The organism is Rhizobium sp. YIM 134829, from assembly GCF_046546455.1.
This window is the reverse complement of sequence record NZ_JBKHKI010000001.1, coordinates 1-54,994: the sequence shown is the minus strand read 5'-3', so window position 1 is coordinate 54,994 and position 54,994 is coordinate 1. Positions and strand designations below refer to the sequence as shown.

The 54,994-nt window shown below is 64.3% G+C and carries 54 protein-coding genes and 1 tRNA gene (1 of these 55 cut by a window edge); 25 read left to right on the top strand and 30 right to left on the bottom strand.

What is annotated here, in order from left to right; genetic code table 11:
- The 12 genes from ACLE20_RS00275 to ACLE20_RS00220 all read left to right on the top strand — a co-directional run.
- On the top strand, positions 1–36 hold the 3' portion of the coding sequence (locus ACLE20_RS00275; RefSeq protein WP_410938256.1) for a hypothetical protein. 216 nt of this gene lie to the left of the window's left edge; 36 of the gene's 252 nt are visible here — the last part of the coding sequence; its start codon lies off the left edge, out of view; it ends in the stop codon at positions 34–36.
- 192 nt (positions 37–228) lie between these two features.
- Complete coding sequence (locus ACLE20_RS00270; protein WP_410938255.1) at positions 229–915, top strand: response regulator transcription factor; 687 nt, start codon at positions 229–231, stop codon at positions 913–915.
- Positions 916–948: 33 nt separating this feature from the next.
- Entirely contained in the window at positions 949–2,337 is a 1,389-nt protein-coding gene (locus tag ACLE20_RS00265) for an ATP-binding protein (RefSeq protein ID WP_410939095.1), read from the top strand.
- A 153-nt stretch (positions 2,338–2,490) separates the two neighbouring features.
- On the top strand, positions 2,491–2,943 hold the full coding sequence (locus ACLE20_RS00260; RefSeq protein ID WP_410938254.1) for a hypothetical protein: 453 nt from the start codon (positions 2,491–2,493) through the stop codon (positions 2,941–2,943).
- A 135-nt stretch (positions 2,944–3,078) separates the two neighbouring features.
- Entirely contained in the window at positions 3,079–4,218 is a 1,140-nt protein-coding gene (gene ccmI, locus ACLE20_RS00255) for a c-type cytochrome biogenesis protein CcmI (protein ID WP_410938253.1), read from the top strand.
- Positions 4,215–4,664 carry a cytochrome c maturation protein CcmE gene (ccmE, locus tag ACLE20_RS00250; protein ID WP_410938252.1) on the top strand — a complete coding sequence of 150 codons (450 nt, stop codon included), beginning with the start codon at positions 4,215–4,217 and terminating at the stop codon, positions 4,662–4,664. The genes ccmI and ccmE overlap by 4 nt, the downstream gene beginning before the upstream one ends.
- Positions 4,661–6,643, top strand: a complete 1,983-nt coding sequence (locus ACLE20_RS00245) for a heme lyase CcmF/NrfE family subunit (RefSeq protein WP_410938251.1) — start codon at positions 4,661–4,663, stop codon at positions 6,641–6,643. Before ccmE ends, ACLE20_RS00245 begins: the two co-directional genes overlap by 4 nt.
- Before the next feature lie 275 nt (positions 6,644–6,918).
- Positions 6,919–7,416: a cytochrome c-type biogenesis protein gene (locus ACLE20_RS00240; protein ID WP_410938250.1), complete on the top strand. Its 498-nt coding sequence runs from the start codon at positions 6,919–6,921 to the stop codon at positions 7,414–7,416.
- A gap of 220 nt (positions 7,417–7,636) precedes the next feature.
- A complete protein-coding gene (locus ACLE20_RS00235; protein WP_410938249.1) occupies positions 7,637–9,211 on the top strand; it encodes a Do family serine endopeptidase in 1,575 nt (524 codons plus the stop codon).
- Positions 9,212–9,332: 121 nt separating this feature from the next.
- Positions 9,333–10,034 (top strand): response regulator transcription factor, encoded by a 702-nt coding sequence (locus ACLE20_RS00230; protein ID WP_410938248.1) that lies wholly within the window; start codon positions 9,333–9,335, stop codon positions 10,032–10,034.
- Positions 10,031–11,440 (top strand): sensor histidine kinase, encoded by a 1,410-nt coding sequence (locus ACLE20_RS00225; protein WP_410938247.1) that lies wholly within the window; start codon positions 10,031–10,033, stop codon positions 11,438–11,440. Before ACLE20_RS00230 ends, ACLE20_RS00225 begins: the two co-directional genes overlap by 4 nt.
- Before the next feature lie 123 nt (positions 11,441–11,563).
- On the top strand, positions 11,564–14,545 hold the full coding sequence (locus tag ACLE20_RS00220) for a bifunctional [glutamine synthetase] adenylyltransferase/[glutamine synthetase]-adenylyl-L-tyrosine phosphorylase (RefSeq protein ID WP_410938246.1): 2,982 nt from the start codon (positions 11,564–11,566) through the stop codon (positions 14,543–14,545).
- 30 nt (positions 14,546–14,575) lie between these two features.
- On the opposite strand, the gene ACLE20_RS00215 is transcribed toward ACLE20_RS00220, so the two are convergent.
- Positions 14,576–16,918 carry a PAS domain-containing sensor histidine kinase gene (locus tag ACLE20_RS00215; protein ID WP_410938245.1) on the bottom strand — a complete coding sequence of 781 codons (2,343 nt, stop codon included), beginning with the start codon at positions 16,916–16,918 and terminating at the stop codon, positions 14,576–14,578.
- A 207-nt stretch (positions 16,919–17,125) separates the two neighbouring features.
- Positions 17,126–19,774, bottom strand: coding sequence for an aminopeptidase N (pepN, locus tag ACLE20_RS00210; RefSeq protein WP_410938244.1), 2,649 nt, complete (start codon positions 19,772–19,774; stop codon positions 17,126–17,128).
- Positions 19,775–20,085: 311 nt separating this feature from the next.
- On the opposite strand from pepN, the gene ACLE20_RS00205 reads away from it, so the two are divergent.
- Positions 20,086–21,024, top strand: a complete 939-nt coding sequence (locus tag ACLE20_RS00205; RefSeq protein WP_410938243.1) for a DMT family transporter — start codon at positions 20,086–20,088, stop codon at positions 21,022–21,024.
- Between the two features lie 8 nt (positions 21,025–21,032).
- Here the strand turns inward: ACLE20_RS00205 and ACLE20_RS00200 are convergent, their stop codons facing one another.
- Positions 21,033–21,425 carry a GFA family protein gene (locus ACLE20_RS00200; RefSeq protein WP_410938242.1) on the bottom strand — a complete coding sequence of 131 codons (393 nt, stop codon included), beginning with the start codon at positions 21,423–21,425 and terminating at the stop codon, positions 21,033–21,035.
- Positions 21,426–21,647: 222 nt separating this feature from the next.
- On the opposite strand from ACLE20_RS00200, the gene ACLE20_RS00195 reads away from it, so the two are divergent.
- Complete coding sequence (locus ACLE20_RS00195) at positions 21,648–22,427, top strand: hypothetical protein (RefSeq protein ID WP_410938241.1); 780 nt, start codon at positions 21,648–21,650, stop codon at positions 22,425–22,427.
- Positions 22,428–22,479: 52 nt separating this feature from the next.
- Here ACLE20_RS00195 and ACLE20_RS00190 read toward each other — a convergent pair whose 3' ends face one another.
- The 7 genes from ACLE20_RS00190 to ACLE20_RS00160 all read right to left on the bottom strand — a co-directional run bounded on the left by ACLE20_RS00190 (position 22,480) and on the right by ACLE20_RS00160 (position 28,898).
- Positions 22,480–23,292, bottom strand: coding sequence for a calcium-binding protein (locus ACLE20_RS00190; protein ID WP_410938240.1), 813 nt, complete (start codon positions 23,290–23,292; stop codon positions 22,480–22,482).
- 607 nt (positions 23,293–23,899) lie between these two features.
- Positions 23,900–24,712, bottom strand: a complete 813-nt coding sequence (locus ACLE20_RS00185; protein ID WP_410938239.1) for a calcium-binding protein — start codon at positions 24,710–24,712, stop codon at positions 23,900–23,902.
- A 435-nt stretch (positions 24,713–25,147) separates the two neighbouring features.
- Positions 25,148–25,324: a hypothetical protein gene (locus ACLE20_RS00180; protein ID WP_410938238.1), complete on the bottom strand. Its 177-nt coding sequence runs from the start codon at positions 25,322–25,324 to the stop codon at positions 25,148–25,150.
- A 161-nt stretch (positions 25,325–25,485) separates the two neighbouring features.
- Positions 25,486–26,388, bottom strand: a complete 903-nt coding sequence (locus ACLE20_RS00175; protein WP_410938237.1) for a uracil-DNA glycosylase — start codon at positions 26,386–26,388, stop codon at positions 25,486–25,488.
- Positions 26,389–26,439: 51 nt separating this feature from the next.
- The gene (locus tag ACLE20_RS00170) at positions 26,440–27,738 is read right to left on the bottom strand and encodes an Hsp70 family protein (RefSeq protein WP_410938236.1); all 1,299 of its coding nucleotides are present in this window, start codon (positions 27,736–27,738) and stop codon (positions 26,440–26,442) included.
- 364 nt (positions 27,739–28,102) lie between these two features.
- Positions 28,103–28,570 (bottom strand): SRPBCC family protein, encoded by a 468-nt coding sequence (locus ACLE20_RS00165; RefSeq protein ID WP_410938235.1) that lies wholly within the window; start codon positions 28,568–28,570, stop codon positions 28,103–28,105.
- On the bottom strand, positions 28,560–28,898 hold the full coding sequence (locus tag ACLE20_RS00160; protein WP_410938234.1) for an ArsR/SmtB family transcription factor: 339 nt from the start codon (positions 28,896–28,898) through the stop codon (positions 28,560–28,562). The genes ACLE20_RS00165 and ACLE20_RS00160 overlap by 11 nt, the downstream gene beginning before the upstream one ends.
- Positions 28,899–29,060: 162 nt before the next feature.
- Here ACLE20_RS00160 and ACLE20_RS00155 point away from each other — a divergent pair, with 162 nt between their 5' ends.
- Positions 29,061–31,028 carry a putative bifunctional diguanylate cyclase/phosphodiesterase gene (locus tag ACLE20_RS00155; RefSeq protein ID WP_410938233.1) on the top strand — a complete coding sequence of 656 codons (1,968 nt, stop codon included), beginning with the start codon at positions 29,061–29,063 and terminating at the stop codon, positions 31,026–31,028.
- A 187-nt stretch (positions 31,029–31,215) separates the two neighbouring features.
- The gene (locus ACLE20_RS00150) at positions 31,216–32,874 is read left to right on the top strand and encodes an electron transfer flavoprotein-ubiquinone oxidoreductase (RefSeq protein ID WP_410938232.1); all 1,659 of its coding nucleotides are present in this window, start codon (positions 31,216–31,218) and stop codon (positions 32,872–32,874) included.
- 7 nt (positions 32,875–32,881) lie between these two features.
- Here the strand turns inward: ACLE20_RS00150 and ACLE20_RS00145 are convergent, their stop codons facing one another.
- The gene (locus ACLE20_RS00145) at positions 32,882–33,247 is read right to left on the bottom strand and encodes a type II toxin-antitoxin system VapC family toxin (RefSeq protein ID WP_410938231.1); all 366 of its coding nucleotides are present in this window, start codon (positions 33,245–33,247) and stop codon (positions 32,882–32,884) included.
- On the bottom strand, positions 33,244–33,441 hold the full coding sequence (locus ACLE20_RS00140; protein WP_410938230.1) for a type II toxin-antitoxin system VapB family antitoxin: 198 nt from the start codon (positions 33,439–33,441) through the stop codon (positions 33,244–33,246). The genes ACLE20_RS00145 and ACLE20_RS00140 overlap by 4 nt, the downstream gene beginning before the upstream one ends.
- A 138-nt stretch (positions 33,442–33,579) precedes the next feature.
- On the opposite strand from ACLE20_RS00140, the gene ACLE20_RS00135 reads away from it, so the two are divergent.
- Positions 33,580–34,197, top strand: coding sequence for a L,D-transpeptidase (locus ACLE20_RS00135; RefSeq protein WP_410938229.1), 618 nt, complete (start codon positions 33,580–33,582; stop codon positions 34,195–34,197).
- A 51-nt stretch (positions 34,198–34,248) separates the two neighbouring features.
- Here the strand turns inward: ACLE20_RS00135 and ACLE20_RS00130 are convergent, their stop codons facing one another.
- On the bottom strand, positions 34,249–34,689 hold the full coding sequence (locus ACLE20_RS00130) for a DoxX family protein (protein ID WP_410938228.1): 441 nt from the start codon (positions 34,687–34,689) through the stop codon (positions 34,249–34,251).
- A 330-nt stretch (positions 34,690–35,019) separates the two neighbouring features.
- Between ACLE20_RS00130 and ACLE20_RS00125 the strand changes: the two genes are divergently transcribed.
- Complete coding sequence (locus tag ACLE20_RS00125) at positions 35,020–35,937, top strand: diacylglycerol/lipid kinase family protein (protein WP_410938227.1); 918 nt, start codon at positions 35,020–35,022, stop codon at positions 35,935–35,937.
- Positions 35,938–35,956: 19 nt separating this feature from the next.
- On the opposite strand, the gene ACLE20_RS00120 is transcribed toward ACLE20_RS00125, so the two are convergent.
- The 5 genes from ACLE20_RS00120 to ACLE20_RS00100 all read right to left on the bottom strand — a co-directional run bounded on the left by ACLE20_RS00120 (position 35,957) and on the right by ACLE20_RS00100 (position 39,805).
- Complete coding sequence (locus ACLE20_RS00120; protein WP_410938226.1) at positions 35,957–36,733, bottom strand: peptidoglycan-binding protein; 777 nt, start codon at positions 36,731–36,733, stop codon at positions 35,957–35,959.
- A 108-nt stretch (positions 36,734–36,841) separates the two neighbouring features.
- Positions 36,842–38,341 (bottom strand): AMP nucleosidase, encoded by a 1,500-nt coding sequence (locus ACLE20_RS00115; protein ID WP_410938225.1) that lies wholly within the window; start codon positions 38,339–38,341, stop codon positions 36,842–36,844.
- Positions 38,342–38,409: 68 nt separating this feature from the next.
- Positions 38,410–38,739, bottom strand: coding sequence for a YnfA family protein (locus tag ACLE20_RS00110; protein WP_410938224.1), 330 nt, complete (start codon positions 38,737–38,739; stop codon positions 38,410–38,412).
- Between the two features lie 683 nt (positions 38,740–39,422).
- Entirely contained in the window at positions 39,423–39,599 is a 177-nt protein-coding gene (locus ACLE20_RS00105; protein ID WP_410938223.1) for a hypothetical protein, read from the bottom strand.
- Positions 39,600–39,631: 32 nt separating this feature from the next.
- Entirely contained in the window at positions 39,632–39,805 is a 174-nt protein-coding gene (locus tag ACLE20_RS00100) for a hypothetical protein (protein WP_410938222.1), read from the bottom strand.
- Positions 39,806–40,076: 271 nt separating this feature from the next.
- Here ACLE20_RS00100 and ACLE20_RS00095 point away from each other — a divergent pair, with 271 nt between their 5' ends.
- Positions 40,077–40,778: a glutathione S-transferase N-terminal domain-containing protein gene (locus tag ACLE20_RS00095; protein WP_410938221.1), complete on the top strand. Its 702-nt coding sequence runs from the start codon at positions 40,077–40,079 to the stop codon at positions 40,776–40,778.
- Positions 40,779–40,784: 6 nt separating this feature from the next.
- On the opposite strand, the gene ACLE20_RS00090 is transcribed toward ACLE20_RS00095, so the two are convergent.
- Positions 40,785–41,687: a GGDEF domain-containing protein gene (locus ACLE20_RS00090; RefSeq protein WP_410938220.1), complete on the bottom strand. Its 903-nt coding sequence runs from the start codon at positions 41,685–41,687 to the stop codon at positions 40,785–40,787.
- 304 nt (positions 41,688–41,991) lie between these two features.
- Positions 41,992–42,354: a DUF2147 domain-containing protein gene (locus ACLE20_RS00085; protein WP_410938219.1), complete on the bottom strand. Its 363-nt coding sequence runs from the start codon at positions 42,352–42,354 to the stop codon at positions 41,992–41,994.
- A 437-nt stretch (positions 42,355–42,791) separates the two neighbouring features.
- On the opposite strand from ACLE20_RS00085, the gene ACLE20_RS00080 reads away from it, so the two are divergent.
- Positions 42,792–43,058, top strand: a complete 267-nt coding sequence (locus ACLE20_RS00080; RefSeq protein ID WP_410938218.1) for a sel1 repeat family protein — start codon at positions 42,792–42,794, stop codon at positions 43,056–43,058.
- Positions 43,059–43,318: 260 nt separating this feature from the next.
- Positions 43,319–43,843 (top strand): DUF992 domain-containing protein, encoded by a 525-nt coding sequence (locus ACLE20_RS00075; RefSeq protein ID WP_410938217.1) that lies wholly within the window; start codon positions 43,319–43,321, stop codon positions 43,841–43,843.
- A gap of 66 nt (positions 43,844–43,909) precedes the next feature.
- Here the strand turns inward: ACLE20_RS00075 and ACLE20_RS00070 are convergent, their stop codons facing one another.
- From ACLE20_RS00070 to ACLE20_RS00060, 3 genes are all read right to left on the bottom strand, one after another.
- Positions 43,910–45,025, bottom strand: coding sequence for a pyridoxal phosphate-dependent aminotransferase (locus ACLE20_RS00070; RefSeq protein WP_410938216.1), 1,116 nt, complete (start codon positions 45,023–45,025; stop codon positions 43,910–43,912).
- Between the two features lie 96 nt (positions 45,026–45,121).
- Positions 45,122–45,529, bottom strand: a complete 408-nt coding sequence (locus ACLE20_RS00065) for a DUF2177 family protein (RefSeq protein WP_410938215.1) — start codon at positions 45,527–45,529, stop codon at positions 45,122–45,124.
- A gap of 85 nt (positions 45,530–45,614) precedes the next feature.
- Positions 45,615–45,980 carry a hypothetical protein gene (locus ACLE20_RS00060; protein ID WP_410938214.1) on the bottom strand — a complete coding sequence of 122 codons (366 nt, stop codon included), beginning with the start codon at positions 45,978–45,980 and terminating at the stop codon, positions 45,615–45,617.
- A 337-nt stretch (positions 45,981–46,317) separates the two neighbouring features.
- Between ACLE20_RS00060 and ACLE20_RS00055 the strand changes: the two genes are divergently transcribed.
- Positions 46,318–46,581: a hypothetical protein gene (locus tag ACLE20_RS00055; protein WP_410938213.1), complete on the top strand. Its 264-nt coding sequence runs from the start codon at positions 46,318–46,320 to the stop codon at positions 46,579–46,581.
- Positions 46,582–46,659: 78 nt separating this feature from the next.
- Positions 46,660–46,749: transfer RNA gene (locus tag ACLE20_RS00050), tRNA-Ser, on the top strand.
- A 929-nt stretch (positions 46,750–47,678) separates the two neighbouring features.
- Here the strand turns inward: ACLE20_RS00050 and ACLE20_RS00045 are convergent.
- The 4 genes from ACLE20_RS00045 to ACLE20_RS00030 form a co-directional block, all read right to left on the bottom strand.
- The gene (locus ACLE20_RS00045) at positions 47,679–48,119 is read right to left on the bottom strand and encodes a pyridoxamine 5'-phosphate oxidase family protein (RefSeq protein ID WP_410938212.1); all 441 of its coding nucleotides are present in this window, start codon (positions 48,117–48,119) and stop codon (positions 47,679–47,681) included.
- A 104-nt stretch (positions 48,120–48,223) separates the two neighbouring features.
- On the bottom strand, positions 48,224–48,505 hold the full coding sequence (locus ACLE20_RS00040) for a hypothetical protein (protein WP_410938211.1): 282 nt from the start codon (positions 48,503–48,505) through the stop codon (positions 48,224–48,226).
- 223 nt (positions 48,506–48,728) lie between these two features.
- Positions 48,729–49,019, bottom strand: a complete 291-nt coding sequence (locus ACLE20_RS00035; protein ID WP_410938210.1) for a hypothetical protein — start codon at positions 49,017–49,019, stop codon at positions 48,729–48,731.
- Positions 49,020–49,122: 103 nt separating this feature from the next.
- On the bottom strand, positions 49,123–49,410 hold the full coding sequence (locus ACLE20_RS00030; RefSeq protein ID WP_410938209.1) for a DUF1488 family protein: 288 nt from the start codon (positions 49,408–49,410) through the stop codon (positions 49,123–49,125).
- Positions 49,411–49,840: 430 nt separating this feature from the next.
- Here ACLE20_RS00030 and ACLE20_RS00025 point away from each other — a divergent pair, with 430 nt between their 5' ends.
- Positions 49,841–50,194, top strand: coding sequence for a hypothetical protein (locus ACLE20_RS00025; RefSeq protein WP_410938208.1), 354 nt, complete (start codon positions 49,841–49,843; stop codon positions 50,192–50,194).
- Between the two features lie 228 nt (positions 50,195–50,422).
- On the opposite strand, the gene ACLE20_RS00020 is transcribed toward ACLE20_RS00025, so the two are convergent.
- Positions 50,423–50,866: a DoxX family protein gene (locus tag ACLE20_RS00020; protein WP_410938207.1), complete on the bottom strand. Its 444-nt coding sequence runs from the start codon at positions 50,864–50,866 to the stop codon at positions 50,423–50,425.
- A gap of 281 nt (positions 50,867–51,147) precedes the next feature.
- Between ACLE20_RS00020 and ACLE20_RS00015 the strand changes: the two genes are divergently transcribed.
- Positions 51,148–51,657 (top strand): ferritin-like domain-containing protein, encoded by a 510-nt coding sequence (locus ACLE20_RS00015; RefSeq protein ID WP_410938206.1) that lies wholly within the window; start codon positions 51,148–51,150, stop codon positions 51,655–51,657.
- A 252-nt stretch (positions 51,658–51,909) separates the two neighbouring features.
- Here the strand turns inward: ACLE20_RS00015 and ACLE20_RS00010 are convergent, their stop codons facing one another.
- Both ACLE20_RS00010 and ACLE20_RS00005 read right to left on the bottom strand, forming a co-directional pair.
- Positions 51,910–52,863: a tyrosine-type recombinase/integrase gene (locus ACLE20_RS00010; RefSeq protein ID WP_410938205.1), complete on the bottom strand. Its 954-nt coding sequence runs from the start codon at positions 52,861–52,863 to the stop codon at positions 51,910–51,912.
- A 416-nt stretch (positions 52,864–53,279) separates the two neighbouring features.
- Positions 53,280–54,272 (bottom strand): porin, encoded by a 993-nt coding sequence (locus ACLE20_RS00005; RefSeq protein WP_410938204.1) that lies wholly within the window; start codon positions 54,270–54,272, stop codon positions 53,280–53,282.
- Positions 54,273–54,994 lie beyond the last annotated feature (722 nt).

Here is a 54,994-nt window from a genome sequence, read left to right as displayed (position 1 = left end):
CGTCCGAAGAAGCTGACGGTGCGCGTGCCGATGTAGGTGGAGGCACCGTTTGCGCCCTTGCGGCGAACGGGCTAGAGCATTCTTGGCCGGAGCGGGATCGCTTCGGCGTTGAAGATTGCGGTAAAGGCGAGAGCATGGAGCATCTGCGGTGATCCCGTGATGGCCGGAGTTGCTCGAAGGAAGCGTGCCGCCTGTCAAGGCCGGCGAGCGGAAGGTGAAACGGCATCCATGCGCATTCTGGTGGTCGAAGACGACGTCAACCTGAACCGGCAGCTGACGGACACGCTGAAAGAGGCGGGTTATGTCGTCGACCAGGCCTTCGACGGCGAGGAAGGGCATTATCTGGGCGAATCCGAGCCCTATGATGCGATCATTCTCGATATCGGCCTTCCCGAGATGGACGGCATCACGGTGCTGGAGAAATGGCGGGCGGCCGAGCGGCGCATGCCGGTGCTGATCCTGACTGCCCGCGATCGCTGGAGCGACAAGGTGGCGGGCATCGATGCCGGCGCCGATGATTACGTGACCAAGCCCTTCCATGTGGAAGAGGTGCTGGCGCGCATCCGCGCGCTGATCCGCCGCGCTGCCGGCCACGCGACCTCGGAGATCGTCTGCGGCCCGGTGCGTCTCGACACCAAGGGCTCGAAGGCGACCGTCAACGGCGTGGCGCTAAAATTGACCTCGCACGAGTTCCGGCTGCTCTCCTATCTCATGCACCACATGGGCCAGGTGGTGTCGCGCACAGAGCTGGTCGAGCATATGTACGACCAGGATTTCGACCGGGATTCGAACACGATCGAGGTCTTCGTCGGCCGGCTGCGCAAGAAGATCGGCAACGACCTGATCGAGACGGTGCGTGGGCTTGGCTATCGCATGCAGGCGCCGGGCCTCGTCGACAAGGATGCCAAACCTTGAGCCAACGCGACCGGGGAGGGCGATAGGACCATGCTGCGGCTCCAATCGCTCACGGCCCGCGTGCTGCTCGTCTCGACGATCTGGGCGGTCGCGGCACTGGTCGTCATCGGCGTGGTCATCTCGACCCTCTACCGCCAGGGCTCCGAGCGCGGCTTCCAGGACCTTCTGCGCGCGCAGCTGTACAACGTCATCAACTCCACATCCGTCAACGACAAGCAGGTGCTGGCGGGCAGCCCGCAACTGGGCGATCTGCGTTTTTCGCAGCCGCAGACCGGCTGGTACTGGATCGTCGAGCCGATCGGCGAGTTCAACACGCCGCCGCTGGTCTCCACCTCGCTCGGCTCCGGCAAGCTCCCGATCGTCAGCGTCGACCAGGTACCCTTCGACATTCGCTACGAGCGCTTCTACACGACGCGCGATTCCTTCGGCAACGAGGTGGAGGTGGCCGAGACCGAGGTGATCCTCGATCTCCAGGGCCGTGCCGCACGCTTCCGCCTGTCGGGCAATCGCGACGTGCTCGAATCCGACATCAACGACTTCAACCGCAATCTCTATGTCTCGCTGGCCATCTTCGGCTTTGGCGGGCTGGGGATGAATGCGCTGACCATCCTCTTCGGCCTGCGGCCGCTCGACCAGGCGCGCCGCTCGCTGGAAAAGATCCGCGCCGGCGAAAGCGAGCGGCTGGACGGCGAATTTCCCCGCGAGATCCAGCCTTTGGCGAGCGAGGTGAATGCACTGATCGAAAGCAACCGCCGCATCATCGAGCGGGCCCGCATGCAGGTCGGCAATCTCGCCCATTCGCTGAAAACCCCGCTTGCCGTGCTGATCAACGAGGCGCGCGTGCTGGAAGCGCCGCATGGCGAGCTGGTGCGCAACCAGGCGGATGCGATGCAGATGCAGGTCCAGTCCTACTTGAACCGCGCCCGGATCGCGGCGCAGCGCGAATCGGTGCTGGCGCGCACGGAGGTGGAGGTGGTGCTGGAACGGCTGGTGCGGGTGATGCGCCGGCTGCATGCCGACAAGGCCTTCGTGCTCTCCATCACGCCGCCGGGCCTGGTGCTCGCCATGGAGCAGCAGGACGTGGAGGAGACGGTCGGCAACCTGCTCGACAATGCCGCCCGATACGCGACCGGCCAGGTGCGGCTGACGGCCGAGCTTGCCGGCGAGGACGTGGTCGGCCGCGACCCCGGCCGGCGCCACTGGGTCATCATCGATGTCGAGGATGACGGACCCGGCCTCGAGCCCGACGAGATCGCGGTCGCGATCAAGCGCGGGCGGCGGCTCGACGAGAGCAAGCCCGGCACCGGCCTCGGCCTCTCGATCGTGCGCGAGATCGCCGGGGAATATCACGGCACGCTGGGCTTGACCCGCGGCGCACTCGGCGGCCTGAAGGCACGGCTGGTGCTGCCCGCAGCCTCCTGAGCCGCCTGAGGGCCTGGGTGCTGCGGCGCGCAGCGCGGGCCATTGGAAAGGTAATCGCGAGGCGGACCGTCTGCGATCGGCTGTTGCCTCGCCCGGCCGGGAGTGTCAGAAGAGGGCGGACGTCTCTCGACCCGCGCCGATACGGAACCCCGAATGATCGATCGCCAGCCTTCCACCCGTCTTCGCCTGTTCGCTCTCCTGAGCCTCGGCCTGGCGGCGACGATGCTTGCCGGCTGCGGCACGCGCAGCGGCACCGGCCCGACGGCAGCGCTGGCCTCCACCGGCCGTCTTGCCAATTCCGCGACCTATATCGCTGCGTTGCAGGGCGGGATCATCGCCAAGGGCGCCGGTCAGAGCTTAAGCTCCGCCGACCGTCAGCGCGCGCTGGAGGCGGAATATCGCGCGCTGGAAGCCGCGCCCGGCGGGCAGCCAGTGATCTGGCAGGGGTCGAAGGTGCGCGGCTCGGTGGTGGCAACGGCGCCCTATCAGGTCGGCTCGCAGAACTGCCGGCAATACAGCCACACGGTGACGATGAGCGGCAGCGAAACCGTGGCCCGCGGCGTCGCCTGCCGCAACAGCGACGGCAGCTGGACGCCGCTGACCTGAGCCGGCAGCAGTCTCGGTCCCCGTCGTCTTTCTCCGGCATCGCAGCCGGGATTGCCGCGCGGCGAAAGGCCTCACTTCTCCGTCAGCCTCGAAATAGCGATTGGAAGCGGCAAACCCGCGGTGTAATCAGCCAGCATGCTGTTCTGGATCCTTGTTGCCTTGATGACGGCCGCCGTCGCGGTCTTCCTGCTGAAGCCGCTGCTGCGCGGCGGGGCGGCGCCGATCCCCGCAGGTCGGCAGGATGCGGCGGTCTATCGCGACCAGCTGGACGAAATCGAGCGCGATCTGGCGCAAGGGTTGATTTCGACTGATGAGGCGGAGCTCGCCCGGGCCGAGGTGGCGCGGCGGCTGATCGCGGCCGAAACGGCGTCGCGGGAGATCCAGAGATCGGCCGGCCACGGCGTCAACCGACTGGCGCAGGCGCTGGTCATCCTGCTTCTGCCGGCGGTGGGGCTCTGCGTCTATCTGACGACGGGAAGTCCAAGCCTGCCGGATGCGCCGCTTTCCGCGCGGCTGGCCAATCCCGGCGACGACATCGAGCTGTTGATCGCCCGAGCCGAGCAGAGGCTTGCCGCGAACCCGGAGGATGGTCAGGGCTGGGATGTGCTGGGGCCGATCTACTACCGCACCGGCCAGCTCGACAAGGCGGAGCAGGCCTTCGCAGAAGCCGTGCGCCTGCTTGGACCGACGCCCGAGCGGCTGGGCGGTCTCGCCGAAAGCCGCATCGCCAAGGCCGGCGGACAGGTGACCGAGGCCGCGCAGACCGTACTCCGGCAGATGCTGGCGCTCCATCCCGACGAGCCGCGGGCCCGCTATTATCTGGCGCTGGCGCTGGAGCAGGAGGGGAAAACGGCCGAGGCGCAGGCCGCCTATTCCACCCTGCTCGCGGCGGCACCTGCCGATGCCCCCTGGCGCCCGCTGCTTGAAAGCAACCTCGCGCGTCTGTCAGCGCGCGACGCCGCGTCGGCCGCGGCAGCGCCGGGCGATCCGAGCGCGGAAGAGGTCGCCAAGGCGGCAAAGCTCTCGGGCGAAGACCGGCGGCAGATGATCGCCGGCATGGTCGAGAGCTTGGCCGTCAGGCTGAAGGACGATCCGAACAATCTCGAGGGCTGGCTGCGCATCATCCGCTCCTATGCCGTGCTTGGCGAGCGCGACAAGGCCGAAGCGGCGCTGGCCGAGGGTCTGACGACTTTCCCCGGCGACCGCACCGAGGGGCGGCAATTGCTGGCGCTTGCCGGCGAGCTGGGCCTCAACGCGCGAGGAGGCACGCAATGAACCGCAAGCAGAAGCGGCTGAGCCTGATTGCCGGCGGCGTCGGCTTCGTGGCGGCGGCGGTGCTGCTGGTACTCTTCGCCTTCGGACAGGCGGTTGCCTATTTTTACGTGCCCGGTGATCTGCAGGCCGCGCATGTGGCGCCGGGCACGCGTATTCGCCTCGGCGGCCTGGTGGCGAACGGCTCGGTCGAGCGCGGCGCCGGCCTGACGGTCAGCTTCGATGTGACCGACACGCGGGTGACGGTTCCGGTCCGCTATACCGGCATCCTCCCCGATCTCTTCCGCGAGGGGCAGGGCGTCGTGGCCGAGGGCGTGATGAGCGAGCAAGGGACCTTTCTCGCCGACACGGTGCTCGCCAAGCATGACGAGACCTATATGCCGAAGGACGTCGCCGACCGGCTGAAGGCGCAGGGCGTCTCGCTCGGCGGCAAGGAGACCATTCGATGATCGTCGAGCTCGGCCATTATGCGCTGGTGCTGGCGCTGGCGACCAGCCTCATCCAGGCGCTGCTGCCGGCGCTCGGTGCCTGGCGGCGCGATGCGGCGCTGATGGAGAGCGGCACGGCCGCCGCTTATGCGAGCTTTACCTTGGTCACGATTGCCTTCGCCGCACTCACCTATGCACATGTGACGTCGGATTTCTCGGTCGAGAACGTCTGGGCCAATTCGCATTCGATGATGCCGCTCGTCTACAAGTTCTCCGGCGTCTGGGGGAATCATGAAGGCTCGATGCTGCTTTGGCTGCTGATCCTCGCCTTCTTCTCCGCCCTCGTCGCGCTCTTCGGCCGCAACCTGCCGGCGAGCCTCAAGGCGCATGTCCTATCCGTGCAGGGGCTGATCGCCACCGCCTTCGCGCTTTTCATCCTGCTGACCTCCAACCCCTTCGCCCGGTTGATTCCGGCTCCGGGCGAGGGGGAGGATCTGAACCCGGTTCTGCAGGATGTCGGCCTCGCCATCCATCCGCCGCTCCTCTATCTCGGCTATGTCGGCTTTTCCGTCAGCTTCTCCTTCGCCGTCGCGGCGCTGATCGAAGGGCGGCTCGATGCGGCCTGGGCGCGCTGGGTCAGGCCCTGGACGCTTGCCGCCTGGTCCTTCCTCACCGCCGGCATCGCCATGGGGTCCTATTGGGCCTATTACGAGCTTGGCTGGGGCGGCTGGTGGTTCTGGGATCCGGTCGAGAACGCCTCCTTCATGCCCTGGCTCGCCGGCACCGCGCTCCTTCATTCGGCGCTCGTCATGGAAAAGCGCGAGGCACTGAAGATCTGGACCGTGCTGCTGGCAATCCTCACCTTCTCGCTCTCGCTGCTCGGTACCTTCCTGGTGCGCTCGGGCGTGCTCACCTCGGTTCATGCCTTCGCCACCGATCCGCAGCGCGGCATCTTCATCCTGGTCATCCTCATCCTGTTCATCGGCGGGGCGCTCGGTCTCTTCGCGCTGCGTGCGACACGGCTGAAGGCGGGCGGGATCTTCGCGCCGATCTCGCGCGAGGGTGCGCTGGTGCTCAACAATCTGATTTTGACGACGGCGACGGCGACGGTGCTGATCGGAACGCTCTATCCGTTGGCGCTCGAAGCGCTGACCGGCGACAAGATCTCCGTCGGCGCGCCCTTCTTCAACCTCACCTTCGGCCTGTTGATGCTGCCGCTGCTGTTTGCGGTACCCTTCGGCCCGCTGATCGCCTGGAAGCGCGGCGACCTGATGGGCGCCGGCCAACGGCTGATCGCCGCCGCTGCGATCGGCCTCGTCGTCGCCGCGGGGGTTGCCTATGCCAGGGGCGGCGGGCCAATCCTCGCCGCCTTCGGCCTGGCGCTCGGCGCCTTCATGATTGCCGGCGCAGTGACGGATCTGGCGCTGCGCGCCAATCTTGGCCGTGTCCCTGCGGCGGTCGCGCTCCGGCGGCTGAAGGGCCTGCCGCGCTCGGTCTTCGGCACGACGCTCGCCCATGCCGGTCTCGGCGTCACCGTCGTCGGCATCGTCGCGGCCACGGCCTTTTCAACCGAGCACATTGCCGAGATGAAGACCGGCATGGCGCTGGAGGCCGGCGGCTACCAGGTGACCTTCGACGGCGTGCGGCCCGGCCAGGGACCCAACTTTACCGAGGAGCGGGGCCATTTCACCATTCGCCGGGCGGGCGTCGTCGTGGCGGATGTCTATTCGGCCAAGCGCGTCTATACGGCTCGCCGCATGCCGACGACCGAGGCCGGCATCCTCACCTTCGGGCTCAGCCAACTCTATGTCTCGCTCGGCGACGACCTGCCCGATGGCGGCATTGTCGTCCGGCTGTGGTGGAAGCCGATGATTCTGGCGATCTGGGGCGGGGCGGTGCTGATGATGATCGGCGGCGCCGTCTCCTTGAGCGACCGCCGCCTCCGCATCGGCGCGCCGGCCAAGCGCACGGCCCGGCCGCGCGCGGTGGCAGCGGAGTGAGCGGCGTGGCGGACTTGTCGGGCATGGACGCGCTTCGGAGCGGCGACGGGGCGCGTGGTGCTTTGCCGCAAGACCCCCTCTGGGCTGCCTCCCATCTCCCCCACAAGGGGGGAGAGACCAGGGGGTACGACCGGCAGTCCCTTTCCCCCCTCGGCATCGAGGGCACCGCTTCTTGCAGATTGTGTCTTGAGGAGCCGAGCGGTCGCGGCCGGGTCTCTCCCCCCTTGTTGGGGAGATGGCCTGCAGGCCAGAGGGGGTCTGTCTTTCCACGCGCAATGCGCGCCTTCATCCTTGCCCTGTTTCTCGCTCTCTCCACCGTCCCCGCCTTCGCCGTCAATCCGGATGAGGTGCTGGCGGATCCGGTGCTGGAGGGGCGGGCGCGGGGGTTGTCGGCGCAATTGCGCTGCATGGTCTGCCAGAACCAGTCGATCGACGATTCCAATGCCGAGCTTGCCAAGGATCTGCGCCGGCTGGTGCGCGAGCGGCTGCAGAAGGGAGAGAGCGACGAGGCTGTGATCGACTATGTCGTCTCCCGCTATGGCGAATTCGTGCTGCTGAAGCCGCGGGTGGAAGGCAAGACGCTGATCCTCTGGGCGGCACCCGCCGTACTGCTGCTCGCGGGCGCGACGGCGCTCTTCCTTGCGGCGCGGAGACGACGCGGCACGGCCACGCGTGGCACGCCGCTTTCGCCCGAGGAGCAGGAGGCGCTCGCCCGGCTTCTGGAACGACAGCCGGCCGCGGACGCAGCGCCCGGGATCGCGCCCGAGCGCTGACAAGACGGCGGGGCGTCTACGGTGGAAGGGCGGAGAGTGCAGGAGGCTTGGGCCCCAGCCTCAACCGGCGTTCTGCCCTGCCGGTGTAAGGTCGGAACAACATTACGAAGTTTTCATTCCCCGGTCACTGCGCCGTAAGGTCGAAAGCCCTATCTCTTTGCCATCGGCCGATACCCGAAGGGGTGTGAGGCCAGGAGTTGAGGACAAGAAGGTGACTCGGATGAGCATGACCCAAACCCCCCGTTCTACCCTGAAAACCACGCTGAAGGCCTCGACCGTGGCGGGTCTCGCCGCCGTGATGCTGGCGACCGGCATTCCCGCCATCAGCCAGTCCTTCGCCGAGCCCGTGAAGATCGCGACCCCCGAAGCCGTGCCGGGCTTTGCCAATGTGGTCGATGCCGTCTCTCCGGCCGTCGTCTCCGTGCGGGTCTCCACCCGTGCCAATCCGGTTTCGGATGATGCCACGAACGGCTTCTCCTTCGATTTCGGCGGCCGCGGCTTCGATGAGCTGCCGGACGATCATCCGCTGAAGCGCTTTTTCCGCGAGTTCGGCGGTCCCAATGGCGGTGGCCCGAATGGTGGCCCCAACGGCCCGCGCGCCGAGCGTGGCGATAAGGGCAAGCCCGGCCGCCTGCACCCGACCTCGCAGGGTTCGGGCTTCTTCATCAGCGAAGACGGCTATCTGGTGACCAACAATCACGTCGTCAGCGATGGCGCGGCCTTCACGGTCGTGTTGAACGACGGCACGGAGCTCGATGCCAAGCTGATCGGCAAGGACAGCCGCACCGACCTCGCCGTGCTGAAGGTCGATGCCAAGCGCAAGTTCACCTATGTCTCCTTTGCCGATGACAGCAAGGTGCGCGTCGGCGACTGGGTCGTGGCCGTCGGCAATCCCTTCGGTCTCGGCGGCACGGTGACAGCCGGCATCGTCTCGGCCCGTGGCCGCGACATCGGCTCCGGCCCCTATGACGACTATCTGCAGGTGGATGCGGCGGTGAACCGCGGCAATTCCGGCGGCCCGACCTTCAACCTCGCGGGTGAAGTCGTCGGTATCAACACCGCCATCTTCTCGCCGTCGGGCGGCAATGTCGGCATCGCCTTCGCCATTCCGGCGTCCGTCGCCAAGGATGTCGTGGCGGATCTGATGAAGGACGGCTCGGTCTCCCGCGGCTGGCTCGGCGTGCAGATCCAGCCGGTGTCGAAGGATATCGCCGACAGCCTGGGTCTCGCGGAAGCGAGCGGCGCCCTTGTCGTCGAGCCCCAGCCGGGTTCGCCGGGCGAGAAGGCCGGCATCAAGAAGGGTGACGTCGTCACCGCCGTCGACGGCGAGCCGATCAAGGGCCCGCGCGAACTCGCCCGCAAGATCGGCGCGATGAAGCCGGGCAGCACGGTGGACGTCTCGCTCTGGCGCGGTGGCAAGTCGATCAGCGTCGATCTGAAGATCGGCCAGCTGCCCGACGATCCGCAGCAGGCCTCGGCCGAGCCCTCCGAACAGCAGGGTGAGAACGAGCCTGCCAGCGAGAAGGCGCTCGCCAATCTCGGCATCTCCGTCTCTCCCGCCGAGGACGGCCAGGGCGTGACGATCTCCAGCGTCGACCCCGACTCCGATGCGAGCGATCGCGGCGTCAAGGAAGGCGAGAAGATCGTCTCGGTCAACAATCAGGAGGTCAAGTCGGCCGACGATATCCTCCGTGTGATCAGTGCCGCCAAGAAGGACGGGCGCTCCAAGGCGCTGTTCCAGATCCAGGCCGAGAATGCGAGCCGCTTCGTGGCGCTGCCGATCGATCAGGGCTGAGCCTGAGGCCTCTCCAAACTGACGGCGCCGCGGGATTTCCCGCGGCGTTTGCTCACCGGCCATCGGCCGGATCACACCGCTCGACGCGCGTCACCATTGCAGGACGATGAGGACCGGGATTATGGTCAGCCACATGAAGATCTTGATTGTCGAGGACGACCTGGAGGCGGCCGCCTATCTCGCCAAGGCGTTTCGCGAGGCCGGTATCGTCTGCGACCACGCCAGCGACGGTGAGAGCGGCCTCTTCATGGCCTGCGAGAACAGCTATGACGTGCTGATCGTCGATCGGATGCTGCCGCGGCGCGACGGACTGTCGCTGATCTCGGAACTGCGCCAGAAGGGCATTCACACGCCGGTGCTGATCCTCTCGGCGCTCGGCCAGGTCGACGACCGGGTGACCGGCCTGCGGGCCGGTGGCGACGATTACCTGCCGAAGCCCTATGCCTTCAACGAGCTGCTCGCCCGCGTCGAGGTGCTCGGCCGGCGCAAGGGCACGCCGGAGCAGGACATGGTCTATCGCGTCGGCGATCTGGAGCTCGATCGGCTCTCGCATTCCGTCAAGCGCCAAGGCCGCGAGATCCTGCTGCAGCCGCGCGAATTCCGTCTGCTCGAATATCTGATGAAGAATGCCGGCCAGGTGGTGACCCGCACCATGCTGCTCGAAAATGTCTGGGACTATCACTTCGACCCGCAGACCAATGTGATCGACGTCCATGTCTCGCGGCTGCGGGCCAAGATCGAGAAGGATTTCGACCAGCCGCTGCTGCGCACCGTGCGCGGCTCCGGCTATATGATCAAGGATGACGGACGCGTCGAGGCATGAGGCGGATCGCCAGTCTCTGGCGCACCACGGCGGTGCGCCTCTCGGCACTCTATCTGCTTCTCTTCTCGCTCTGCGCCGCCTTTCTCGTCATCTATGTCACCGCCATGTCGCAGCGGCTCCTCGAACAGCAGACGCGCGATGCAGTGAGCGAGGAAGTCTCGCAGATCGAGACCATCTACAATCGCGGCGGCGTCAATGCGTTGTTGCGCACGCTGGAGCGGCGCGCCCGCCAGCCGGGTGCCAATCTCTATGTCATTGCCGGGTCGACCGGCGAGATTCTCGCCGGCAATGTCGCTTCGCTGCAGCCGGGCCTGCTCGACAAGGAGGGCTGGACGGAGGACAGCTTCCGCTATCAGCGCTACACGGAAGAGGCGCGGCGGCACTGGAACGTGGCGCTGGCACAGGTGCTCTTCCTCGACAATGGTCTGCGCGTTCTGGTCGGCCGCGACCTGCAGGAGCCGGAGAAGTTCCGCGGGTTGGTGCGCCAGGCGCTGATGGTGGCGCTCGGCGTCATGGGCGTCGGCGCGCTGATCATCTGGTTCGGCATCGGCCGCAATGCGCTGCGCCGCATCGACCGCATGTCGGATGCGAGCACGCGGATCATGGCCGGCGACCTCTCGCAGCGCCTGCCGGTCAACGGCTCCGGCGACGAGTTCGACCGGCTGTCGGTCTCGCTGAACGCCATGCTCGGCCGGATCGAGAAGCTGAACGAGGGGCTGCGGCAGGTCTCCGACAATATCGCCCATGACCTCAAGACGCCGCTGACGCGCCTGCGCAACAAGGCGGAAGCCGCACTCTCGCGCAGCGGCGCGCATGAGGGCCACCGGGCGTCGCTCGAAGAGATTATCGCCGAATCAGACCAATTGATCCGCACCTTCAACGCGCTGCTGATGATTTCGCGCGTAGAGGCCGGATCCTCTGTGGCGGAGCTGAGCGAGGTGGATTTGAGCGCCAGCGTTGCCGATTGCGTCGAGCTCTACGAGCCGCTTGCCGAGGACCAGGGGCTGCGGCTGACGGCGGATGTCGCCCCCGGCATCCACCTGACCGGCAATCGCGAGCTGATCGGCCAGGCGCTCGGCAATCTCATCGACAATGCGATCAAATATGCTGACGGCGCGGTCAATCCCGAGATCGCCGTGTCGCTTGCGCTGCGTGAGGGCAATGCGGTGATCCGCGTCGCCGATCACGGACCAGGCATTCCGGCCGACAAGCGCGAGGCCGTCGTGCAGCGCTTCGTGCGGCTCGACGAAAGCCGCTCCAAGCCCGGAACCGGGCTCGGCCTGTCGCTGGTCGAGGCGGTGATGGAGATCCACAAGGGGACCTTGAGCTTCTTCGCGACCAGCCCAGAGGCGGAGGGTGCTGTCGGACTGACGGCGGAGATGGTTTTTCCAGGCGCGCGTGGGTGACGATCGGCCGGTTGGCCGGACGGCGAAAGACGTCGGGATCGGCTTCATTCGCGGCGGTGGTTGCAAAGGCGATTCCGCTTTCGCCTGGAATGGTTTAGCCTGAGCCTGCCACGGGAGGACAGGATGGCGGACAAGGAGAGGCCTGCGCCGGAGAGCCGGCCGCCGCATGACGAGGCTGCCCGGCTGGGCGCCCTCGCGCGAAACCCGATCATGCCGATGAGCAAGGCCGAGGCGAAGGCCGGCCTTGCCGATCTGCGCGCGTTGGCCCGCGAGGCGCCGGCCTTGGCGCCATTCCTCGAGGACGCGGCCGCGGTACGCGACTTCCTGGTCGCGGCCTTCTCGCTCTCCCCCTATCTGCGCGATGCGGCGGCGCTGCGCCCGGCCGTGCTGGCGGAGCTTTTGGCGACACCGCTCAATGTCTTTCTCGAGGCCCGAATCGCGTCCGCCCGAAACGCCTGGCAGGGCGAGGGGGTGAGCGATGGCGAGATCATGACGCGGTTGCGGAGAGCGAAACGGGAGATGGCGCTGGCTTTGGCGCTCGCCGATCTTGCGCGGCTCAGCGATGCGAAGGCAAGCGCCCGCGATCTCAGCCGCTTTGCCGGCGCCGCCGTTTCGGCGGTGGTCGACCATCTGCTGCTCGGCGCGCACAAAGCCGGGCAGATCCACCTTGCCGACGAGCGGCGACCCTCCGCCGGATCGGGCGTCATCGTGCTCGGCATGGGCAAGCTCGGCGCGGGCGAGCTCAACTTTTCCTCCGACATCGATCTCGTCGTCTTCTACGAGCCGCAGGCGGCGGGTTTTGCCGATCCCAGCGATGCGCCGGAAATTTTCGCCCGGCTGCTGAGGAGGCTGATCCGCATCCTGCAGGAACGGACCGGCGACGGCTATGTCTTCCGCACCGACCTGCGCCTTCGGCCCGATCCGGGCGCAACGCCGCTCGCCATCCCCGTCGAGGCGGCGCTGATCTATTATGAAGGCCGCGGGCAGAACTGGGAGCGGGCCGCCTTCATCAAGGCCCAGCCGGTGGCGGGCGATCTGGAGGCCGGCGCCGGTTTTCTCCGCGAGCTGCGGCCCTTCGTCTTCCGCAAATATCTCGACTATGCGGCGATCGCCGACATCCATTCGATCAAGCGGCAGATCCATGCGCACAAGGGGCATGGCGAGATCGCGGTGAAGGGCCACAATGTGAAGCTCGGCCGCGGCGGGATTCGCGAGATCGAGTTCTTCGTGCAGACCCAGCAGCTGATCGCCGGCGGGCGGACGCCGAGCCTGCGCGGCCGCGAGACCGAGGCCATGCTGGCCGAGCTCGCCCGCGAGGGCTGGATCGACGGGCAGACGCGCGACGAGCTGACGGCAGCCTACTGGTTCCTGCGCGATGTCGAGCACCGGATCCAGATGGTGCATGACGAGCAGAGCCATGTGCTGCCGACCAGCGAGGCGGAGCTGAAGCGCATCGCGCTGATGATGGGCTTTGCCGATGCCCGCAGCTTCTCCGAGGCGCTTTCGAAGGTGCTTCGCAGGGTCGAGCGGCGCTATGCGCAGCTCTTCGAGCGCGAAGCGTCCCTGACGACCGAGAGCGGCAACCTGGTCTTCACCGGCCAGAGCGACGACCCCGACACGCTCGAAACCCTGCGCCGGCTCGGCTATGAGCGGCCCGAGGATATCTCCCGCGTACTGCGCACCTGGCACAATGGCCGCTACCGGGCGACGCAATCGGTGGAGGCGCGGGAAAGGCTGACGGAGCTGACGCCGGCGCTGCTCAAAGTGTTCGGCGAGAGCCGGCGGGCCGATGAGGCGCTGCTCCGCTTCGATGGCTTCCTGCGCCAGCTGCCGGCCGGCATCCAGCTCTTCTCGCTGCTCGGCAACAATCCCGGCCTGCTTTCGCTGCTCGTCACCATCATGTCTTCGGCGCCGAGGCTGGCGGAGATCGTCGCGGCGCGCCCGCATGTCTTCGACGGGCTGCTCGACCGCCGGCTCCTGGCCGAGCGACCGGAGCGGGCGGCACTCGCCGCGCGTCTCGTCGATTTCCTGGCGCCGGCGCGCCACTACGAGGACCGGCTCGACCGGCTGCGCATCTTTGCCGCCGAACAGCGCTTCCTGCTCGGCATTCGCCTGCTCACCGGCGTGCTGGACGGCGAGGCGAGCGGCGAGGCACTGACGGATCTGGCCGATCTTGTCATCGCCGCCGCCCTCGAAGCCGTCGAGGCGGAGATGGTTGCCGCGCATGGGGTGATCCCCGGCGGGCGGCTGGCGCTGATCGCCATGGGCAAGGCCGGCAGCCGCGAGCTGACCGCCGGTTCGGATATCGACCTCATCCTGATCTACGACCATGACGACGAGCAGGTGGAGTCCGATGGGCCCCGTCCGCTCGACCCGACCCGCTATTATGCGCGGCTGACGCAGAGGCTGATCGCCGCGCTTTCGGCGCCGACCGCCGAGGGCGTGCTCTATGCGGTGGACATGCGGCTACGTCCCTCGGGCAACAAGGGCCCGGTGGCGACGCGGATGCCGGCCTTTGCCCGCTACCAACAGGAGGAGGCCTGGACCTGGGAACATCTGGCGCTGACGCGGGCCCGCGCGATCGCCGGCGATGCGGGGCTGATGGCCGAGGCGACCGCAGTCTTCGCCGCGATCCTTTCCGCGCCGCGCGATCCGCGCCAGACGGCCAAGGACGTGGCCGAGATGCGGGCGCTGATCGACAAGGAGAAGGCTCCGGACGGCGCGTGGGACCTGAAGCTCATTCCGGGCGGGCTGGTCGACCTGGAGTTTTCGGCGCAGTTCATGATGTTGATGGCGGCCGGGCGGGGGATCGCGGCGCCGCCAAGCGGCACGCCAACCCGCGCCGTGCTGGCGCAACTCGGCCCCCAGTTTCTGAGTCCCGAGGATGCCGAGACGCTCACCCATGCGCTGCACCTGATGACGGCGCTTTCGCAGGTGCTTCGGCTCTGCCTGGACGATCCTTTCGAACCGGAGGAGGCACCGGCCGGGCTGATCGATCTCCTCTGCCGGGCGGGCGATGCGCCGGACATGAAGGTGCTGGAGGCGGAGCTGCGCGGCCTCGGCAAATCCGTCCGCCGGATCTTCACGGCGCTCGCCAGCCCATGAGCGGGGCCGCGCCGCGGTCCCACGCTCGTCTCAGGCGAAGTCGGGGATGCGCACGGAGATGATCGTGCCCTTGCTCTCTTCGGAATGAATGCGCATGCGCCCGCCATGCAGGATGGTGAGTGAGCGGGAGATGGCAAGCCCAAGGCCCGAGCCGCCCTTGCTCTTGGCATATTGGCTCTGCACCTGCTCGAAGGGCTGGCCGATCTTGGCGAGTGCCGCGCGCGGAATGCCGATGCCGCTATCGGCAATGGTGAGCATGACGGCACCGGAGACCTTGCGGGCACGGAGCGATACCTGACCGCCCTCATTGGTGAACTTGACGGCATTGGAAAGCAGATTGAGCAGCACCTGCTTCATCGCCCGGCGATCGGCATGCATGGTAAGGCCCGAGGAGATCGTCTGGACGATGCGGATGTTCTTCTGCTCAGCCGGAATGGTGGTGAGCCGCAGCGTTTCCTCGATCAGGGGCGCCAGATCGATCGTTTCGCGGTCGATCTGCATCTGCCCGGCCTCGATCTTCGACATGTCGAGAATGTCGTTGATGACGTTCAGGAGATGCTTGCCGCTTTCGTGAATGTCATGGGCGTATTCGTCGTATTTCTCCGAGCCGAGCGGGCCGAACAGCCGGCTCTTGAGGATCTCGGAGAAGCCGAGAATGGCGTTGAGCGGCGTGCGCAGCTCGTGGCTCATATTGGCGAGGAATTCGGACTTGGCGCGGTTGGCGGCCTCCGCCCGTTCCTTCTCGGCCTGGTAGTTGGCGTTGGCGACAGAGAGCTCCGCCTTCTGGCGCTCCAGCGTCGACTGGGAGGTGGAGAGATCGCCGATCGTCGCCATCAGCCGCCGTTCGGATTCGCGCAGGCGCACCTGGTGGCGTTTCAGGAGCGTGATGTCGGTGCCGACCGAAACGAGGCCGCCGTCGCGGGTGCGCCGCTCGTTGATCTGCAGCCAGCGCTGGTCGGCGAGCTGGACCTCGGAGGTCGAGGAATGCGCCTCGCGGTCCGGGTCGGTCAGGCGCCGCTCGATCATCGGACGCGCCGAGGCGGCATAGACGACGGCGCGCTCGGTGCCGGGCACCAGCACCCGGTCCGGCAGCTGATAGGCTTCCTGGTAATGCTTGTTGCACATGACCAGGCGGTCGTTCTTGTCCCACAGCACGAAGGCTTCCGAGGTACAGGCGATGGCGTCGGCCAACCGCTGATCGGCCTCGGCATAGCGCTGGGCAAGACGGTGCTGCTCGGTGACATCCATGGCAATGCCGATCAGATGCACCCGGTCGCTGCCGGTGCGGATCACCTGAGCGCGGGCTCTGAGCCAGACATAATGGCCATCGGCATGACGCATGCGGAAGACATGGTCGATCTGCGGGGCATCGCCCCGGGCGATGGCGCGGGCGACCTGGTAGATGCCATTGTCTTCCGGATGCATGAGTCGCGCGGCATCGCCGAAGGAGAGCACGCTGGTCTGCGGCGTCATGCCAAGCATTTCATACATGGACCGCGACCAGATCAGCCGCCGGTTCGGAAGGTCGAAGTCCCACAGGCCGCAGCGCCCGCGCGAGAGCGCCGACTCGACGCGCAGGTTCGACTCGGCAAAGATCTCGTCAGCATCGCGGGCGCGCTTCGACTGGATGTAATAGGCATAGAGGATGACGAGGAGGATGGCGGAGATGCCGGCAAAGAGCGTGACATTGAGCGAGATCTCGTCCCGCCACAGCCGCTCCATCTCCGAGAGCGGCGTGGCGATGAGGAGGGTGCCCGGCGCGGCGCCGGCGTCGGCTGCCGCCACCTGGATCAGCGCCACGATATAATGCTCGCCGGCAATCGCCGTCTTCATCACGGTCGAGTGGTCGCCGAAATATTGAAACGCCGCTACATCGGGCGCGATTGCCGACAGAGTGCGGCCGGCAAAGGGGGTACCGTCGCCGGTGGCGCCGAAAATGCGACCGTCATAGCGGACGGCGAGCGCGAAGGCGCCGCTCTGCAGCAGGTCGGCATCGAGAAGATCGGCGAGGCGGGCTTCCACCGCGGCCCGGCCGGCCGTGTCGAAGATGAGCGTGGCATCCCGCCGCAGCACCGCCTCGCCGGCCATGGCGGCCAGCTGCGTCGTCTGCCGGGCGTGGGTCTCCATGCGGGAGTATTCGACGATGATGCCGCTGATGCGGGCGATCGCCACGATGCAGAGAAAGGCGATGATGAGGATCGGGATCGAGCGCTTAAGCAGCGGCTCGGCCTTCGTCAGCTTCAAGGCTGCCGGCTCGGTGAAGATCCGGGCGTGCTGGATCAGTTCCTCTTCCAGGCTCTTCAGAGCCTCGAATCGGGGACGCAGCCGCTCACCGGCCGCGCGCAGGGGCTGCGCTTCCGCCATCTTCGTCAATTCTTTAGACCTCGCTGATTCGGCGCGCCGCTCGCCCGAATCTGCGCTAATGAATCAACTCGGATTCCGCTTGTCCAGAGCCAAGACTAAAGAACCGTTAACCAATTCTCACCCATGCAATTTCACAGGCTTGACGAAAAAGGCCGCATTTTCTTGAGAAAATGCAGCCTTTATAATGGCTTGGAACGTAAGTAATACAGGAATAACTTACGACTTCAGCGTTCGTTCGACGATGTCAGAAACGTCCGCCGACAGCTTCGCGCCAGCTGCGATCTCCTTGAGCGCGAGCTTCGCCCGCTCGGCCCGGCCATCCTCCAGCGAGCGCCAGGAGCGCATGGAGGTGAGCAACCGCGCGGCGAGCTGCGGATTGCGGCGGTCGATGTCGAGGATCTCGGCGGCCAGGAAGCGATAGGCCTCGCCGTCCGGCCGGTTGAAGCCGGTCGGGTTGGAGAAGGCGAAGGTGCCGATCAGCGACCGGACGCGGTTCGGATTGAGCGGGTTGAACAAGGGATCGGCCAACAGGGCCTTGACCCTTGCCAGTGCCCCGTTGCCCGGAATGGTCGCCTGGGCGGCAAACCACTTGTCGATCACCAGCGCATTGTCGGCAAAGCGCGTCTTGAAATCGTCCAGCGCCTGGGTCGTTTCCGGGGCATCGTGGAAACGGTGGGCCAGCGTGGTCAGTGCGTGAATCCGGTCGGTCATGTTGTCGGCCGCGGCAAAGGCCTTGGCGGCGCGGGCCGGGCTGTTTTCCGCCACGACGAGATAGGTCAGGGCGCTATTGCGCAGCGCCCGTCGCCCAGCGCTGGCCGCATCCGGCGTGAAGGGGCCGCTCGGAGCCAGCTGCTCGAAGAGAGCGGCAAATTGCTCTCTCCCTGCCTCGGCGATGGCCGCCATGATCTGCTGGCGGGCGGAAAAGATCGCATCCGGATCGACTTGGCGGCCGATCTCGCGGGCGATGTCGGATTCGCTCGGCAAGGCCAGCGCCTGGGCGCGGAAGGCGGGTTCCAGCGTCTCGTCGCCGGCGGCCACGAGCAGCGCTTCGATCAGCGCCGGTTCGATCGTCAGCGGCTCACCCGTGCGCACGGAGGCCGTGCCTTCGACCAGCGCCAGGAGCGCCATGTCGTTCAGCGCCTGCCAGCGGGCGAAGAGATCGGTTTCGTAGCGGGCGAGATGGGCGCGCTCGGCGGCGCTGCGTTCCAGGTGCAGATTGACCGGTGCGGAGAAATCGCGGTTGAGCGAGATCACCGGGCGGCTGGATATGCCGTCGAAATGCACCGTCTGGCTTCGCTCGGTCAGGTGCAAAACGTCGCCGGTCAGCTCGCCGCCGGTAACGGCGGAGGGTGTTGCGATCGAGCCATCCTCGAGCACCAGCGCCAGGCGCAGCGGAATATGCATCGGCTCCTTGGTCGGCTGGCCGGGCGTCGGCGGCACCATCTGCTCGAGCGCGAGCGTGAAGCGCTGGCGCGCAGCGTCGTAGGTGCCGGAGGCGCTGACCAGCGGCGTGCCGGCCTGATGATACCAGAGCGCGAACTGGGTAAGGTCGCGGCCGCTGACCGCCTCGAAACAGGCGACAAAATCCTCGATCGTCACCGCCTGGCCGTCATGGCGCTCGAAATAGAGGTCCATGCCGGCCTTGAAGAGATCGCGCCCAAGCAGGGTGGCAATCATCCGGGTGACTTCCGAACCCTTTTCATAGACGGTCGTCGTGTAGAAATTGTTGATCTCGCGATAGCGGGTCGGCCGAACGGGGTGGGCGAGTGGACCGCCATCCTCCGGAAATTGCTCGGCTTTCAGCATGCGCACCTCGGCGATGCGCTTGACGGCGCGCGAGCGCTGGTCGGCCGAGAATTCGTGGTCGCGATAGACCGTCAGACCTTCCTTGAGGCAGAGCTGGAACCAGTCGCGGCAGGTAATCCGGTTTCCGGTCCAGTTATGGAAATATTCGTGCGCGATGATCGCCTCGATATTGGCATAGTCCTGGTCGGTGGCGGTCTCCGGATCGGCGAGCACATATTTGTCGTTGAAGACATTGAGCCCCTTGTTCTCCATGGCGCCCATGTTGAAGTCGGAGACGGCGACGATCATGAAGATGTCGAGGTCGTATTCGCGGCCGAAGACCTCCTCGTCCCAGCGCATGGAGCGCTTGAGCGCATCCATGGCGTAGGTCGCGCGCGGCTCGTTGCCATGCTCGACATAGATCTTCAGCGCCACCTCGCGGCCAGACGCGGTGGTGAACGTGTCTTCCACGACACCGAGATCGCCGGCGACCAGCGCGAAGAGATAGCTGGGCTTCGGATGCGGATCGAACCAGGCGGCGAAGTGGCGGCCATCGCCCATGCCTGCGCCGCCGAGGAAATTGCCGTTGGAAAGCAAGAGCGGCGCGGTCGCCTTGTCGGCGATGATGTTGACCGTATAGACGGCCAGCACATCCGGCCGATCGGGGAAATAGGTGATCCGCCGGAAGCCTTCCGCCTCGCACTGTGTGCAATAGACATTGTTGGTGCGGTAGAGACCCATCAGCTGCGTGTTGGTCTGCGGCGAGAGCGCGGTGGTAATGCAGATCTCGAAGGGGACGCTTTCCGGCAGGTTGCGGATGATGAGCGCGGTCGCGCCGGCCTCGTAATCGCTGGCAGCGATCGGCTCCTGGTCGAGCAGCAGGCCGGTCATGGTCAGTTCGTCGCCATCGAGCACCAGCGGCGCATCGGCCGGGACACCCGCGCGCCGGTGGAAGATCAGCCGGGCCTCGACCTTGGTATCGGTCGGATCCAGCTCGAAGGTAAGATCGACCCGCTCGAGGACGAAATCCGTTTCGCGATAATCCTCGAGATGGATGATCTCGCCCGTGTCTGTCCGCATGGTCTGTCCCGTTGCCTCCGGCGCAGCGTCTTGGACCCGGCGCAAGGGGCGCCGGTTCTGTTGCCGTCAAGGCTTAAGCCCTTCAGGCTAACAATAGATAAAGGTTTAGGCGATTCCCACTCGTCCGACACCGGCCCCATCAAGCAAAACCATGTGAGCCGAAGTGAAACCGCGGAGAGGACTTGAGAGCCGATCCTCTGCCGGGTGCACCCCCTCTTTCTAGCCTGAAGGCTGGAAAACGGGAAGGCCGGTCTCTATAGCGGGCGGGAAGACAGGGGGCCCCGCCCTTTGGTGAGGGGGCCATGCCTGCGATGGATCGATCCGAGAGAAACCCGCTTGTCGGCATCGGCCTGAAGGTTGCCTCCGTCGTCATCTTCGTCGCCATGTCGACGTTGATCAAGGCGGCCGGCACCGGCATTCCGACCGGGCAGATCACCTTCTACCGCTCGGCCTTCGCGATGATCCCGATCCTCGCCTACCTCGCTTTGCGCGGCGCCCTGCGGCAGGCCTTCCAGACCCAGAACCTCCCCGGCCATCTCTCGCGCGGCTTCATCGGCATCCTGGCGATGAGCTGCGGCTTCTACGGGCTGACCCATCTGCCGCTGCCCGAGGCGATCGCCATCGGCTATGCCATGCCGCTGATCGCCGTCATCTTCGCGGCGGTGTTCCTCAAGGAGGTCGTTAGGGCCTATCGCTGGTCGGCGGTGGCGATCGGACTCATCGGCGTCGCCATCATCACCTGGCCGCGGCTGACACTGTTCGGCGCGGAAGGGGCCGATACCGGCGCGGCGATGGGGGCAATCGCCGTGCTCGCCTCTGCCAGCCTCGGCGCCACCGCCATGGTGCTGGTGCGCAAGCTGGTCGATCATGAGCGCACGCACACGATCGTCCTCTATTTCTCGCTGTCGGCCTCTTGCTTCTCGCTGCTCTCGCTCCCCTTCGGCTGGGAGCCGCTGACCGGCCGGGCCTTTGTGTTTTTGATGCTGGCCGGCTTTTGCGGCGGGGTGGCGCAGCTTCTGATGACCGAGAGCTACCGCCATGCCGACATGTCGGTGATCGCGCCCTTCGAATATACCTCGATTGTTCTCGGGCTGGCGATCGGCTATCTCGTCTTCGGCGACGTGCCGACCATCGAGATGCTGGCCGGCACCCTGATCGTCATCGGCGCCGGCATCTTCATCATCGTCCGCGAGCACCGCCTGGGCCTCGAGCGCAAGGGCGCGAGACGGCATGTGACGCCGCAGGGGTGAGGCAGCGCTTACTCTTCGCGCCGCCCTTCGGTCTCGCGGTCGTGCGGATAGTGGTGGGCGAGCGGCAGGGGCGGCAGAATGGATTCGCGGCGGATGGTCCAGAGCTCATAGGTCGGCACGAACTGATCCGTCACGTCCAGCGAACCGAGCCCGACCTCGATCTCGTCGCCTGAGCGGGAGAAGACCGAGGAGCCGCAGGTCGGGCAGAAATGGCGATCTCGATAGGCCTTCGTCTCGCCGCTGATGCGGACCGCCGCCTCGGGGAAGATCGCGCTGGCATGAAACAGCGTGCCGTGGTGCTTGCGGCAATCGAGACAATGGCAGAGGCCGACCCGAAAGGGCTCACCCGACACGACAAGCCGCACCCGCCCACACAGACACCCAGCTTCGACTTCGGTCATCCGACACTCCCCTGACCGTGGATCAACGCGGAATCGCTGGGTCCGTTCCACACCTGCCTGACCCTGGTGAAAGGAGGAACGATAGTCGGTGAAAGGGGGCACGTTTTCTGCAGCATAGAGAAAAGCGATGCAATCGTCAGCTTAAATTAATTTCCGCAAAAACAGCTTAAGATTGACGCAAGTTAGATCAGCTAATCTTTAAAAAGCGAAAGGAGAGATGTCATGATAACGGTGCAATCACCAAACTATCACACGGGAATGCAGTCGCTGCCGCGTCCTTCTGCTTCGGGATCAGCACCCGCGGCGCCCAGTGGAGCGCCGGCGGAGAATGGGAGGCGCATTGATCCCCTTTTTTGTGGCCCGATTGAGCTCGTCGACGGAAACCCTTCCGCTGTTCAGCCAAGCTACAAGATCCGGGCCGGCGGCCAAGAGATAACATTTCATGTCGGTCACCTGACAGCCAAACCTGTCAAGTTTTGGGAAATGGCAGAAGAGGATTATCAAACGGCGTTGTCTTTCTTGGAGCCGGATATCGAAAGCCTGAAGCGGAGATATCTGGTGCCGCCTTCGGAGGCCGAGTTCGCGCGGTCCCTCGAAGAAAACCGAAAAAGTCCGGCGTTGATGACCTATGCAACGATCACCATTGCCGGACAGATCGTCGCGACGATCGACAATCAGGGCGTTGTCACGACTGACGACGATGTCGTCAGCGCGCGTCTGAGAGGTCTGCTTCCCGACAGCATAAACGGCACCAATGGACCAGATCTGGCACAGGCAAGAGCTGATGCTATTGCGAAGCTGACAGGGGGCCGTCTGAACAAAAGCGCGACGGCAATCAGCCAGAGAGCTTTCGAAAGCCTGCCCCCTTTGACGCCGCCACAATCAACAATCGACTGGGCGGGGCTCCGGGAGGAGCAGGAACGACTCCAGGCGCAAGCACAAGACCTCAAGCAGAAGAGAGCGGAGTATCTCAGGCAGCAAACGGCCGTTAAGCATTCCTGAGCGAAAGGCGGAACTCCAGACGATCCCGCCTCCCGTGCTTGAGCCTCCGGTATTAAACGAGCAGTAAGCTCGTGAGGTCAAATGCAGGACCATCCGACGGTTTTAGGAATTCGATCACATAGTGGCCCCCAAGATAGAAATTCTTGATCGTCACGCTGTGGTCGAAGTCCCCGTCGGCATTATAGTCAGCCTGTGAAACGATCAGGAGGTCGTTGCCACTCTTTGCCCATCGCCAGTCATTTGCAGTATAGCTCACGAGAAGCGTATCTTGTGTGTCATAGACGGTGCCAGTCCGCGCAGAGCCGGTATTCTCAACGCCATCGTTGACAAGATCATGGCCGCTGCCGTTGAAGACGTACTGGTCATTTCCTGAGTTTCCGAAAAGCCAATCGTTTCCTGCTTCGCCGTAGAGGCTGTCACTCCCGGCATCGCCATAGACATCGTCATCGCCGGAGCCACCTTTAAGGACGTCGCCTCCCGTCCCGCCGATCAAGACGTCGTCTCCGAGGCCTCCATAGGCTGTGTCGTTACCGTCGTCCCCCCAGAGCCAGTCGTTTCCGTCATCGCCGAAGAGCGTATCTCCGTCAGAGCCTCCGCGAAGTGTGTCATTCCCGCTTCCGCCGGAGATGGTGTCGACGCCATTTCCGCCGTCGAGATTGTCGTTGCCTGCGTAGCCAAGGATCGTATCGTTCCCGTCTCCGCCGTCGACATAGTCATTGTAGGTGCTTCCGTAGACGGTGTCGTTGCCGCTAAGGGCATAGACCTGCCACCAGGCTTGACCGCTTGGCCATCCAGCGGGCGGGGCATAGGTCTGGCTTCTTAAATCAATTGTATCAGCGTTATTTGTCCCATTTGCAGTCGGCATGTGCAGTCCTCCTCAATCTCGAGATTCTCGTCAATCAATTCGAACATCGATGACGCTCGCCAGATCGGCACGCGAAGCCTTGTGCACAAAGCGCACAAGAACGGTGTCAGGTCCGCCAAGTTATTAAAGGGGCGAGCTAGAACTGATGTCAATAAACACTAATTGATTAACATTTAATAATCAACATTTATTTGTCAATTTTCATTAAAAAGCGAGCTGATATTGTCTTGAAATTGCAAGTAGAGCCTGGTTGTAGGCGAATACAAGCCAATTTATTCTCAAGGTTGTAAATCTATAGTGTCGGGTTGTCCAATATGGACTGGCATCCGGATCTCGGGGTTAAGGAGCCCCGAACCTCAGCCGACTATGAGGCAGAATGCGAACGGGTGTCGGTGGACCGAATCTCCGGTCGATCTTCTATGCCGCCAGATGCATAATTGCGGGAACGGCACCCTCGAAGATGAAGGGAACCCGATGAACGCCGGATGAGATTCGCCAGTCAAGAAGGCCGCCCGTGTATCGCGCATCGGCATAGTTGGGGTTCCGCTCAAGGAGCAGAGGAACCGCCGAAGGGGAGCGGCGGCAACAAGCGGCCCTGCCTCGCCCTTCAAACGACCAGCAGCCCCGTCAGATCGATGGTCACATGGTCGCTGGTGATGAGCTTTTCGATGACATAGTGGCCGCCGAGGAAGAAATTCTTGATGGTGACGGAGTGATCGATGTGGCCGTCCGCGGCGAGGTCGCTTTTCGAGGAGATAACCAGATCGTCGCCCTGACGCTTCTCCTCGACATCCGCCGCCGTGTAGGCGACGACGAGCCGGTCTGCCCGGTCATAGGCGGTGCCGGTCCGTGCTCCGCCGGAAGCGCCCACGCCTTCGTTGATGATGTCGAAGCCGAGGCTGTCGAAGGTGTAGATATCGTTGCCGGCCTCGCCGATGAGGATGTCACTGCCGGCGCCACCGCTGATCGTGTCGGCACCCGTTTCGCCGAAGAGCGTGTCATTGCCGGCATCGCCGGAGAGGACATCGCGGCCGGCGCCGCCGAACAGGCCGTCATCGCCATCGCCGCCCGACAGTTTGTCCTTGCCATTGTCGCCGGTTATCCAGTCGTCGCCCGCCTCGCCGGACAGCACATCATCACCGCCGCCGCCGTGGAGCGTGTCGTCGCCCGTCCCGCCGAAGAGTTGGTCGAGTCCGGCGCCGCCGTCCAGCGAGTCGTTGCCGGCAAAGCCGTTCAGCGTATCGTTGCCGGCCCCGCCGGAGATCTGGTCATTATAGCCGCTGCCATAGACCACATCCGCGCCGCGCTTGGCATCGATGATCCACCAGGCCTGGTGCGCGGGCCATCCGTCCGGCGGCGTCTCCAGCTCGTTGCGCAGATCGATCGTATCGCTGCCTCTCGTCCCCGTCTTCGTTGGCATGAGCTCTCCTTCGCACCTGTCAAAGGCACGCTTGCGGATGATCGACGATCCTCCACACAGTGAGCGGCTGCTTGTCCGCAAGGACGACGACTGGCACGCCCGAGCGCCGGTTCAGCACGAAGCAAGGGTGGATCGACCGAGACCCTAGACCGAGGCCGAAAAGGTTCAATAGTGAATGATGATATACGAATATCTTGAGGGCCGGAGATTTGCTCGACCGCATCTTCTCGATGGCCGGTTCTCTGTGTCGAGATGAAGGACCGTTGCTCGATGGAACGGATCCGGGTTCTTTCCCAAGGCTTGAAGCATTCTGCCCATTGCTGGCAGGGTTCGCAGGCTCGAGAGGTGAAGGTGCCGTCTTGTTCGACTGCAACCGTTCGCCCGCGGCTGGAGCGCCCAAGGCCCGCCGAAAGAGCGAGCCCGGGGCGGGGCGGCTTAGCGCTGGATCAATTCCGCGAAGAGTGTGTTGGGGCGCGCGATGCGGGCGTAGCCGGTGGCGGTCATCTGCTCGTTGGCGGCGGAGCCGAAGCCCGCATGCGGTGCGCGCCGGGCCGGGCTGGCGGTGCGGAGCGTTTCAAATCCGCTATGCAGAGGGCGGTAACGGGCGGTCATGGTTGTCGTCCTAGTGATTCCATTCCTCCCGTAGCTTCATATTGCGCTGCAGCAGGTCTTTCACAAGGACGCGCGACGCGGTCCTGCCATGCTGGCGGCGCATGGCTTCGTTCATTCTTCCTTCATCATAACGTTCGTCGCGAATTTCGAACCAGGAGGCTTCAGGCCGTCGGTGTTCGGTCCATCACTTCGGCGCCGGACAGCGCCGCCTTCACCATGCACAGATCCTCCCAGGCCAGCCGCTTGCAGATAGGGGCAGAGAGGAGGTCCTGCGGGTGAAGGGTGGCAAGGGTCTGTGTCTCGTGGCCGCCCGCTGCCACGCGGCGCCAATGGCCGCGTGTCTCGTGGATCGTGTCCTGACCGCCGAAGAAGAAGCGGGCGGCGAAATTGCCCATGGCCAGGATGAAACGCGGGCGGGCCAGCGCGATCTGGCGCTCGATGAAGGGCCGGCAGATCTCCATCTCGCGGGCGGAAGGGACGCGATTGCCTGGCGGCCGCCAGGGAATGATATGGGTCAGAAGCACCGCTTCTCGGCCGAGTCCGATCGCCGCCAGCATGCGTTCCAGCATTTCGCCATGCTTGCCGGTGAAGGGCCGTCCCTCGCGATCGTCCTCGCCGGTCGGTGCCGGGCCGACGATCATCAAGCCGAGCGCCGGGTCGCCTTCGGCAAAGACCAGGCTGCGGGCGCTGTTCTTGAGATTGCAGCCGGTAAAGGCCTCCATCGCCTCGCGCAGTTCGGGCAGGGTCTGAGCGGCTTGCGCCGCGAAGCGCGCGTCGGCGATTGCCTGCTCATCCGGCACGGCGACGGCCATGCGGCGGGCGCCGGCGAGCTTTGCGTCTTCGCCGCCGCCTCTGCGCGCGGCTGGCGCGGCTGCCTCTTTTTGCGGCAAGGGCGGAGGAGAGGGTTGCGCGTCCCGCATGGTCGGCGGCGCGGCGCGGGCCGCGGCGAAGGCGGCGATGCGGTCGATCGGATCATCCTCGACGAGCCAGTCCACGCCAGCATCGGCATGGAAGAACAGGAGGGCGGCCAGTTCCGCCGGGCTCATCGTCGCGATGTCGGTCATGGATCGGAGGTTACCAGAAGGGCGGCTGGGGGCGAAGGGGCAAAAGGGCGCTCAGGGCGCACCGGCCGTCCAGCGCTCCAGATCGTCGCGCTCGCCGATCAGCGCCAGGCCATGGGCGATCGACAGCAGCTCGCCGCCGCTCTCGATCCGGTCCGCTGCGAAACGTTGCTCGAAGAGACGGCGGATGGCGGGCACGAAGGAGGTGCCGCCGGTGAGGAAGATCTTGTCGACCGTGCCGGCCGCGGTCTCGGTCTTTGCCAGCACCTCGTCGAGCGCCGCCTCGATGCGGGCGAGATCGGGGGCGATCCAGGCCTCGAAATCGCTGCGCCGCACGGTCTGGCGGCTGCGCTCACCGAGGGGGGCGAAGAAGAATTCGGTTTCCTCCTCCGCCGACAGCCGCATCTTGGTAGCGGACACCGCCTGGTAGAGCGGATAGCCTCCGTCATGCTCGATGAGGTCCACGAAGGCTTCGAGCTTTTCCGGCTCGAGCGACGAGCGCACCAGTTGCTTGAGGTCGGCGAAGTCCTTCAGCGTCTTGAAGATCGACAGCTGATTCCAGCGGCCGAAATTCGCGTAGTAGCCGGAGGGCACATCCAGCACCTTGTCGAAGGAGCGGAAGCGACTGCCCTTGCCGATCAGCGGCGAGACGAGATTGTCGATGATGCGGAAGTCGAAATGATCGCCGGCAACGCCGACGCCCGAATGGCCGACGGGAATGGCACTGAGGCGCCCGGCCTGGCTTTCGAAGCGGATGAGCGAATAGTCGGTTGTGCCGCCGCCGAAGTCGGCAACGAGGACGGTGGCGTCGCGCGTCAGCCCTTGGGCGAAATAGAAGGCGGCGGCTACCGGCTCATAGACATAATGGATCTCGGCAAAACCGAACGTCGACAGGGCGCCCTGATAGCGCGAGAGCGCCAGCGCCTCATCCGCATTGGCGCCGGCATAGCGCACGGGCCGGCCGACGACGAGCCGCGTGCCGGGCGCGGCAAGCGTGCCGCCGGCATAGTCCGCAAGCCGCGCCACAAAGGCGCGCATCAGATCCTCGAATCCGTGCCTTCGGGCAAAGATCAGGGTTCCCTGGAAGAGGGGGCTCGCGGCGAAGGTCTTGATCGACTGCAGGAAGCGGGCTTCGCCGGGATTGTCGATGAAGCGGCGGATCGCCGCCTGGCCGGCCTCGACCTGCAAGGCGGCCGCGCCCAGCTCCTCATGCTTCATGAAGGAGAGCGCGGTGCGCATCGTGTCGAAGCGCCCGGCCGGGCTGTCGAAGAGGACGGCCTGCGTCTCGCCGCCCTCGACGCGGGCGAGAACGGAATTGGTGGTGCCGAAGTCAAAGCCGAGGGCCTGGCGCATCCCGTGCTCCCTTGAAGTCACTGTCGATTGCGGGTGAAGGGCCGCTAACGCCCGGAGGCGTCTGCGCGACCTGACCGGCCCCACGCGCTCAGGCGCCGTGCCGTCGCGGGCCTCAAAGCATGGTTCGGTGGTTCCCGTCCAGAGTAAAGCGGCCAGCGGCGGCAGATCGTGAAGGACGCGCAGAGTTGAGGAGAGGGCGACGGAGAAAGCGATCAGGCGTTTCGCATGCAGGCCCAAAGCACCATCGGCAGAAGGATCCGTATGGGTGCGTCCTGCCGATGGCTCAAGTCGTTGTTTGCCGAGATGACGCAGGACCGACCAGGTCCGCCCGGTCGGCCATGGCGTGAGGGCATGTGGATCCGCGTCAAAGCATGCCGGCCAGGGCTTCGAGCTGGGTGAGGCATGTGCCCCAGCCCTCGAAGAAGCCCATGTCGGCATGTTTCTGCCGGTCCGCATCCGATTTGTGGCGCACGAGCGCGCGGTAGTGCGTCCCGCCTTTAACGGCCTCCATCGTGATGTCTGCGGTCATGAAACTTTCGGCATTGGGGCGGAACTCCGGCCCGACGGCGTCGGTCCAGACCAGGCGCCGCTCGGGTTCGGCGAGAAGCACGCAGCCGGCCGCCTCCGACATTTCCGTGCCCTCCGGCGAGGCCATGACCACGGAGAAGATGCCACCGGCGCGCGGCTCGATCGCCACCCGCGCCACGCTCCAGGGCTTGGGCGCGAACCATTGCTTCATGAGCTCCGGCTCCGTCCAGGCCCGCCAGAGCTGGGCGGGGGTGGCGGCGACGGTGCGTTCCAGCACGAGATCGAGTTTGGGGTCAGGCGTCATCGGATTCTCCTCCACTGTTCATTGTCGCAAGCAAGGCATCGAGGCGGTCGAGACGCGCCTCCCAGAGCGAGCGCTGCCGGCCGAGCCAGTCTTCGGCAAGCGCGGCCGTTTCCGGTCTGAGACGGCAGATGCGGATGCGGCCCGTCTTGTCGGATTGGATCCACCCACCGGCCTCCAGCACCTTCAAATGCTTGAGGAAGCTCGGCAGCGCCATGTCATGGGGCTGGGCGAGCTCGGACACCGGAGCCGGGCCCCGCGCCAGGCGGGCGATGACCGCGCGGCGGGTGGGATCGGCGAGGCCATGGAAGATCGAATCAAGGTTAGCCATATGGCTATCTATTCCGATGGCATGGTGCCGGTCAAGATGGTTAGCCATCTGGGAAACAATTTGAGTGGCCGAAATCAAGACAATCAGCGGACGCAAGGTGATTCTTTATTAGAAGATTTTTGTATAATGTGGCGTGCGGGTGTTTTGGGGTGGGCGGATTCGATGGATACAGACAAGGAGATGGAGCGGGAGATCGACGCGCTCGTGCTACGGGACCGGGCGCGGTTGATCCGCGACAGTGGCCCCGCCGCATTTCTCAGCGCGGAATTTTCGCTGACCATGATCGCGCTCACGGCCTGGGTCCACAGCCACGACATGCGTATCTGGATCTTCTGTGCGATCTTTACCACGGTCCAGCTCCTCCGCTGGCTCTATATCGTCCTTGCCGATCGGGCCGGGCTCGTCGAGCGGCGACCGGACCTGTTCATGAATTATGGTGCGGTGGGCAGTTTCATCGCCGGTTTGTGCTGGATGGCGATCCCGCTGCTCAGCTGGAAAGTTGGCGGTGTCTGGGCAGGGGCAACCGCCACCATCTCCGTTGCCGGTGCCGCCGCCGGCGCCGTCATGCTCTATTCGTCTCGCGCGATCTATGCGCTGCTCAACGCCATTCCCGCGCTGATCGGCTCAGTGACCTTCTTCATCGCGCACGGAACGGAAGACGGCTATTTTCTAGCCTTGAACACGACGATCTTCGCGCTCTTCGTGTCCGCCAATGCCTTTCGCCAGCAGGCCTTTCTCATTCGCAGCCTGCGGCTGGTGCATGAACGCAGCCAGCTGGTCCAGTCGCTCGAGCTCGCCAATGATCGCGCCCAGGCGGCCGTCCAGCAGTTCGAGTTCCTCGCCATGCACGATCCGCTGACGGGCCTGCTCAACCGCTCGGCCATTGCCGATCGCCTCCAGGCGCGGCTTGGCGACTCGGAGAACAAAGGGCGGCATGTCGGCCTGATGTTGCTCGATCTTGACCATTTCAAGCAGATCAACGATCTGTTCGGCCATCCGGTGGGCGATGCCCTGCTGATCGAGGTTGCCAAGCGCATTTCTTCGGTCACCAGTTGCAGCGACCTGATCGGCCGGCTCGGCGGCGACGAATTCATCATCGTCTTCGATGGGGATGAGGGCGGCGCGGAGGCGCTGGGGCAGGCTTTGATCCGTGCGATGACCGTGCCCATCGCGCTCGATAGCCGGTGGACTCAGATCGGCCTCAGCATGGGCGTCGCCCTGTGTCCGCAGCATGGGCAGACGGCCGATATCCTGATGTCGCACGCCGATATCGCGCTTTACGCCGCCAAACGGGCCGGCCGCCATCGCTGGGTGATGTTCCATGACGGATTGGCCGCCCGGGCGAGCAAGGAGCAGGAGATCGAGACCGAGCTGCGCGCAGCCCTTCGCGATGGCCAGATCAGCTATTGCTACCAGCCGCAGGTGGCCGTTTCCGATCATCGGGTGATCGGGCTCGAAGCGCTGCTTCGCTGGAACCATCCGACGCGTGGGCTGATCGCGCCGGCCGACATCGTCGAGGCCGCGCAGCGCTCCAACCAGGTCGAGGCTCTGCTCGGCTGCGCGCTTCAGGATGCCTGCCTCATGTTGCGGCGGCTCGATGCGCACGGCATGAGCGACGTCCGCGTCGCCGTCAACGTCAGCCCGAGGGACTTCGAACTATGCGACGTGGCCTCGCTGGTGGAAGCCGCCCTGCGGCGCCATGTCGTCGCCGCCTGGCGGCTGGAAATCGAAATCACTGAGGATGCGATCCTCGATGTCGAGCGGGCGGAGCCGCAACTCGAACGCCTGGAGCGTCTCGGCGTGCCGCTGGCCGTCGACGATTTCGGCATCGGCCATGCCTCGATCGCCCGGCTCCAGGATTTGAAGATCAAACGCCTGAAGATCGACCGGCGTTTTGTGATCGATATCGAACGATCCGAGTCCGCGCGCATGCTGTTCAGTGCGATCGCCGCCATGGGGCGCAGCCTGAAGATCGAGCTTTTGGCGGAAGGGATCGAAAGCCTTGCCCAACTCCAGGTCATCGCCGCGCTTGGTTGCAATGTCGCGCAGGGCTATCTCTTCGCCTCCGCCATGACGCCGGACGATGTCTTTGCCTGGCTGGAAACACGCACGCCGCGGCAGGCGATCTGAGCGGGCAGCGGAAGGACCTCGCGCCCGCCAGGCGGCCTCGTCGCCTTTCCGCCCGCCAAAACCGATCACCCTCCCTTGAACACGTCCGCTTGCGTCGCAGTTTGGCTCGACAAGCTGGGTGCTATTTGCCATGAGGGCCATGGATCAGCATGCGGCGCAGGCCGCCGAGCCTTCGAGGATGGCGCATATGGTTGAGGTGGATCTGCCCGAACGCGAGAGCATGGAGTTCGACGTCGTCATCGTCGGCGCGGGGCCGGCCGGCCTTTCCGCCGCCATCCGGCTCAAGCAGGTCAATCCCGATCTCTCCGTGGTCGTGCTTGAAAAGGGCGCGGAAGTCGGCGCGCATATCCTCTCCGGCGCCGTCGTCGATCCGGCCGGCATGGATGCGCTGCTCCCCGGCTGGCGGGAGGAGGCGGATCACCCGTTCAAGACGGAAGTAACGGCCGACCATTTCCTCGTTCTCGGCCCCGCCGGCTCGATCCGCCTGCCGAACGCGCTCATGCCGCCGCTGATGGGCAATCACGGCAATTACATCGTCTCGCTCGGCAATGTCTGTCGCTGGCTCGCAACCAAGGCCGAGGCGCTCGGCGTCGAGATCTATCCGGGCTTCGCGGCCACGGAGCTGCTCTATGACGACGCCGGCGCCGTGATCGGCGTCGCGACCGGCGACATGGGCATCGAGAAGAGCGGCGAGCCGGGGCCGAATTTCGCCCGCGGCATGGCGCTGCTCGGCAAATATGTGCTGATCGGCGAAGGCGTGCGCGGCTCGCTCGCCAAGCAGTTGATCGCCCGCTTCGACCTGGCGAAAGGTCGCGAGCCGCAGAAATTCGGCATCGGCATCAAGGAGCTCTGGCAGGTCAAGCCCGAGCATCATCGCCAGGGCCTCGTCCAACATTCCTTCGGCTGGCCGCTCAACCTCGCCACCGGCGGCGGCTCCTTCCTCTATCACATGGAGGACAATCAGGTGGTCGTCGGCTTCGTCGTCCATCTGAACTACAAGAACCCCTATCTCTCGCCCTTCGAGGAGTTCCAGCGCTTCAAGACGCATCCGAGCATCCGCGGCGTGTTCGAAGGCGGGAAGCGCATCTCCTATGGCGCGCGCGCGATCACCGAAGGCGGCTACCAGTCGGTGCCCAAGCTCACCTTCCCCGGCGGCGCGCTGATCGGCTGCTCGGCGGGTTTCGTCAATGTGCCGCGCATCAAGGGCAGCCACAATGCCGTGCTCTCCGGCATGCTGGCCGCCGAGAAGATCGCCGCCGCGATCGCCGCCGGCCGGCAGAATGACGAGGTGCGCGAGATCGAGACCGAATGGCGCTCGGGGCCGATCGGCCGCGATTTGAAGCGCGTGCGCAACGTCAAACCGCTCTGGTCGAGGTTCGGCACCGCGCTCGGCGTGGCACTGGGCGGCCTCGACATGTGGATCAACCAGATCTTCGGCGCCTCGCCCTTCACGCTCAAGCACGGCAAGACCGATGCGCAGAGCCTGGAGCCGGCGGCCAAGCACAAGCCGATCGCCTATCCGAAGCCGGATGGCGTACTCACCTTCGATCGCCTGTCCTCCGTGTTCCTGTCCAACACCAACCACGAGGAGGACCAGCCGGTTCATCTCAAGGTCAAGGATTGGGAGCTCCAGAAGCGCTCCGAGCACGATGTCTATGCCGGCCCCTCGGCTCGCTACTGTCCCGCCGGCGTCTATGAATGGGTGGAGAAGGAAGGCGAGCCGAGCTTCGTCATCAACGCGCAGAACTGCGTGCACTGCAAAACCTGCGACATCAAGGACCCGAACGGCAATATCACCTGGGTCCCGCCTCAGGGCGGCGAGGGGCCGGTTTATCCGAATATGTAGAATGGGTTTAGGGGACGTAGCCGACCCCGAACCCTTCGGCGAGGACGGCCAGTCGCCGGTCGCGCGTCCACAGCTGCGCACCCTTCATCAGCCGCGTCGAGGCGAGAAGATGGGCGTCGACATAGCCAATGCCCCGGCCATAGAGCCTGTGGTCGCGGATCATGCGGAGGACATCGTTGTCCGCGGCTCTCATCGCTTGTGGAAAATCCCATAAGCTCTGCATCGTTCGGTCGTAGCTCGGCAGGTTTCCGAGGCTGATTTCGCCGATGACGAAGGGGTGCATAAGCACCTCGCCCCTTTCGAGTCTAGACCTGAGTCCGTTTGTTACTCCCGTCAGATAGTCGATCCAGATCGACGTGTCGGCTAGGATCATTCCACGCCGAAACGACGCCGAGGGGGAGCGACAAGATCCGGCGCGCTTCCGCCAAGCTCAGCAAGTCGCTTTTGAGCCCCGCGCTGAACAAGTTCGGTCAGCGCCGCACGGATGAGTTCGCCCGTGTGATCAATCCCCGAGTATTCCTTTGCACGTTCAAGCAAATCGTCATCTATCGTGACAGTCGTCCGCATTTGCTTTCTCCCTTCGTGTGGCAATAGCACGATCACGACCATATTTCAACAATCGCTCATGAACGCCAGTTTAACCTGCCGTTAACCATAAATTCCTCACTCTGGCCTCCACAGAATCATCACGCTGAGGCCATCGTCATGTCCATTTCCCGCCGCGGGCTTCTCGTCGGCTTCTCCGCTCTGCTTGCCGGCTGCGCGGAGACCGGGCCGAACTTTCGGCTGCTCTATGCAGCCCGGCCGGAGGAGAAGTTCCCGCTGCCGGCCATGCCGCTGGAGCGGGTCAAGCCTGAGCTGCGGCGCCAGGAGGTGGCCTATGAGACGGCGCATCCGGCCGGGACGATCGTCGTCGATACGCCGATGCGCCGGCTCTATTATGTGCTCGGCGACGGGCGGGCTATGCGATACGGCATCGGGGTCGGGCGCGAAGGCTATGCGTTGGCCGGCAGCGCTTACATCGGCCGCAAGGCGGAATGGCCGAGCTGGACGCCGACGCCCAACATGATCCGCCGCGACCCCGACAGAAACCTGCGCTATGCCGGCGGCCTGCCGGGTGGGCTCAACAATCCGCTCGGCGCGCGGGCCATCTATCTCTATCGCGACGGGCGCGACACGATGTTCCGCATCCACGGCACCAACCAGCCGCAATCGATCGGGCTCGCCATGTCGAGCGGCTGCGTGCGCATGCTCAATCACGACGTCATCGACCTCTATGAGCGCGTGACGCCCGGCGGCCGGGTGGTCGTTCTGCAGGCCTGAGCCGGGCAGGGGCAAGGCCGGCCGCCATGGCCGGCCCAGGCTCTTCGTGGCTCAGGCGCCGGCGAGGCCCGCCTCACCGGCCGTGGCAGCCCGGTGATCCGGCGCGGACTTCCAGGCGACGACCATCAGCGCACCGATCACCGTCAAATGCTCCATCACCACGTAGAACTCCAGCGTGCGCATCGGCTCGTCCATCGTCCAGAAGGGATGGGCGATCGGGATGGTGAGCGCGGTGAACACGCCAAGCATGCCGGCGCCGAGCCAGGTCCAGCGGTTGGTGATGATCAGCGCCGCGCCGATCAGCTGCGTCAGCGCCACGGCGAGTGCGAAGGGCGCAGCCGGGAACAGGCCGAAATGCGCCATCTCGGCCATGGCGTTATCAAAATCGACGAGCTTGGCAATGCCGCTCGCCCAGAACATGAAGGTGAGCGCGATCCGCGCCACGAGGCCGAACCAGCGCGCGGTGATGAGGGAGGTAATCAGGGAAGACATGGGGGTTCTTTCTTTCCGAGACAGTGAACGATTTTGACACAGCCACCGCCGCCGTGAAAGGGGCGGGGCCGAAAGGGGACCACGGTCCTGGAGCGTCGCGGCCGTCCCTACCCCCGTTCTGCCAGAGCCGCGGCCAGCCCGGCGTTCCGCGGGGAACAGGGGCGAGCGGCGGTGGTCTCCGGGTGCTGCGTCCGGAACAGACGGTTGTCGCTCGTCTCATGCTTTGCTGAAATGTCATGGCCGCCTCGCCTTGAAGAGGGTCTGACCCCGCCGCATATACGCACCCGGCGGGCGAGACCCGCGACCCTTGAAAGCCGAGAGCCGCCCCCGATGAAGCTGAAAGCCATTTTCAACCGCGACGGCGGCACCTTCCGAACGACCGACATGGAGGCCTACACGCAGAAGGTCGAGCAGATCTTCCACGAGGCCGGCCATGAGATCGAGGTGGCCGTGGTCGCCGGCAAGGAGATGGAGGACGCGCTGGAAAAGACGGCGCGGCGCGACGATCTCGATGCGATGATTGCCGGTGGGGGCGACGGCACGATCTCGGGCGCGGCGGCGGTCGCCTGGAAGTCGGGCCTTCCCCTCGGCATCGTGCCGGCCGGCACGATGAACCTCTTCGCCCGCTCGCTGAAGCTGCCGCTCGATATCACCGCGGTTCTGGAAGTGCTCGCCAAGGGGCATGTGATCGACGCCGATATCGGCAGCGCCAATGGCCGCGCCTTCGTGCACCAATTCTCCATGGGTCTGCATGCCCGCATGGTGCGCTACCGCGAATCCTACAGCTTCGCCTCACGGCTCGGAAAGATCTCGGCCAGCACGAGGGCGGCGATCGGCGTGATCATGAACCCGCCGAAGTTCAAGATCGATTTCGAGGTGGATGGTGTCCGCGAGCGGCGCAAGGTCTCGGCGCTCTCTGTTTCCAACAATCATTTCGGCTCGAATTCGCTCATGTATGCCGATAGCGTCAATGGCGGGCATCTGGGCTTCTACACCGCGCCGCCGCTCACCTCGGCCGGCGTGGCGCGGCTGACCTTCGACATTCTGCGCGGCAAGTTCCGCGAGAGCGCGCTCATCACCGAGCAGAGCGTCACCCATGTGGTGCTGCATTTCCCGGAGGCCAATCACAAGATCAACTGCGTAATGGACGGCGAGCTCTTGCCGCTGCGCGGCGATGTCGATCTGCGCGTCCATGCCGGCGAGCTGAAGCTCTTGGTCGGCCCCCAGGAGATGCAACCCTCGCCGTAAGCCGCGAGGGCAAGAGCGATTATGCGGCAAGCGTATCCAGTTGCGCCGGCAGCAGCGCGCCGGTGATCGGCAGGCCCCGTTCGCGCTGGAATTCCATCACCGCTGCGCGGGTCGCAGGGCCGAAGATGCCATCGGCATCCAGGTCGAGGCCGAGCTTGTGGTTCAAGAGTTCCTGCAGCTCCTTGACGGTCGGCCCGCGGTCACCAAGCTCGAAGATCTCGTCCGAAAGAGGCGGCTGACGATCCCCGAACAGGCCCTGCGCCGACCATTGCTGGATCAGCTGCTCCGAGGCCTCGAAATGCATGGCATCCTCCGTGGGAAAGGCCGCGCCCCAAAAGAAGGAATGGGTATTGAAGTATTTGTAGATCGCGAGCAGGCCGACCTGCGCGCGCTCGTCGCCGCGCTTGTCCAGCACCCCTTCGAGCGTCAGGTCGATGGCCGTTCCCCAGGAATGGTTGCTGATCGATGTCGTGCTGCCGCGCACATAGCGGCAGCAGAGCATGCCCGCCGTGCCGAGAACGGCGTAGATCTCCGGCTCATGCGTGCGGATCTCGGCGAAGATCACTTCGAGCGTCTCGACCGCCGGCTTCAGTCCTGAAACCTTGAACGGCCCGACATTCTTCTGGACAATCAGGTCCAGTACCTTCTTGTTGGTCGGCCAGCGGCAGTCGGCCGAGTAATTGCCGCGTGGATTGCCGATCAGCGTCAGCATGGTCTTGTTGCGCGCCCCCGACAGCCCGCCATTCAACCTGGCCCGGTCCGGGCCGAGCGGGGTCGTCAGAGAGTATTTCGGCATGGCATTACCCCTCCAGAGCAGCCTCATGCTGCAGGAGAAGTAAAGCATATTCTTATCAAGAGAGGAGTGGAAGAAAGCAGCGATATCGCGTTCGTCTGCTTTCGACCGTCACTGAAACGCCGTTTCGAAGAAGCTGCGCAGCTTGCGAGAGTGCAGTTTTTCCGGCGGCATGGCGGCAAGCTTTTCGAGCGCGCGGATGCCGATCTGCAGATGCTGGCTGACTTGGGTCTTGTAGAAGGCGGTGGCCATGCCGGGCAGTTTGAGTTCGCCATGCAGCGGCTTGTCGGAAACGCAGAGCAGCGTTCCATAGGGCACGCGGAAGCGGAAGCCATTGGCGGCGATGGTGGCCGATTCCATGTCGAGCGCGATGGCGCGCGACTGTGACAGGCGCTTGACCGGGCCGCGCTGGTCGCGCAGTTCCCAGTTGCGGTTGTCGATGGTGGCGACCGTGCCGGTGCGCATGATGCGCTTGAGGTCATAGCCCTCGAAGCCGGTCATCTCCGCCACCGCGCCTTCGAGCGCCAGCTGCACCTCGGCCAGCGCCGGGATCGGCACCCAGACGGGCAGGTCGTCGTCGAGCACATGGTCCTCGCGCACATAGGCATGGGCGAGAACATAGTCGCCCAGCCGCTGGCTGTTGCGAAGCCCCGCGCAGTGGCCGAGCATCAGCCAGGCATGAGGGCGGAGCACGGCGATATGGTCGGTAATCGTCTTGGCGTTCGATGGCCCGACGCCGATATTGACGACGGTGATGCCGCCATGGCCCTTCTTCTTGATGTGATAGGCCGGCATCTGCGGTAGGCGGGCGAGCGACAGGTCACTGTCCGGCTGGTCGGATCCAGCCTTGGTGGTGATGTTGCCGGGCTCGACGAATTCCGTATAGCCGTTGCCGCCCTCGGCCATTTGCTTGCGGGCCCAGAGGCAGAATTCGTCGATATAGAACTGGTAGTTGGAAAACAGCACGAAGTTTTGGAAATGCCGAGCGCTGGTCGCTGTGTAGTGGCTGAGGCGAGCCAGCGAATAGTCGATGCGCTGGGCGGTGAAGGGCGCGAGCGGGAAGGGCTCGCCGGGGCCCGGCTCATAGGCGCCGTTGGCGATCTCGTCGTCGGTGGTCGAAAGATCGGGCGTGTCGAAGAGGTCACGCAACGGCAGCTCGATCGCCTCTGCCATCGAGGCTTCGACATGGGCGCCTTCCTCGAAGGCGAAATGCAGCGGGATCGGCACGCTTGATTCCGAGACGGTGATGCCGACGCCGTGATTGCGCACCAGCAGCCCCAGCTGCTCCTTGAGATAATGGCGGAAGAGCCGCGGGCGGGTGATCGTCGTCGTATAGACGCCCGGTGCCGTGACATGGCCATAGGAAAGGCGCGAATCGATGTGGCCGAAGCTGCTCGTCTCGATCGAGACCTGCGGATAGCAGGCGCGGTAGCGGGTCAGCGGCCGGTCAGTGGCAAGCGCGCTGAAGGCATCGACCAGGAAGCCGGTGTTGCGCTCATAGAGCGCCGAAAGCGCATCCACGGCCGCCACGGGATCGGTGAAGGTCTGCGGCGCGAAGGGAGCCGGCGTGGCGACGGAGAGGGCGGCGGGCGAGGGGATTCGTGTGTTCATGCGGCATTATAAGTCGACGCGCTTGACAAGCAAACGACAAGTCACGGTCGGTTTACGGACAGTCGACATCAGCGCGGCGCTGCCAGGATCAGCGCGGCCCCCGCCAGTGCCAGCGCGCCGCCGGCCAGATCATAACGATCGGGCGACATACCCTCGACAAGGCGCATCCAGATCACCGAGGCGGCGATATAGATGCCGCCATAGGCCGCAAAGGTGCGCCCGGCGGCGGGCTGTTCCACCAGCGTCAGCAGAAGGGCAAAGGCGACGAGCGCCGCGCAGCCCGGAACGAGCCAGAGCGGCGAGCGATCGAGCCGCAGCCAGGCCCAGAAGGCAAAGCAGCCGGCGATCTCGCACAGGGCGGCGAGCGGATAGACGAGGAGGAGGGGTGGGTTTGGCATCCGGCCAGTGGAGGCGAGGCGGCGGCGGAAGGCAAGGGGGAGCGTGTGGTGGAGCTGGCGGTGAGAGAGCGGACAGACGATTCCGTATGGCGCTGTCGGCGCAGGAGGGAAGACCCCCTCTGGCCTGCCGGCCAAAGGCGGCCAACCCTTTCTGGCGTTGCCGGCATAGGAGGGAAGACGCTCTCTAAGCTGCCGCCCATCTTCCCCACAAGGGGGGAGAGACCCGGCCGCGCCGCTTTGCCCGCATCGAGGGGAGCCGCGTGACTGCATCGCTCTTGAACAGCTCAATGCCCATTGGAAGCGCAGCACCTTTCAGGATCGAAAGACGCTAGCAGCCTAACATCCCCGACACGAAAGATTGGGAGCGGCGCCCCAGCCCCCGGGCTCTCCCCCCCTTGTGGGGGACATGGGCGGCAGCCCAGAGGGGGTCTTGCCGTCAGGCTCGGGGCGGCAGCCTGGAGGGGTCATGTCGCACGAGGAGGCCGGCAGCCTAAGGAAGGGTTTGCCGTAGGAGGAAGCCGGAAGCTCTGAGTCAGTTTTTTGAACGGGGCAGAGGGGATCTTGATGGCAGGGGGCGGCGGCCGACTGGGCGTAAACCGGGGAAGGGGACTGGCGGGCCATGGAAGATTACAGGATCAGCCAATCGGCAGCCGGGAGAACGTCTCGGCCACCGAAACGGCGGATCAGGTCAGCGCCTGGCGCTGCAGGGTGACCAGCAGGACGAGGCCGGCGCCGTGGCCCTGGGTGGCGATCTCGTTCACCCGGCTCCAGGCAAACAGCCCGACCGGGGCCATCAGCATGGCGGTGAGAACCAGCATGCGCAACGCGGTTGAGAGCGGCGAGTGGGACAGGCGGCGCATGGAGCGATCCTCAGCGCGAAATACGGCCGCCGTCAGAGCTTGGTCCTGCAGAACTGGACCGTATGGGCGGTGCAGTCGGCGAGCGTGGTGGCATAGTTGTGCTGGCGGCGGCGCTCGGTGTCCGCGCTGACGGCCGCAGCGAGGCTCATTGCGAAAACGACCATGAGCAGGCTGATGATGGTGAGGCGGCGGGCGAGAATGTCCATGGTCCCTGTGTCCAGTTGGAGAAGCATCGGGCTCTTTTTCGAGCGTTGAGATGCTTATCGCACAGGCTAACTGAACTCTTGCTGAGCCATTGGTTCATCTGCCATTCAGGTCAGATGGTGCATTGCACGCGTTCGCTCTTTTTCCAGCAATGGGCGCGCTTTGCCCGGCGCATGCCGGCACCGAGGCTGGCGACGGATCCGCACGGGTCCACCGGTTTCCTTTTGTGTTCTTCCGTCCTAGTTTGGCAAAATCTTGACGAGGAGACGACGCATGGCAAGCCCGATCGAGCTTTACTACTGGCCGACCCCCAATGGCTGGAAGATCACCATCATGCTGGAGGAGCTCGGCGCTCCCTATACGGTCAAATATGTCAATATCGGCCGCGGCGAGCAGTTCGAGCCGGACTTCCTGAAGATCGCGCCCAACAACCGCATGCCGGCGATCGTCGACCCCGATGGGGCCGATGGCCAGCCCATCTCGGTGTTCGAATCCGGGGCGATCCTGCAATATCTCGGCCGCAAGTTCGGGCGGTTCTACCCGAGCGAGGAGCGTGCGCGGGTCGAAGTCGAGCAATGGCTGTTCTGGCAGATGGGCGGGCTCGGCCCCATGGCCGGCCAGGCCAATCACTTCCGCAACTACGCGCCGGAGAAGATCGCCTATGGCATCGATCGCTATACCAACGAGGTCAACCGTCTCTATGGCGTGATGAACCGCCGGCTTGCCGACCGCGACTTCCTGGCAGGCGACTATTCGATCGCCGACATGGCCTGCGTCGGCTGGGTGCGCCAGCACGAGGGCAATGGCCAGGACCTGAACGACTTCCCCGATCTCAAGCGTTGGTTCGAGACGCTCTCCGCCAGGCCCGCCGTGATTCGCGGCTTCGAGGTGGGGCGCGAAGAGCGCGAGCGGCAGAAACATCTCTCCGAGGACAAGGACGCCCAAGCCATCCTCTTCGGCCAGCGGGCGCGATGACATCGCTCAGGCCGCGAACGTCACCCGGTCGCGGCCCGCGCTTTTCGCCGAATAAAGCGCTTCGTCGGCCCGCGCATAGATGATGCGCGGCGTATCCCCCGCCCGCACGTCGGTCATTCCGACCGAGCAGGTGTAGCGCAGCGCCGGCGTATCGGCGATGGGGAGGGACCGTCTGACTTCGGCCAGGATGCGGTTGACGATGAGTTCCGTATGGCAGAAGGCCAGGCCGGGGAAGAACAGCAGAAACTCCTCCCCGCCGAGCCGCCCGAAACAATCCTCGACCCGGATATTGGCGCGCACGGTGCGGGCGAAATGCACCAGCACCTGGTCGCCGGCGGGATGGCCGTAGACATCATTGATCCGCTTGAAGTGATCCAGGTCGAACAGGCAGACGCTGCCATCGGTCTTGCCGCTGAAATGCGCGCCGTTCAGGAAGTTCGTGAGCAGCTCCATGATGTGGCGGCGGTTCGAAATGCCGGTCAGCTCGTCGGTATTGGCACTGAGCTGCGCATGTTCCTGGCTGATGCGCAGTGCGCGATGATCGACATTCATTTGCGTCACATCGACGCCGACGAAAAGCGACCAGCCGTTCGGAAGATAGCTGAGGGTGATGTAGATCCAGCGGCCATCCATCAGGTCGCTTTCATAGGACCGATGCTGGTCCTTGCCACGCCTGGAGAGCACGCCCGCCAACCAGGCCTCGATCTCCGCCGTCTCGATACGCGTGCCGCGACCGTTCTGGTAGTTGCGGCGCATCAGATCCGTCCAGAGGATCTTCTCGCCCGGCGCAACAAAATAGGCCTGCCGGAAGGCGGCATTGGCATATTGCAGTCGGTTGTCATGGTCATAGAGCCCGATGAGAGCTCGGGAGGATTCGGCGGCATCAACAAGCTCGGATGACCAATTCATCGCTTGCAACCTCTAAGACTGAAACAGGACGGCAGTCCGGGAATGGACGGCGACGCTCAGCGGCCTGCGTGCCGACCTCGGTCGCTTCTGCCACTGAGTCTCGACGATCCATTGTCGGAGGGAACGGTTACAGCTCCCTCAGTCTCGGAGTTAAAAGTTAAGGGAATGTTGGAGGCGGCTCCCCAGAACCAGTGATTGCCGCTCGCCCCCCGCGTCGCCGCAGGGCTGCTGCGATCCCGCCGCGACATGTGGCGGACAGCGAGCCCAAGAACTCGAACGCTTCGACAGAGGGTCTCGGTTGCTCCTATAGCCGTGACCAGCTCTGCGAGCGGCAGAGCACCTTCAAGACGCAGCCCTGCAGCTTCAACTGGTCGCCGGACAGAGCGGCCGAGCCGCTATAGGTCTTGTCATTGGCCGGATCGGTGATCTCACCCGTATAGCGCGGTGCGCTGCCGCTCAGTTCGCCGATGCGCTTCCCCGCATGCTTGCCGGTCTTGAGCGTGATGCAGAAGGCGCCGCCGCAGGGGGCGATCGCCGCCGTCTCTCCACTCGCCGTCTTCCATGTCCCGAGGATCGGTTCGGCCGCAAAAGAAGGCGTCGCGACGAGAACTGCGGCCAGAAGCCCGCCGGCCAGAAGGCGCGCGGCCCAGTACATATGGGTCATCATGATCTCCTCCAGGCATCTCCCATGCCGCATCCGCCTTTACGCGCAGGTAAACGGAATGTCGAGATTGCCCGCAGCGGCTGGATCCCAACGCTCCTTGGGCGCTCTGGCTTTCGGCGCCATGGTTAGGGAAGCGTTGAAAACCAGCGGTGAAGGAAAGGTAAAGTTGAAACGCCAAGCCCGGCAGCACAGCGCCTCCGATGTTTAACGAAAATCCAAGTTTACCAACTGTTTGAACTTTGTTCGGCTCAAATTAATCATGCATTTTAAGCGCCTATTGAAGGGCCCGGGCTAGAGTAGGTCCATCAAAACGAGCGGGGAGCATGAAGCCTCGCCAAGACGCCGGACAGAGCCACGGGCCCCGAAAAGAGGGCCGGGCCGGACGGCGAAAACAGGGACTGAAAACGGCAAGACCAACAGATCGAAACAGGGACACGACCATGGCACGCTTCGAATTCCATACCCCATCCGAAGTCAATTTCGGCGGCGAGAACCGCGCCGAAGCGTTCTGCGAGATGGGCCTCATGTATGCAACCGGCCGCGGCTGCGCCGTGGATCTCGTCGCTGCGCATAAATGGCTGAACATTGCCGCCATCAAGGGCTCGGACCGCGCCGCGGCGCTAAGGGCCGATCTCTCCACCACCATGTCGAAGAGCGAACTGGCTGCGGCCCTGCGTGCCGCGCGGGAATGGATGACCATCCACTGATCTTGCCATCCCTGATCTGCCGCTGATGACTGACGAGGGCCGCCGCGGCGGCCCGTCGGACCGAGCTGCCAGTGGCGCCGCTGCGTTTGCTTCGCTGCGGTGCCGGCGGCATTTTCCTCCCTGTCACCGCATTGCAACATGCGCGAATGGATCGAAACGGAGTTTCGTGCGTTAGAAAGCGCTGAACGCATTTTGGCCCTGTTCCAGTGGCCTCCCTCATGGGGTGAACGTTGCGTATCTCGTTCTGACAGGAGACTTTCATGAAACTTTCCCTCGCCAGCACCGTCTGCGCTGCCGCGCTGTCCTTCAGCGCCCTTCCGAGCCTGGCTGCCGATCCCGTCGAGGCCGCCCCGGTCTATCGCGATGGCGGCGCCCGCAACGGCGTGAAGATCGGCTATCTCGATTGCCGCATCGCCGGCGGCGCCGGCTATATTCTCGGCTCCGCCAAGGAAGTCGATTGCGACTTCAAGTCCTCGATCGATGGTGAGCCGGTGGATAGCTATTCGGGTGCGGTGCGCAAGCTCGGCATCGACCTCGGCTTCACCACTCAGGCCCGCATGGTCTGGCTCGTCATGGCGCCGACCGCCGGCTATCACCATGGCTCGCTGGCCGGCCTCTACCAGGGCGCGACCGCCGAAGCCACTCTAGGAGTCGGCGTCGGTGCCAATGTGCTGACCGGCGGCACCTCCGGCTCCATCCACCTGCAGCTTCTGAGCCTGCAGGGCCAGGTCGGCCTCAACGTGGCCGCCACCGGCACCTCGATGACGCTGACCTCGGTCAACTGAGCCATACGACAAAGCATCTCGGAAAGGCGTCGGCCCCGGCCGGCGCCTTTTTCACGTCCCGGTCGATCAGCCGAGCGCGGCAACCACGGCGGGCAGAGCCTCGGCCAGCCGCGCCATCTCCGGCTCGGGCCCGGCGGAAATGCGGATGCAGCGATTGAGCGGGGCCACGCCCGGCATGCGGATGAAGACGCCGTGATCGTCCATCAGCCGGTCGACGATCGCGCGGGCATAGAGCTGGTCGCGGCCGCAATCGACCGCAACGAAATTGGTGGCCGAAGGCAGGGGTGAGAGCCCGCAGCCGCGCGCGATCTCGCCGATCCGTGCGCGCGAGTCGGCAATGCGGGTCACGACATCGCCGAGGTAGGCTTGGTCTGCGAGCGCGGCCAGCGCGGCGGCGGTGCCGAGCCTGTTCATGCCGAAATGGTTGCGGATCTTGTCGAAGGCGCGAGCATTGTCGGGCGCGGTAACCACCGCTCCGATCCGCGCGCCGGCCAGGCCATAGGCCTTGGAAAAGGTGCGGGTGCGCATGACGTTCGGCCGGTCGAGGAGTGCGGCGATCGGCGGGATCGTTCCCGCCGGCGCCGTCTCGCCATAGGCTTCGTCGAGCACCAGCAGCGTGGTCTCGGGGAGCGCGAGGGCAAACTCGACCACACGATCGGCCGGCCACCAGCTGCCCATCGGATTGTCGGGATTGGCGAGATAGACGAGTGGCGCCGCTTCGCGCCGGACCGCGTCGAGGAGCCCATCCAGATCCTCCCGATCTTCGTGATAGGGCACGGTGACCAGCCTGCCGCCATGGCCCGCCACATGGAAACTGAAGGTGGGATAGCCGCCGAGCGAGGTGACGACCGGCTGGCCGGGCTCGATCACCAGCCGCACGATCTGGCCGAGTAGCCCATCGATGCCTTCACCGATCGCCAAATGCGCGGGCGAGATGCCGAGGTGGGCGGCAAGCGCCTGCTTCAAAGCGAAATTCTCGGGATCATTATACATCCAAACCGTGGCGGCCGCGGCACGCATGGCGTCGATCACGGAGGGCGAGGGGCCGAAGCCGCTCTCATTGGCGCCGATGCGGGCGGCGACGGCGCGCCTCTTCTGCCGCTCGATCGCCTCCGGCCCGACGAAGGGCACGGTGGCGGGAAGGGACTGGACGAGGGGCGTGAAGCGGGCAAAGCCGGTCATGAAGGCGATTCCGGGATAGCTGGGGGGCGCCAGCTATAGCATGCGCGCCCGCTGCCGCCACCCGGTCCGATCCGTCTCGGGATGCCCCGACCTGTTTCAGCCTGCCGAGACGAGGCGAGCGGCCAGCAGGCCACAGACGGCGGAGACGCCGGTCAGCACAGTGCCCCAGCTCATGTCGACGAAGCTCATCGCCATCGGCCAGCCCTTCAAGGTGGAAAGATTGGTCATGTCATAGGTGCCATAGGCGGCAAGGCCGAGCACGGCGCCGTAGAGGAGGGCGGTGGAGAGCGACCCTGCTTTCAACCCCGGCAGCACGGCGAGAATGACGATGGCGGCGGCGAAGAACAGATAGAAGACGGCCGCGAAAACGAAATTCGGCTGCGGGAGCATCAGCTCGCCCAGCTGATTGCGATAGAAGCTGCGTGCCACGATGCCGAGCCAGACGGCATCGAGCGCGAGAAACGAAGCGAGCGTTCCGGCATAGGCCACAAGAAAGGTTTTCATCAAGCGTCTCCCAGTTTCTCCCGCTACGCTGTGGGCCGGCCACTGGATCAAGCAGGAGAGGCGAAGGGGAGGGAAACGCTTGGGCTCAGCGCGAGGGGAGGCCGCCGGTTGCGAATTCGGCGCGGATGATGCGGCTCACATAATCGCTCGGCAACGGCATGTTGAACCGGGCGCCGAGCTCGGTGCCGACCCTGTGCACCCGCGTCGCGCCGTGCTCGCCCTCGAAGCCGACGATCTCGACGAAAAAATGCGGCGGGAGCGGAATGGCAGCATTGAAATCGATCATCACGCCGCCGATCGAAATATGGCGAATCAGGCCCTGATATTTGGTCTTCGGCTTCAGCCGGTCGGCGACGACGAGGATGCGGCAGGGACGCTCGATGTAGAAATGCCTGTAGGTCGTCGCCACAGCGCCGGGCCGCGGTTCCGCTCTGTGCATGATCATCGACATTCTGGAAACTCCGTCACTCGCACGTCACCTACCGCCCTACTATGCCCTCCAAGCCTTGCCCGAGTCTTTCAAGAAAAGGTAAAGCAAGCACTGACGCATAGAGGCGGCCAGGTGCTTGAGTTGGCTTGAATTGGTAAGGCGGTATTGCCAGGGATCGGCAATCGACAGTCGGCAATCGGCTATCGGGACGCTTGTTGTTCCTGCTCTGTCCGGGCACCGTTGCTCACGCCGAAGTGACGGGCGTGAGGGCTGACCGGCGGGGTGACGGCGGGCGCGGCTGCGCCATATGAAGCGTGAGGCGGGCATTGGCCCGCGGCCACCGATCCGGGAACGCGCGATGAAACCGATCCTCCATGCCCTTGCCGCCCTGACCCTGCTTGCCGGGTGCTCGTCCACCGCCGATGCCGGTCCGGAACCCATCCCCGGCAGCATCACCTATGGCGGCCAGCCGAAAAGCCGCCTCAGCAAGGCGCCGATCGGCAGCACCTTTACCAGTCAACTGACCGACGAATATGGCCACCGCGCCGAAGAGGTCTACCGCGTCGAGCCGGACCGCTCGCTCAAGCTGCTGCGCCGCAACCGCATCGACGACGAAGACTGAGACCAGCAAGGCTCTTTGCAGATCTTCCGCAAAAAACCCTTGCAAAGCCGGGCGCCTCTCTCTAGTCAAGCGCGTGACGGAGAGGTGGCCGAGTGGTCGAAGGCGCTCCCCTGCTAAGGGAGTATACCGGAAACGGTATCGTGGGTTCGAATCCCATCTTCTCCGCCATTTACCCGGTTCAATTCCTTGTTTCCGCACTTCGATCTGGGTGCAGCCTTTTGGCGTCCCCGGTTCATTTGCCATTTCCCTCTGGATGCCGGGCGGCATTGGACGATTGGCAGCGGACTGCGGGTTGCGGCGGGGCTCGAGACGGGCCTGAGATTCGAAGCTGCTTCTTCGCGTTGAATGAACAGCTTGCGGGGCCGATCGGTCCTTGCGGGCTAAAAGGTTTCGAGCTTGTCTCGGTCTGATGTCCTGCCGTTCATGATTCCCCGAACGATGTGGAAAAGCGCAGCTTCGCCTTTGTGCCGCCTCCGTATCAGCGCCTTCCGATATGCGAATGCGCATTGGTCAGTTGATCCGGGCCCCGCACTCCCTGTCAGCAGAACTGCCACCATGCAAAGCCGTGCGGCGGCATCGGTCGACGGGCAGCCTACGGAAGAGACTGTTCAAGCTTTCGCCGGTCAAACTTCGAGCGGAACGGACCTTTCCACTCATCAACCGCTTATTCACTCGTGGAGCCCGACAGCTGTCCACGGCTAGAACTGGAAGAAGCGCAATGATCGAGAACCATCAGCCTGACTGCAGTCTCGTCAGCAAACCCGGCATCCCCGCCTGGTGCAACTGCCGCGGTGTCGCGAGTTCTCCGTGCTTTTCGGAAACGCTCGTCGACTGGCTTCATGTCGCAGCGCGACGCGTCTTGAGGTGGTAAGGCGCTTCGAAAGGCATGACCGATTTGCCTGAGTTGCACTTCAGCCGGCCGAACTCGAGAACTGACGAGGGTTTTACGGGGTGCCTGCAGGCGCAGGCTGATCCTTGGCGCGGGACATCAGCCGTCGCCTTGCTGTGCCAAAGAACTTTGTTCGCTCTTCTGCCGGATCAGCGACAAGACGCCCCGGCTCAACCTTGACCATGCACCGCGCGCCGCGCTGATCCCTCTAGTCTGAGGCGGCCGCGATACGGCCCGAGATCTGTTCAACCTGGATTTGGTAGAAGATGGGTGCAAGGGAAGTGCCGGAAGGGGCTAAGCTGTCCGGCTTGTAAGCGCCCGGCTCCCACCAATTGCCCCTCTTTTGCAGGAGGGACCAAGCCCGCATATGCGAGCTATGCCCGTCCTCATCGTCTGGGAGTTCATGATACGTGCCTCGAACGAGAACGCTCTTCCAAGACTGCGCTGTCTCTTCTGCATAAACTTGAATGCAGACCTGAGGATCCTGCCGCATGCTCTCGATTTTTTCTCCCGGCAGCGAGAAACTGTAAATCCTGTCCTCATCGAAAACGAAACGGATTGGCACCACGTAGGGCTTACCGTTGTAGATGCAGCCCAAGGAACCGACTTCATGTTCGCGCAAGAAGACGGCGCATTCTGCTCTACTCATCTCACGACATTCATTTTCGGGCTCCTGTTGAGAAATGATGAGACCCCGGATCTCCGTGATGTTGGAAGGCCCCAACCTGTGATGTTTTCTGCGCAAAACCTGGATTATGTGTGGTCAGCCAGACTTGTCTTGACCGGGGTGCGCAGCGTGTCCTCATGAAGGGCTGCGTCGAGATCCAGCGGATCTATGTCGATGCGGCTGGTCTTCTGACGTCCGACCACTTCCATCGTTGTGGAAATGCGTCGGTATGCCAGCCAGGAGATGCCGGTGATCTGCTCCTCGTCGTCATAGATTCGGTAGTCGCCCGGCGGATAGTTTCCGGTCACCCCAGGGAGTGTGAAAGGACTGTTGAAATGGACCGTCCTCGAGGTTGTTCGCGTGAACATTGGCTCTCTCCTTGAGAGGTGTTGGGCCTGTTTGAGCGAGTGACGACGCTGAAACAGGCGTTTGCGTCAGTCCGCCTTTTTGGGGTCTACAAGCTCCGCCTTTTGAAACGGATGCACAGTGCAGCAAGCTTGATCGGTTCCCTGCGGGCGTTCTCCGACGACAGTCAGTGTCATTTTCCCGGCCGCAGCGGACCGAGCGCGCACGTCAGCCAGGACAATGACTTCACTGGGCTTCTTCATCGTCAACCTCGGCTTCCGCCGCGGCCGGACGGACGACCGATGCCGTGCCGCCCTCATTCTCCCAGCGCGATAATGCCGCTGCGCTCTGCGGGTGATCATCCCGGTCACCCGACAGGTACGAGTCACGCATGACCATGCCGTCTTGGATGCGCAGGATCAGCCGTTGTTCCCTTGCCGCGTCGGGTCCGCTTGCAGAGGCGAGCTCCGACGTCTCATACCCGGCTCGCTTCAGGAGCGTTCGCAACAATTTCTGATCATGGGGGGCGGTTGCCATTCAGATTGGCATGGCGAGTGACGCCAATCCCGAAATGACAATAGTCGGTATGCAGAGTTCCAACGGATACGGCATGATTTTTCCTATACTCGGAGGCTTGCGATCAAGCAGATAAGGTCAAGCTCGAGCCAAGCGCCTTACGGTCCAGCTCGATCATCGTCTCACGTTTTCTCTTGTAAGCTGCGATCGCCGTTTCGAAGATTCTGCCTTTGAACCGATCGAACGCCAGCAGATAGTCGCGCTCTAAACGGTTCGGGGAGACGCCTTCCTGGTGAAAGAGGGCGACTGGCAGAAGAAATAGGATCTGTTTCAGGCCGTCATGGCCAACGAAGCGTATGGACGAACGCCGAGGGTCGAAGCTGCGGGACGGGTTAATGAAGCTGAGAGGCATGTCAGTATGGCCCCCCACTCGAGATGAGCGCGAGTTCGCCTTGGACAATGGGGAGACACCCCGTTCCAGAGCGTGGAAACGCTGCCGCTGCTTCTCGACCGCTCATCTTCTGAGCCATCGACGGACGGGCGTTTTGGCGAAAGCAATGATGCCTGAGATTGGAAGACATGACGTCCTCCTGGTTGGGGCCAGGGTGCGTGTCGCCCTGAAAATGACAGCGCCCGCTTCATGGCTGCCACTATCATTCAAGATGATATAGATGGTGGCAAATTCAAGGGCTGCTCGATCCTCTCATGGTCGAACCTCCCGGCCCTCGCGTCCAGGGCCATGCTGAGCCGCCCCGACCCTCGTCAGCGCGCCACTCTCACCCCTTTCGGAACCTTCCGTCCGGCCTGCGTGTTGTGCGGCGGAAGCAACAGGGAGAATGACCATGAGTAATCCGGGCAATATTTCGCCGGCCGTGCAATCGATCCGGCGCGAAAAGGAACGGCAGGCGGTCAACGGCGCGGCGGGTGATCTCGACGATGCGCTGAAGGACACCTTCCCGGCCTCGGACCCGATCTCAGCCAGCGGCACCACCATGCCCTCGCGCCATACGGCGGATCGCAGCGGATCGCGCTGGTCCGGCGAGATGCGCGGTCATACGCGGCCCCGCAGCGCGGCCGATGCCGGCGCGACGCTGGACGCCTATGTCACCGATCTCGCCCGCAGCGTACGCGAGCGCCCGCTGGCAGCGGCCGCCATCGTGGCTGCGGCGGCCTGGCTCTTCGGCCGCACCCGCTAAGCGTTGATCAAGCAGGTGGAGAGTGCAGGCGGCTGCGAGCCGGCTGCGCCTGTCTTTGCGGCAACGCTGTCCCGACCACTCGCAGGACCGGTTCTCTCGATCGGGTGCCTGAGGCGGACCGTGGTCAGAGCGTTCCATTGCCGGCTGTGCCAAGCAGCGCCAAGACGCGGTCGAGATCCGATCACTCGCCCGGCTCTCCACGATCGACCTGCCCAACCCTCCTGCGCCTCACCGTGCGGGAGGGTTTTTGTTTGGCATGGAGCGGCGGAGAAGGCCGCAGGCTTGCAGTGGCCAGAGGACGAGGAGCGGCTGCAGGAGCAGGCGGGGAATATGGTACCAGAGGCCGATTCCGCCGCTGGCGCGCCCCAGATCATTGATCATGTGCTGGATATTGGCGGGATAGACAGCAATGGCATAGAGCGCCAGACCGACAGCCGCGATCCGCCGCAGCGGCGGATGTGGAACCAGCAGCAGGGCTGCCGCGATGACTTCGAAGCCCCCTGTTGCCGCCACCAAAAAGGCCGGGAAGGGGACCCAGGCGGGCACGATCGTCAGAAGCGGAGCGGCGAACATGAAATGGCCGATGCCGGCCAGCCCATAGAAGAGCGCGAGGATCCGCCGCGACACGGGGTGGTCGCCGCTTTGCGCTGGTTTGGCGGCTGATCTCGCCATCGGTCGTCCTTATGCTTCGAGAAATGACGGCCCGAGATGCGCCGATGCGCCGTCGAAGATGATCTGCCACCGCCAATCAGGCCGGGGGCGGAGGCGGCGAGGCGTCTTGCTGCTGTGCGACCCATTCTCTTCTACGCCCAGTAGCGACTTCGGTTCATGGGGAGGGAGATGGCGCGCGGCCGGTCGCGGGACCGCGTCTGCCGGGAACCAATCGGCGGAGGCTCGGTTGGGTGGGCTCGATGTTGGAACCCTGACATGTTTGAAGACCGAGGAGAGGCCGCATGGCGACTGATGTAAGAGAGATTTTTGTAACCGGACTGAAGAACGCCCATGCCATGGAGAACCAGGCGCTCTCGATCATGAAGCCGCAGGTCGCGCGGATCGAGAACTATCCCGAGGTGGCGGCCAAGCTGGAGCAGCATATTCGCGAAACCGAGGGCCAGATTACCCGCATCGAGGGCGTGCTCGACAGCCTGTCAGAAGATCACTCCACGCTGAAGGACATGGCTCTGTCGCTGACGGGCTCCCTGGCCGCGCTCGGCCATACGGTGGCGGGCGATGAGATTCTCAAGAACTCCTTCGCCAACTACGCCTTCGAGAATTTCGAGATCGCCGCCTATCGTTCACTCATTACCGTCGCGGAACTCGGCGGCTTCCCCGCCGCGGTTGCGCCGCTGACGGCCAATCTGGACGAGGAACGGGCGATGGCTGCCTGGCTCAACGACAATCTGCGCACGGTGACCATGCGCTTTGCGGCCTTGAGGGAAGCGGGCGCCACCGCCAAGGTCTAAGCCGGGTCGCCGACCGAAGGATTGCATCCGTCCCGGTGTCGGCTGGCCTCGGTCTCATGCCGCCCCCGCCTATGCTGATCCGCAGGCGCAAGGGCAGCCACAGACCCGCGCTCGATAGGGCCTTTCCATCGTCCGCCATCCTCCCAAGCCGGCCACCGGCGCCAGCGAGCCCCGCTCGCCGGTGCTGGGGCGGACCCCTCAGGCGGGCGCATCCGGGCGAGCCTTCGTCTCTCCGGCAGAAGCCGGCGCCTCTCAGCGGCGCCGGCTTTTGGGTTTCGGCGTCGCCGCCGGCTGCGCGCGCTCGAGGACCGGCACGCAGAGCGCCAGATCGGCCGAGGCGAGGTGGGCGTAGCGCATGGTCATCTGCAGCGTCTGATGGCCGAGCCACATCTGAACGCGGCGGATATCGATGCCGCCGCGCACGAGGCGCGAGGCGCAGGTGTGGCGCAGCACATGCGGCACGAGATCCTTGTCGTCGAAGAAGCCTGCCTCTTCCTTGGCCTGTTTCCAGACAGCGCGAAACTGCTGCTGGTCGATGCCGGCAAAAGGGCCGAGGCCGCGTCCACGCGTCTGGCCGATCGCCTCCAGCGCCCGGCGTGTCAGCGGCACGGAGCGGCTGCGGCCGGATTTGGTGATCCAGAAGGTGGCGAGCGCCCCCTGGACATCGTTCCAGCGCAGACCCAGCGCCTCGCCAAGCCGCGCCCCGGTATCGACCAGGAAGATGCAGAGCCTCCGATAGAGTTCCGAGCGGGCGCCGATTGCCGCAAACAGCCGATCCTCCTCCTCGAGCTCCAGGAAGCGAATGCGGCCGGCGCGCTCCTTCTGCCGCGAGAAATCCGGCAGGCCCGGAATGTCGCCCATCTTCTGCGCCTTGCGCAAAAGCTTGCTCAAGGCCGAGATCTTGCGGTTGATCGTCGCATTGCTGTTGCCCTTCAGCCGCAGGGCGGAGACCAGCTGGTCGAGCTCCGCCTGGCCGAAGCGGGAAAACTCCTTCTTCGGCATCATGGCATAGAGATCATGGATGAAGGCGATGACATTGTCCTTGTGGCGGCCGGCTTCCCAGAGCGTGTCGCCATAGCGGTCCAAAAGGGTGACGAGGGTATGGGTTCGTGGGGCTTCGGTGCCGCCGGCATGCAGACGGTAGGAAAAGCCCGGTGGGCTGCCATAGGGCAGCGAAACGGCCGATCTCGGTTCCATTAAAGTCATTGCGCTTTCTCCAGTCTAGCACGTCTCCGCGCCGTCTTCTGGCCCCTCCGGGAGCGAGCCCCTTGGGGAATTGGTCGTCCGTCTGTCTTCGATCGCCGGAACGCGGATGCGGTTCCGACCATCATGCTTGCGCGTCCCATGCCGCGACCACCCTGGACGCAGGACGCAGTTCAGCGATCTCGGACCGATGAGAATCCGAGGCGACTGGTGGTCGGGGAGCCGACAGCTCCGATTGTTGGCAGCGAGCTAAATCGGTAAGTTCACGATTACGTTATCTCATATACAACTCATGAAGCAAGTTCTTAATCACGAAAATCCAAAACCACAAGGCCCGCAGCTCGCTAGAACTGCAGGCTTGATTTTTTCGAATGTCCCCGCTACCGGCGCAGCGAGGACGTGACTCGGACAAGCGTGACTTAGAAGTCGCGCTGCAGGCGGAGGTAGCCGCTCCAGTGATTGTCGTTCGGGCCGTCGACGTCCTTGTACTGAACGGAAACAACCGTCTTCAGCCCATCGGTGATCTTGTAGGCAGCGGCTACACCCGCCTTCCAGGCATCCTTGCCGTCGACGAAGTCGACATCGCCGCTGTACTGGAAGCCGGGCGTGATCGTGAGCTTGTCAGTAGCCTTCAGGTCGTAGGAGGTGGCAACCACCCACTTGGAATCGCTGTAGTAGAAGCTCTTGCCCGTGGCATAGAGGCCGGCGATGGCAAAGGTGCCGGGGCCGATGGCTGCCGTGGCGACAACACGATAGGCAGACTCTTCTGCGTCGAAGTCGTAGGCGGCGAGACCGTAGGCGCTCACGCCACCAACCGTGTAGCCGATCTTGCCATCGACGCCGATATTGTTGTTGCTGTCCGAGTCAGTGCCGTTTTCGATCTCTTCGATAGCGGCGCCAGCGATGAAGCCGCCGCCCTCATAGGTGTAGCGAATAGCGTTCGTCAGGTTCGAGCCGAGGCCGTCGGTTTCACCGGCGATGCCATCGTCCCACCAGTTGTAGAAGTAACCGATGTCGAAGCCGGCGATGTTGATCCAGGCGCCATCGAGAATCTTCCCCGCGCCCGCATTATCCGCGTCGTCGAACTCCAGGTTGATATAGCCCGTCAGCGCGCCGTACTCGGTGTCGGACTTTGCTTCGAACGTCAGGTAGCCACGCCCGAAAGGATCATAGTCACCCTTGCCGTTGCCGTAGCCGTTTTCCTTGAAGTTGATCTGCGTGCGGATGTAGCCGCCGATCTTCAGGCAGGTCTCGGTGCCGGGGATGTAGAAGTAGCCCTTGCCGAATGCGTCGCAGACCTTGACGTATTCAACTGCTTCCGGCTCGGCAGCGACGATCGCGTCGGCTGCCTGTGCGCCGGAAACTGCTGCCAGTGCAGCAGCGGAGCCGAGAAGAAGGCTCTTGATGTTCATTTCTGACCTCCAGTCAGAAATGAGGCGGCACTTACGAAAGTCCCAGCGAACATGGATTTCCGCGCTGCCTCGGCAAACGCCGCGGCAAGGCACCCGCGCGGCGAACCGCCCCTGCCTGTTGTTCTCATCGAGCTCACCCATGGAGCGGACGCGATGCAGCCCGGGAGACAGAATCGGCAGCATCGCGGAAGCGAGTCGCAGGGCTGGAGGCTGGCCCGAACGGCCTCACGCACCGCCCCGGCGGAAACCGGACGAGGCTCCTGGAGGGCCGAAGCAGGCGCAGCCGGCAGCCGCAGGCCACGGTTTTGCCGCTTTCCCGGCCAGCCTGGCGCAAGGTTCGGCCTCGCTAACGCCTTGCTCGCAAAGGATTTTCTTAACCGCTTGTTAAGAGTTCGGCCCGCGCAGGGCAATTTTGTGTCGTTTCAGCAACAGCGCATGGGGAAGGGTCGGCGAAAGCCATCGGACTTGCAAGTTGGTGATTGCGCCGCCGACCGCGTCTTGTATTTTCAACTCCGGAAGCAAGGGCGGTTGATCGTCCGACTTCTCAAGTGTTGGGGATGGGGCAGGGAACGCTGTCCTTCAGCAAAATACCCAGACCCGTTTGAAACTTTTGACTGGAGGTCAGAAATGAACATCAAGAGCCTTCTTCTCGGCTCCGCTGCTGCACTCGCAGCAGTCTCCGGCGCCCAGGCTGCCGACGCTATCGTCGCTGCCGAGCCGGA

What these genes read in the sequence shown, in the direction of transcription:
- ACLE20_RS00090 (WP_410938220.1), bottom strand. Translation starts at nt 41,687, where the DNA reads ATGAATTGGTCATCCGAGCTTGTTGATGCCGCCGAATCCTCCCGAGCT.
- ACLE20_RS00010 (WP_410938205.1), bottom strand. Translation starts at nt 52,863, where the DNA reads ATGACTTTAATGGAACCGAGATCGGCCGTTTCGCTGCCCTATGGCAGC.
- ACLE20_RS00190 (WP_410938240.1), bottom strand. Translation starts at nt 23,292, where the DNA reads ATGCCGACTGCAAATGGGACAAATAACGCTGATACAATTGATTTAAGA.
- ACLE20_RS00195 (WP_410938241.1), top strand. Translation starts at nt 21,648, where the DNA reads ATGATAACGGTGCAATCACCAAACTATCACACGGGAATGCAGTCGCTG.
- ACLE20_RS00140 (WP_410938230.1), bottom strand. Translation starts at nt 33,441, where the DNA reads ATGCGGACGACTGTCACGATAGATGACGATTTGCTTGAACGTGCAAAG.
- ACLE20_RS00020 (WP_410938207.1), bottom strand. Translation starts at nt 50,866, where the DNA reads ATGGCGAGATCAGCCGCCAAACCAGCGCAAAGCGGCGACCACCCCGTG.
- ACLE20_RS00235 (WP_410938249.1), top strand. Translation starts at nt 7,637, where the DNA reads ATGAGCATGACCCAAACCCCCCGTTCTACCCTGAAAACCACGCTGAAG.
- ACLE20_RS00035 (WP_410938210.1), bottom strand. Translation starts at nt 49,019, where the DNA reads ATGGCAACCGCCCCCCATGATCAGAAATTGTTGCGAACGCTCCTGAAG.
- ACLE20_RS00160 (WP_410938234.1), bottom strand. Translation starts at nt 28,898, where the DNA reads ATGGCTAACCTTGATTCGATCTTCCATGGCCTCGCCGATCCCACCCGC.
- ACLE20_RS00030 (WP_410938209.1), bottom strand. Translation starts at nt 49,410, where the DNA reads ATGCCTCTCAGCTTCATTAACCCGTCCCGCAGCTTCGACCCTCGGCGT.
- ACLE20_RS00205 (WP_410938243.1), top strand. Translation starts at nt 20,086, where the DNA reads ATGGATCGATCCGAGAGAAACCCGCTTGTCGGCATCGGCCTGAAGGTT.
- ACLE20_RS00060 (WP_410938214.1), bottom strand. Translation starts at nt 45,980, where the DNA reads ATGTCGATGATCATGCACAGAGCGGAACCGCGGCCCGGCGCTGTGGCG.
- ACLE20_RS00220 (WP_410938246.1), top strand. Translation starts at nt 11,564, where the DNA reads ATGGCGGACAAGGAGAGGCCTGCGCCGGAGAGCCGGCCGCCGCATGAC.
- ACLE20_RS00065 (WP_410938215.1), bottom strand. Translation starts at nt 45,529, where the DNA reads ATGAAAACCTTTCTTGTGGCCTATGCCGGAACGCTCGCTTCGTTTCTC.
- ACLE20_RS00130 (WP_410938228.1), bottom strand. Translation starts at nt 34,689, where the DNA reads ATGTCTTCCCTGATTACCTCCCTCATCACCGCGCGCTGGTTCGGCCTC.
- ACLE20_RS00200 (WP_410938242.1), bottom strand. Translation starts at nt 21,425, where the DNA reads ATGACCGAAGTCGAAGCTGGGTGTCTGTGTGGGCGGGTGCGGCTTGTC.
- ACLE20_RS00145 (WP_410938231.1), bottom strand. Translation starts at nt 33,247, where the DNA reads ATGATCCTAGCCGACACGTCGATCTGGATCGACTATCTGACGGGAGTA.
- ACLE20_RS00245 (WP_410938251.1), top strand. Translation starts at nt 4,661, where the DNA reads ATGATCGTCGAGCTCGGCCATTATGCGCTGGTGCTGGCGCTGGCGACC.
- ACLE20_RS00175 (WP_410938237.1), bottom strand. Translation starts at nt 26,388, where the DNA reads ATGACCGACATCGCGACGATGAGCCCGGCGGAACTGGCCGCCCTCCTG.
- ACLE20_RS00105 (WP_410938223.1), bottom strand. Translation starts at nt 39,599, where the DNA reads ATGCGCCGCCTGTCCCACTCGCCGCTCTCAACCGCGTTGCGCATGCTG.
- ACLE20_RS00225 (WP_410938247.1), top strand. Translation starts at nt 10,031, where the DNA reads ATGAGGCGGATCGCCAGTCTCTGGCGCACCACGGCGGTGCGCCTCTCG.
- ACLE20_RS00025 (WP_410938208.1), top strand. Translation starts at nt 49,841, where the DNA reads ATGAGTAATCCGGGCAATATTTCGCCGGCCGTGCAATCGATCCGGCGC.
- ACLE20_RS00100 (WP_410938222.1), bottom strand. Translation starts at nt 39,805, where the DNA reads ATGGACATTCTCGCCCGCCGCCTCACCATCATCAGCCTGCTCATGGTC.
- ACLE20_RS00270 (WP_410938255.1), top strand. Translation starts at nt 229, where the DNA reads ATGCGCATTCTGGTGGTCGAAGACGACGTCAACCTGAACCGGCAGCTG.
- ACLE20_RS00135 (WP_410938229.1), top strand. Translation starts at nt 33,580, where the DNA reads ATGTCCATTTCCCGCCGCGGGCTTCTCGTCGGCTTCTCCGCTCTGCTT.
- ccmE (WP_410938252.1), top strand. Translation starts at nt 4,215, where the DNA reads ATGAACCGCAAGCAGAAGCGGCTGAGCCTGATTGCCGGCGGCGTCGGC.
- ACLE20_RS00040 (WP_410938211.1), bottom strand. Translation starts at nt 48,505, where the DNA reads ATGTTCACGCGAACAACCTCGAGGACGGTCCATTTCAACAGTCCTTTC.
- ACLE20_RS00240 (WP_410938250.1), top strand. Translation starts at nt 6,919, where the DNA reads ATGCGCGCCTTCATCCTTGCCCTGTTTCTCGCTCTCTCCACCGTCCCC.
- ACLE20_RS00110 (WP_410938224.1), bottom strand. Translation starts at nt 38,739, where the DNA reads ATGCCAAACCCACCCCTCCTCCTCGTCTATCCGCTCGCCGCCCTGTGC.
- pepN (WP_410938244.1), bottom strand. Translation starts at nt 19,774, where the DNA reads ATGCGGACAGACACGGGCGAGATCATCCATCTCGAGGATTATCGCGAA.
- ACLE20_RS00080 (WP_410938218.1), top strand. Translation starts at nt 42,792, where the DNA reads ATGGCACGCTTCGAATTCCATACCCCATCCGAAGTCAATTTCGGCGGC.
- ACLE20_RS00125 (WP_410938227.1), top strand. Translation starts at nt 35,020, where the DNA reads ATGAAGCTGAAAGCCATTTTCAACCGCGACGGCGGCACCTTCCGAACG.
- ACLE20_RS00075 (WP_410938217.1), top strand. Translation starts at nt 43,319, where the DNA reads ATGAAACTTTCCCTCGCCAGCACCGTCTGCGCTGCCGCGCTGTCCTTC.
- ACLE20_RS00015 (WP_410938206.1), top strand. Translation starts at nt 51,148, where the DNA reads ATGGCGACTGATGTAAGAGAGATTTTTGTAACCGGACTGAAGAACGCC.
- ACLE20_RS00155 (WP_410938233.1), top strand. Translation starts at nt 29,061, where the DNA reads ATGGATACAGACAAGGAGATGGAGCGGGAGATCGACGCGCTCGTGCTA.
- ACLE20_RS00120 (WP_410938226.1), bottom strand. Translation starts at nt 36,733, where the DNA reads ATGCCGAAATACTCTCTGACGACCCCGCTCGGCCCGGACCGGGCCAGG.
- ACLE20_RS00005 (WP_410938204.1), bottom strand. Translation starts at nt 54,272, where the DNA reads ATGAACATCAAGAGCCTTCTTCTCGGCTCCGCTGCTGCACTGGCAGCA.
- ACLE20_RS00180 (WP_410938238.1), bottom strand. Translation starts at nt 25,324, where the DNA reads ATGACCGCCCGTTACCGCCCTCTGCATAGCGGATTTGAAACGCTCCGC.
- ACLE20_RS00260 (WP_410938254.1), top strand. Translation starts at nt 2,491, where the DNA reads ATGATCGATCGCCAGCCTTCCACCCGTCTTCGCCTGTTCGCTCTCCTG.
- ACLE20_RS00230 (WP_410938248.1), top strand. Translation starts at nt 9,333, where the DNA reads ATGGTCAGCCACATGAAGATCTTGATTGTCGAGGACGACCTGGAGGCG.
- ACLE20_RS00095 (WP_410938221.1), top strand. Translation starts at nt 40,077, where the DNA reads ATGGCAAGCCCGATCGAGCTTTACTACTGGCCGACCCCCAATGGCTGG.
- ACLE20_RS00070 (WP_410938216.1), bottom strand. Translation starts at nt 45,025, where the DNA reads ATGACCGGCTTTGCCCGCTTCACGCCCCTCGTCCAGTCCCTTCCCGCC.
- ACLE20_RS00055 (WP_410938213.1), top strand. Translation starts at nt 46,318, where the DNA reads ATGAAACCGATCCTCCATGCCCTTGCCGCCCTGACCCTGCTTGCCGGG.
- ccmI (WP_410938253.1), top strand. Translation starts at nt 3,079, where the DNA reads ATGCTGTTCTGGATCCTTGTTGCCTTGATGACGGCCGCCGTCGCGGTC.
- ACLE20_RS00150 (WP_410938232.1), top strand. Translation starts at nt 31,216, where the DNA reads ATGGTTGAGGTGGATCTGCCCGAACGCGAGAGCATGGAGTTCGACGTC.
- ACLE20_RS00170 (WP_410938236.1), bottom strand. Translation starts at nt 27,738, where the DNA reads ATGCGCCAGGCCCTCGGCTTTGACTTCGGCACCACCAATTCCGTTCTC.
- ACLE20_RS00185 (WP_410938239.1), bottom strand. Translation starts at nt 24,712, where the DNA reads ATGCCAACGAAGACGGGGACGAGAGGCAGCGATACGATCGATCTGCGC.
- ACLE20_RS00045 (WP_410938212.1), bottom strand. Translation starts at nt 48,119, where the DNA reads ATGAGTAGAGCAGAATGCGCCGTCTTCTTGCGCGAACATGAAGTCGGT.
- ACLE20_RS00165 (WP_410938235.1), bottom strand. Translation starts at nt 28,570, where the DNA reads ATGACGCCTGACCCCAAACTCGATCTCGTGCTGGAACGCACCGTCGCC.
- ACLE20_RS00115 (WP_410938225.1), bottom strand. Translation starts at nt 38,341, where the DNA reads ATGAACACACGAATCCCCTCGCCCGCCGCCCTCTCCGTCGCCACGCCG.
- ACLE20_RS00085 (WP_410938219.1), bottom strand. Translation starts at nt 42,354, where the DNA reads ATGATGACCCATATGTACTGGGCCGCGCGCCTTCTGGCCGGCGGGCTT.